Below are 57485 nucleotides of genomic sequence, written 5' to 3'. Positions count from 1 at the left end.
CTCGGGGTAGCGGTAGCCCAGCGCGACCACCAGGACGCCCTTCTGGGGTCCGCCGCCGGCCGGCGGCGCGTAACCGGGGTGGGCGTGCTCGGCGGAACGGGCGGAGGCCCGCTCGCTGGTGGCCACGGCGACCGGGCGGCGCTCGGCCTCGTACGTCTCCAGCAGCCCCGGCCCGGCCCAGCCGCCGGTGACCGCGGCGAGTTTCCACGCCAGGTTGTGGGCGTCCTGGATACCGGTGTTGGAGCCGAAGGCCCCGGTGGGCGACATCTCGTGGCACGAGTCGCCGGCCATCAGCACCCGCCCGCGCCCGTAGGAGTCGGCGACCCGCTCCGCGGCCCGCCAGGGGGCCCGGCCGGTGATCTCGATCTCCAGGTCCGGCACACCCACCGCGGTGCGGATGTGGGCGGCCAGCCGCTGGTCGGTGAAGTCCTCCGTCGCCTCTCCCCGCTCGGGGTGCCAGGGCGCGTGGAAGACCCAGTTCTCCTGGTTGTCGACGGGCAGCAGCACACCGTCGGCGTCCGGATTGGTCAGGTAGCAGGCGATGAAGTAGCGGTCGCCCACCGCGTCGGCCAGCCGCTTGGCTCGGAAGGTCGCGCTGATGTTGGCGAACAGGTCGCCGCTGCCGGTGTGCCCGATGCCCAGGGCGCTGCGCACCGGGCTGCGCGGACCGTCGGCCGCGATCAGGTAGTCGGTCCTGACGGTGCTGCGCTCGCCGGTCTCCCGGTCCATCAGCTCGCAGGTGACACCGTCGTCGTCCTGGGTGAACGAGACCAGCTCGGTGCTGAAGCGCAGGTCGCCGCCGAGCCCCCGGGCGTAGTCCAGGAGCACCGGCTCCAGGTCGTTCTGGCTGCACAGGCACCAGCCGCTGGGGCTGATGCCGGACAGCCGGCCGCCCGGGTCGATCTCCCGGAACAGCCACTCCGCGTTGTCCGAGGTCAGGGATTCGGCCTGCAGGATGCCGTGGTTGTCGGCGAGTACGGAGGCGGCCCGCCGGATCAGCGGCTCGGCCCCCGCCGTACGGAACAGCTCCATGGTCCGCAGGTTGTTGCCGCGGCCACGGGGGTGGATGGAGGTACCCGGGTGCTTCTCGACGAGGACGTGCCGGACGCCGAGCCGGCCCAGGAAGACTGAGCTGGAGAGCCCGACGAGGGAGCCCCCCACGATGAGGACCGGGACCCGGTCTTCGGCCTGTGGAGTCATAGCTCCCTTGATGCCCGATTACCGGGGGTATTTTCGCCCGTCACCCAATTGGATCACATATCTCGCACCGGTTGGGCCACCACAGCACGATCGTTGGACGACGGACCTCGGGGGTTGCTAGCTCTCGGAAGAGGTGGAATATGCCGGCCCAGGCCGAAAAGGTCTCGCAGTCCGCGCTCGATGGCAATCGCCTGCGCGTCGTCCTCATGCTTGAAGTTGAAGACGGCGCCGAGCAGCGGTTTCTTGACGCGTATGACCAGATGTGCCGCCACGTGGCTGCCGTGCCAGGACACGTCAGCGACCAGTTGTGCCAGTCGATCGAAAATCCCTCGCAATGGCTGATCACCAGTGAGTGGGAGAGTGCGCTGCACTTCCTCGCCTGGGTGGACAGCCCGACCCATCTGGAGATGGTGCAGCCGATGCACGGCTGCGTGAAGGACACCCGCTCGCTCCGCTTCGGGGTGCTGCGGGAGACCCGTACCTCCTACGAGTCCGGTCGCATGCAGACCGTGCCGCGGGTCGGGGACGGGATCATCCGCCACGCCATCACCTTCACCGTGAAGCCCGGCAGCGAACAGAAGGTGGCGGACATCCTGTCCGGCTACACCTCGCCGCAGGCCGTGGTCGACGAGAACACGCGGCTGTGCCGCACCTCGCTGTTCATGCACGGCAACCGTGTCGTGCGCGCCGTGGAGGTGGAGGGCGACCTTGCCAGGGCACTGCGCCACGTCGCCCGCCAGCCCGAGGTGCGGGCGGTCGAGGAAGCCATCAACCCCTACCTGGAGGTGGACCGGGACCTCAACGACCCGGGCTCGGCACGGGAGTTCTTCGCCCGCGCCGCGCTCCCGGCCGTACACCACGTCGCCAGGGGCGCCGACCGGCCGGAATCCCTGAGCCGGCACGCCCTGATCTACCCGGCCAAGGCGGGCTCCGGCCCGGCCGTGGCCAAGATGCTCGCGCAGCAGGACGAGGAGGCCGTGGACGTCCCCAAGGGGCCGCTCGCGCGCAGCACCGTCTACCTCCGCGAGGACATCGTGGTGCGACTGGTGGACCTGCGGGTCCCGGTGGAGGAGGTTCCGCTGGTCGCCGTGGGCGCCGCCGGCAAGCACAAGGCCGGCGTCCTCGCCAGGCTGCTCGACCTCGGTCCCGACTGGGACCTCGCGGACGAGCAGGGCCTGAAGCGGTTCCTCGCCGAGTGCGACATGCGCATGGTCACCGACCGCAGCGCGGCCACGTCCTGACCCGTTCGAGCGATTGGCAGCCGGCAGGTACCGGCCGGCCCGGGGTGCGCCCCGGGCCGGCCCCCGCCGGAGGAGGCAAGCATGGATGATCTTCTGACCAACGAACGGAACGTTCCGTTCACGCCGACCATCGTGAATCTGGGGGACACCCCGCACAACCGCCGCCGCGGCGGCGACCTGCGGGCGATGCTCACCCCGACCGCGTGCGGCGCCACCAGCGGCTTCATGGGCGTGGCGCTCGTGGACCCCGGTGACCGGATCGGCGAGCACTACCACCCGTACTCCGAGGAGTTCGTGTACGTGGTCTGCGGTGCGCTGGAGGTGGACCTCGACGGCGAGCCCCACGTGCTCCGCCCGGAGCAGGGCCTGATGATCCCGCCGTACGTCCGCCACCGCTTCCGCAACGTGGGCGACACCGAGGCCCGGCTCGTCTTCCACCTCGGTCCGCTCGCTCCGCGCCCGGAGCTGGGCCACGTCGACACCGAGGTCACCGAGCAGACCGAGGACGCGGCGTCATGACCCGCCGGGTGGCGGTCACCGGGGCCGGTGTCGTCGCCCCCGGCGGTGTCGGGGTCCCCGCTTTCTGGGAACTGCTCACCGCCGGCCGGACGGCGACCCGCGGGATCACGCTCTTCGACCCGACGGGCTTCCGGTCCCGCATCGCCGCCGAGGTCGACTTCGACCCGGCGGCCTGCGGGCTGACCCCGCGGGACGTGGAACGCGCCGACCGGTACGTCCAGTTCGCGCTCGTCGCGGCCGCCGAGGCGGTCCACGACGCCGGGCTGGAACTGGACGAGGAGGACCCCTGGCGGGTCGGGGTCTCCCTCGGCACCGCTGTCGGAGGCACCACCCGGCTGGAACACGACTACATACGCGTCAGCGAACGCGGCGCCCGCTGGGACGTCGACCACCGCCAGGCGGGTGCGCATCTGCACCGGGCGTTCGCGCCCAGCGCGCTGGCCTCGGAAATAGCCGAACGGCACGGCGCCCGCGGCCCCGTGCAGACCGTCTCCACGGGCTGCACCTCCGGCCTCGACGCCGTGGGCTACGCGTTCCAGACGATCGAGGAAGGGCGCGCCGACATCGTCATCGCCGGTGCGTCCGACTCCCCGATCTCACCCATCACGGTGGCCTGTTTCGACGCCATCAAGGCCACCTCCCCCAACAACGACGACCCGGCCCACGCATCCCGGCCCTTCGACGCCCGCCGCGACGGCTTCGTGATGGGTGAGGGCGGCGCCGTGCTCATCCTGGAGGAACTGGAGCACGCCAAGGCGCGCGGGGCCCGGATCTACTGCGAGATCGGTGGCTACGCCACGTACGGCAACGCCTACCACATGACCGGGCTCACCACCGACGGCCTGGAGATGTCCGAGGCCATCGACCAGGCCCTGGACCACGCCAGGATCGACCCGGGCGGCGTCGACTACGTCAACGCGCACGGCTCGGGCACCAAGCAGAACGACCGCCACGAGACCGCGGCGGTCAAGCGCTCGCTGGGCGCACATGCCTACTCCACGCCCATGAGCTCCATCAAGTCCATGGTCGGCCACTCGCTGGGTGCGATCGGCGCCATCGAACTCGCCGCCTGCACCCTGGCCCTCGCCCACGGCGTGGTGCCGCCCACCGCCAACTACGAGACCCCGGACCCCGAGTGCGACCTGGACTACGTCCCGCGCACCGCCCGTGAGCTGAAGCTGCGCACCGTGCTGTCCGTCGGCAGCGGGTTCGGCGGCTTCCAGTCCGCGGTGGTCCTCAACCGACCGGAGGGGAGCCAGCGATGAACACGCAAGCGGTGGTCACCGGCATCGGCGTCGTCGCACCGAACGGCATCGGAGCCGACGCCTTCTGGAAGGCGACCAGGGAAGGCGTCGCCGTCCTCGATGCGGTCACCCGCGAGGGCTGCCAGGGCCTGCCGCTTCGCGTCGCGGGAGAGGTCCGCGGCTTTGACGTGTCAGCGGTCGTCGAGGGCCGCTACACGGTGCAGACCGACCGGTTCACCCACTTCGCGATGGCGGCCGCCGACCAGGCAATCGCCGACTCGGGACTGCGTTTCGACGAGGAGGCCCCCTTCGACATCGGAGTGGTGACCGCGGCCTGCTCCGGCGGCGGCGAGTTCGGCCAGCGCGAACTGCAGCACCTGTGGGGCAAGGGACCGCGCTTCGTCGGCCCGTACCAGTCCATCGCGTGGTTCTACGCCGCCAGCACCGGACAGATCTCGATCCGCGGCGGCTTCAAGGGCCCCTGCGGCGTGGTCGCCAGCGACGAGGCCGGCGGTCTCGACGCCATCGCCCACGCGTGCCGCAACATCACCCGCGGCACCGGCACCCGGGCCGTCGTCGTCGGCGCCGCCGAGGCGCCGCTGGCGCCGTACTCGGGTGTCTGCCAGCTCGGATACGAAGAACTCAGCCTGGAGGAGGACCCCGAACGGGCCTATCTGCCCTTCACCCGGCACGCCCGTGGCTTCGCCCCCGCCGAGGGCGGCGCGATGCTCGTGGTCGAGGACCCCCGGCACGCCGCCGGCCGCGGGGCCGAGGTGCAGGCCGTCATCGCGGGGCACGGCGCCACCTTCACCGGGGCCTCGCGCTGGGCGGAGTCCCGTGAGGGACTGGGCCGCGCCATCCGCGACGCCCTCGCGGAGGCCGGCTGCGCACCCGGGGACATCGATGTCGTCTTCGCGGACGCGCTCGGCACCCCGGAGGCGGACCGCGCCGAGGCGGGGGCACTGGCCGACGTGTTCGGCAAGCGCGCCGCGAAGATCCCCGTGACCGCCCCCAAGACCGGCACCGGACGCGCCTACTGCGGCGCCCCGGTGCTCGATGTGGCCGCCGCCGTGTTCGCCCTGCGGCACGCAGTCGTGCCCCCCACCCCCAACGTCACCGACACCTGCCACGACCTCGACCTGGTCACCGGCCGGCCCCGGCCGGCGGAACTGCGGACCGCGCTGGTGCTCAGCCGCGGCCTGATGGGTTCCAACTCGGCCCTGGTCGTCCGGGCGTAGCGCAGGCTCAGTGAAGGAGAGCTCTTCCATGAGCAAGGAACTGACCTACGGCGAACTCGCCGCCCTGATGAAGTCCAATGCCGGCATCACCGTCGACGTGGCCCTGCTGAGCGGCCACCCGGAGACACCCTTCGCCGAGTACGGCCTGGACTCGCTCGGCCTGCTCGGCATCGTCGGCGCCCTGGAGAACGACCGGGGCATCCCGATCGCCGGCGACGCCGACTCGTGCAAGACCCCCGGCGCCTTCATGGACGTCATCAACACCTCACTCAAGGCAGGAGTCTGACCCATGCCCGGCCACACCGAGAACGAGATCACCATCCCCGCCCCCATGGACGTCGTCTGGGACGTCACCAACGACGTGGAGGGCTGGCCGGACCTGTTCAGCGAGTACGCCTCCGTGGACATCGTCGAACGCGAGGGCGACCGGGTCGTCTTCCGGCTCACCATGCACCCCGACGAGCACGGCCAGGTCTGGAGCTGGGTGTCCGAGCGGACCGCCGACCGTGCCACCCGCACGGTGCGCGCGCACCGGGTCGAGACCGGCCCGTTCCAGTACATGGACATCCACTGGCAGTACGAGGAGGTCCCCGGCGGCACCCGGATGCGCTGGACCCAGGACTTCGCCATGAAGCCCGGCGCCCCCCTCGACGACGAGGCGATGACCGACCGGATCAACGAAAACTCCAAGATCCAGCTGGAGCTGATCCGCGAGCGGATCATGCAGCGCCACGGCGGCGGCGCGGCATGAACAGCTACCGCAGCCTGATCGTGGCCAGGATGAAGCCCGGAGTCGAGGAGCAGGTGGCGCAGGTCTTCGCCGAGTCGGACAAGGGCGAACTGCCCGGTCTGATCGGGGTCACCGGGCGCAGCCTGTTCCAGTTCGGCGACGTGTACCTGCACCTGGTCGAGGCCGACCGGCCGCCCGGCCCGGAGGTCGGCAGGTACAAGGACCACCCGGCGTTCCGGGACATCAGCGAGCAGCTGTCGTCCTTCATCTCCGCGTACGACCCCGAGACCTGGCGCGAGCCCAAGGACGCCATGGCCCGGGAGTTCTACCGCTGGGAGCGCAGTGGCTGACAAGGCCACCGCCGAGCCGGACTGGGTGCGCTGCGAGCGCTGTGCCGCGCTCGTCTACGGCAAGCGCTACACCCGTACGCTGCGCGTCTGCCCCGAGTGCGGCGCGCACGGCCGGCTCACCGCCCGGCAGCGGCTCGACCAGCTGCTGGACGCCGGCTCCTGCAGGCCGCTCGCCGCGGAGCGCGGCGAGCGGCCGGCGGAGCAGGACCCGCTGGGTTTCACCGACACCCGCCCGTACGCCGAGCGGCTGCGCGAGGCCCGGGCGGAGACCGGGATGGACGAGGCCGTCGTCTGTGTGCGCGGCACCGTCGAGGGGCAGCCGGCCGTGGTCGCCGCGATGGACTTCCGCTTCCTCGGCGGCAGCCTCGGTCTGGAGGTCGGTACGCAGATCACCCGGGCCGCCCGGACCAGTCTGCGGCGGCGCGTCCCCCTGCTGCTGGTGACCGCCTCCGGCGGCGCCCGTATGCAGGAGGGCGCCCTGTCGCTGATGCAGATGGCCAGGACCGCCCAGGCGCTCGCCGAACTCGACGAGGCGGGCGTCCTCGTGGTGTCCCTGGTCACCGACCCCACCTACGGCGGCGTCGCCGCCTCCTACGCCACCCTCGCCGATGTCATCATCGCCGAACCCGGCGCCCGCCTGGGCTTCGCCGGACCGCGCGTCATCGAGCAGACCACCGGCCAGCGGCTGCCCGAGGGCTTCCAGACCGCGGAGTTCCTCCTCTCGCGCGGCCTCATCGACGACGTCGTCCCGCGTGCCGCGCTCCGTCCGACGCTGGCCCGGCTGCTGCGGCTGCGCTCCGGGGAGGGGCCCACGCGGCCGGGTGGGCACCGCCCCGCCGAGCGGCCCCGGCCGGCGACCGTGCCGCGCGGGCCCGCCGTACACGTCGTCCGCACGGCGGACGAGCTGCCGGAGCGGGACGCCTGGGAGGCGGTGCGCCTGGCCCGGCACCCGATGCGGCCCACGGCCGCCGACTACGCAGCCCATCTGCTCCAGGACTTCCACGAGTTGCACGGCGACCGGCTGGCCGCCGACTGCCCGGCCGTCATCGGCGGGCCGGGCCTGCTGCACGGCAGCCCCGTCATGCTGATCGGCCATCACAAGGGCGGCCCCGGGCTGGAGGAGCGCCGGCGGCGGCACTTCGGCATGGCCACCCCGGCCGGCTACCGGAAGGCCGCCCGCCTGATGCGGACCGCCGCCAAGCTGGGCATGCCGGTGGTGACCCTCATCGACACCCCGGGTGCCAACCCGGGTCCGGAGGCGGAGAGCGGCGGCCAGGCCCTCGCCATCGCGGAGAACCTGCGGCTGATGGCCCGGCTGCCCGTACCGGTCGTCGCCGTGATCACCGGCGAGGGCGGCAGCGGCGGGGCACTGGCCTTCGCCGTCGCCGACCGGGTCCTGGTCAGCGCCAACGGCATCTACTCCGTGATCAGCCCCGAGGGCTGCGCCGCGATCTTGTGGAAGGACCCCGGCGCCGCCCCCGCCGCGGCCGCCGCCCTGCGGCTGCACGCCCGCGATCTGCTCCGGCTGGGCATCGTCGACGGCGTGATCCCCGAACCGCCCGACGGTGCCCACGGGGACCACGCCCACGCGGCCGCCCTCGTCGGCGGCGCGCTCTCGGCCGCCCTGGACGAACTGCGTCCCTGGGCCGCCGACCGGCTGCTGGCCGAGCGCCGCGACCGGTTCCACCGTTTCGGCCGACTGGAGGAGGAGGCAGCACCGTGACACTCCACGGCGACGACAGGACGGCCCGCCCCCCGGGCGCGGGCAAGGCCCTCAACGGAACGTCCCCCGGCGGTGCGCCGGCCGGGCTCCCGGCGCTGGAGGCGGTCTGCCGCAGCGCCACCGAGCTGGCCCGCTCCATGCCCACCCCGCCGCGGCGGATCAGGCTGCGGCACGGGCAGACGGCGGTCGAGATCGAATGGCCGGAACCGCGGGCACAGTACCCGGCGGGCACCACCGGGCCCGCCTCCGCACCCGCACCGGAGGCGGCACCCGCGACTGCTCCCGCGGCGGCCTCCGCACCTGCTCCGGCGTCCGCCGCCGGGGGACGGAGCCAGGGCGCACCGGAGGCGCAAGAGGCGCACGGAGCGCACGATTCCACGTCGCTTCACTACGTCTGCGCCCCCACGGTGGGCACCTTCTACCATGCCCCCGAGCCGGGCGAGCGCCCCTGCGTCTCCGTCGGCGACCTCGTCCGCCCCGGCCAGCCCGTGGGCGTCCTGGAGGTCATGAAGATGATGAGCATCGTCGAGGCGGACGTGGCCGGCCGGGTCGTGGAGGTCGTCGTGCCGGACGGGCAGCCCGTCGAGTTCCAGCAGCAGCTGATCGCACTGGAGCCGATACCGGTGGGGGAGTGAGGGCCCGTGTTCTCCACCGTCCTGGTCGCCAACCGTGGCGAGATCGCGCTGCGGGTCGCGCGCGCCTGCCGTGAACTCGGCATCCGGACCGTCGCGGTGTACTCCACCGCAGACCGCGACTCGGCCGTCGTCCGCTTCGCCGACGAGGCCGTGCACATCGGACCGCCCCCGGCGAGGGCGAGCTACCTCAACATCCCCGCCGTCATCGAGGCCGCCCGCCGCACCGGCGCGCAGGCCGTCCACCCCGGTTACGGCTTCCTGTCGGAGGACCCCGACTTCGCCGAGGTGTGCGAGGCCAACGGCCTCACCTTCATCGGGCCCTCCCCGGACGTGCTCTCCCGGCTGGGCGACAAGGCCGCCTGCCGCGCGCTGATGGCCGAGGCAGGACTGCCCGTGCTGCCCGGCAGCACGGGCCCGCTGGCCGGGGCCGCCGACGCGAAGGAGGCGGCGCAGCGGACCGGTTACCCGGTGATCCTCAAGGCCGTCGCGGGCGGCGGGGGACGCGGCATGGCCGTGGTCACCGACCCGGACCGGCTGCTCGACACCTACCGGCGCACCGCGGCGCACGCCCGCTCCGTCTTCGGTGACGACCGGCTCTACCTGGAGCGGTACGTCGAGCGGGCCCGCCATGTGGAGGTGCAGGTGCTCTGCGACCGGCACGGCGCCGTCGTCCACCTCGGCGAGCGCGACTGCTCGGTGCAGCGGCACCACCAGAAGCTGGTCGAGGAGACCCCCGCCCCGGACCTGCCGGCCCGGCTGAGGTCGGCCATGTGCGACGCGGCCGTCCGCGGGGCCCGGGCCGTCGGCTACACGGGCGTGGGCACCTTCGAGTTCGTGCTCACCCCCGAGCGCGACTTTCACCTGATGGAGGTCAACTGCCGCCTCCAGGTGGAGCACCCGGTCACCGAGATGGTCACCGGGATCGACCTGGTCCGGGAGCAGATCCTGGTCGCCGCCGGGCATCCGCTGACCCTGCGCCAGGAGGACGTCGTGCACCGCGGGGTCGCCGTGGAGTGCCGCGTCAACGCCGAGGACCCCTCGCGCGACTTCGCCCCGACCCCGGGCCTGCTCACCGAGTTCGAGGCCCCCGGCGGCCCCTTCGTACGGGTGGACACCCACGCCTTCCCCGGCTGGCGGATCGGGCCCGACTACGACTCCCTGCTCGCCAAGGCCGTCGTCTGGGCCCCGGACCGGGAGCGGGCGCTGGCCCGGATGGACCGCGTCCTGGAGGAACTGCGGGTGCGCGGCGAGGGCGTGTGCACCACGGCCGGCTTCCTGCGGAAGGTGCTGGCCCGCCCGGAGTTCCGGGCGGGCCGGCACACCACCGGTCTGGTGGGGGAGATGACCGGCTAGCCGGTCACCGGGCCCCGCCGACCGTGCTGTGCAGGGCGTGCAGGTAGGCGTTGACCGGGCTCACCTCGCCCACCTGCAGCCCGGCCTCCGTCATCAGCTTCACCATGCTGTCCCGCGTGTGCTTCTGGCCGCCGACGTTCAGCAGCAGGAGCAGGTCCATGGCGGTGGTGAAGCGCATGGACGGCGTGTCGTCGACGAGGTTCTCGATGACGATCACCTTGGTGCCGGCGCCGCCCGCCGCGACGACGTTGCGCAGCGTGCGCCGCGTGCTGTCGTCGTCCCACTCCAGGATGTTCTTGATGATGTACAGGTCGGCGGCCACCGGGATGTCCACCCGGCAGTCCCCGGGCACCAGCCGGGCCCGAGCGGCGAGCGGACCGCCCTCGCGCAGCCGTGGGTCGGCGCCGGCCACGACCTTCGGCAGGTCCAGCAGCGTGCCCTGCAGCTCGGGGTGCTTCTCCAGCAGCGCGGCCAGCACGTGTCCCTGGCCGCCGCCGATGTCGGCGACCGAGCCGACGCCGGACAGGTCGAGCAGCGCGGCGATGTCCTCGGCGGACTGCCGGCTGGAGGCGGTCATGGCGCGGTCGAAGACCCGGGCGCTCTCGCGGGCGTCGTCGTGGAGGTACTCGAAGAACTCCTTTCCGAAGACCTCCGGGAAGATGTTGCGGCCGCCGCGCACCGCCTCGTCCAGCCGCGGCCAGACCTCCCACGTCCACGGCTCGGTGCACCACAGCGCGATGTAGTGCAGGGTGTTCGGGCTGTCCTTGCGGAGCATCCGCGACATCTCGGTGTGGGCGAAGCGGCCGTCCGCCTGCTCCTCGAAGACCCCGTACGAGGCCAGGGCGAGCAGCAGCCGGCGCAGCTGGCGCGGCGCGGTGCCGACCATGGCCGCGAGCTCGTCGACGGGCGACGGGTCCTTGCCGAGCGCGTCCGGCACGCCGAGCCTGACCGCGGCCCGTACGGCGGCGGCACAGGCGGCGCCGAAGACGAGCTCGCGCAGCCGCATCGCCGGCGGAGTGGCGGCCTCGGCGCGCGCCGCGTTCGCGGTGCCGTCCGCGCTGGTGGTTTCTGTCAAGGTCATTCCTCGCACAACCCCTTCGGTTCGGAGACGCGGCACGTGTTGTCACGGAGGACATTCGCGGTGCCCCGGTCACGGTCGGCCAGATCGGCCGGGCTGTTGCCCAGGGTCGTGTTGCCCCGGACGGTGTTGCCGGTGTCGGGGGCGCCCACCACGCTGCGGAAGAGCACGATCCCGCCGGACATCGGTGAGGTGCCGTGGTTGTCCACGACCCGGTTGCGGACCACCAGGGTCCGCTCTGCCCCCGTCAGCACGATCCCGGCACCCTGGATGAAGGGGAGCCGGGCGTTGGGCGGGCAGTACTTGTTGTTCGCCGCCACGAGGTTGTCGGAGACGGTCAGGCCCCCGGCCCGCGGGACGCCCTCGTCGCCGACGACGAAGACGCCGCCGCAGTTGGCGGTGATCTGGTTGTCGACGACCCCCAGGTTGCGCACCCGGCGCAGCACGACCCCGATCCGGTTGCCCGTCAGCTCGTTGCCGCTGACGCGGGTGCGCCGGGTGTCCAGCGCGCCGCCCTCCGCGTCGGCGGTGTTGGCCAGGAAGATCCCCGACTCGCCGTTCTGCCGGGAGACGTTGTCGCGCAGGAGCGTGCGCACCGAGTGCTGGACACCGATGCCCTGGTGCCCGTTGTGCTCGGCGGTCACGTCACCGACCTCCAGACCGTCGGTCCAGGAGGCGTCGACGCCGTTCTTGCGGAAGCCGGAGACCGACAGCGACAGCAGCCGGACGCCGTCCAGGCCGCTCTGCTCCGTTCCGGTGACGCACAGCCCGTGGCCCGCCTGGGCGCAGGCGTTCCCGTCGGGCCGCGCGTCCGGGGTGAGGACGGTGTCCGCGCCGTGGCCGACCAGCGTGAGCCGGGGCTTGGTCACGTTGACGCTGCCCGGGTAGGTCCCGGGGAGGATCTTGATGACGTCGCCCGGCCGGGCCCGGTCCACCGCGGCCTGGACGGACTCCCCGGGCCGGACGACGAGCGCGCCCGGCGACGCCGCCTCGGCCCCGGGAATGGCGCACAGCCCCAGCACACTGACGACCGCGGCCACGGCGGCCGCGTGGGGCCGACGAAGTGTCATGACTGCCGTACCTGCTTTCCGGGCGACGTCCCGAGTCACCCGAAATCTGACGCTATGAGTGGTTCTGGCGGATCGCCACTCTGCCGGGGCATCAGAGGCGGCGGCGCGCGGAGGACCGCACGGGCACCACCACCCGGTGACCGAGCACCCCCGCGTCCACCGTTCCGTCGGCCGCCGCGTACCAGAGCCAATGGGCGCCCGGGACATGGCCGACCGTCAGGACCGTCCAGCCGCCGCCCTTCGGGCCCGCCAGCGCCGCCAGCAGGCGGGCCTCCTCGGCGTCCGGCCGGTGCAGCAGCACGACCAGCCCCGCCGTTGCCTGCGGAGTGCCCGCCCCGCGCAGCGCGGGGATCTGACGGACGGTCCGGACGCGGAGCACGGCGGGGGGCCCGGGCAGGTCGCCGGCACCGGGTCCCACGGCGACCAGCACGGTGCGGGCCGCGGGCGCCGCCTCCAACACCCCGTCCACCAGGGCGAGCACCGCGTCCCGCGCGACGGCCGGATCCCCGAGCACGCTGAGGACGCCGCCGATCCGCGCGAGGTTCACCAGCACCTGGCCCCGGCCGACCGCGCCGAGCCTGGTCAGTTGGGGAAGCGGCCCCGGACCGGGGGCGGGTGTGCCGACCGGTGCGAGACCTCGCGGTGCCCGCCCCGCGCACCGAGGAGTCCAGCTGCTCGGGGGTGTACCCGTTGACGGCGATGATCTCCACGTCGGTGATGCCCATCCAGCCGAGGACGCCGCGGACATAGGGGGCGTGGAAGTCCATGGGCGCCAGGGCCGGGTCGTCGAAGTCGCTGCCGGACGCCCGCAGTACGACCGCCTTCTTGCCCTTCAGCAGGCCCTCCGGGCCGTCCTCGCCGAAGGCGAAGGTGCGGCCCGCCATCATCACCTGGTCGATCCACGCCTTGAAGGCGGCGGGCACGCCGAAGTTGTACATCGGCACGCCCAGCACCAGGACGTCGGCCTCCTCCATCTCGCGGATCAGCCGCTCGGAGGCGGCCACCGCGGCCTCGGTGCCGGCGTCGGCGGCCTCGGCCGGGCCGAAGACCCCGGTGATCCACTCGGGCGAGACGAACGCCGGGGTGTCGAGGGCGAGGTCGCGGTAGGTGACGGTGCCGTGCGGGTCGTTGTCCTTCCAGGCGTCGACGTACGCGGCGGACAGCCGGCGGCTCGCGGAGCCCTCGGTGCGGGCGCTGGAGTCGATGTGCAGCAGGTGAGCCATGGGGTTCCCCGAAAGATGCTGGATCGCGCAATCCATATCCCGGGTTGGGCGGAGCGCGATCGGCGGTCGGTCGTCCTGCCGCGATAGGGGAGATTTTGTTGAAATGTAAACTAGAGAGAGTTCAATCACTCTGGGGCAGGCAGGGCGTGCGGGTTGAGGGTCGCCAGCATCCGCTGCAGGTCGGCCCGGACACGTCCCTGTTCCTGAGGGTCGAAGGGGGAGAGGGCCTCCTCCTCGGCGGGGGTGATGGCCCGCTCGGCGCGGACCGCCAGGTCCTCGCCCTGCGGGGTGACGCTGATCTCGATGATCCGGCCGTGCGTCGGATGGGCCCGCCGCTCGACCAGTCCGCGCTCGGTCAGCCCCTGGACGGCGGTGCCCATGGACTGCGCCGTGACCCCGCACCGGCGCGCCAGTTCCGCGCCCGACATCGCTCCGTTCACGGTGAGCCGCATCAGGCCGCTGAACTGCGTCTGGGTCAGTCGCAGCGGGCGCAGCGCCTGCTCGATGCGGATCGCGTACGCCTGTGAGAGCTGCCAGATCAGATAGCCGATGTGCTCGCTGGGGTCGCTCACGGGCATGTCGGACACCTTCCTTTTATCTGTTAACTTATATAAGTCAACTTACATCACAGGAGGGATCCTCCCCGGTGGACACCGTGATCATCACTGATGCGCATCCCCCTGCGGACGAACCTCCGTCGCACCACCGCCACCGGCACCGGCACGTCCCGGGGCCGCAGACCGACGCACCGCCCGCCCGGCCGGGACTGACCGGCCCGAAGGCCGTGATCACCCCGGTGATCTCGGTGCTCGTCGTCGGGCTCGCCTTCGTGAGTGTCTTCCTCGCCGCCTTCCACACGCCCACGGCGCACCGGCTGCCGGTGGCGGTCGTCGCCTCGGACCACTCGGCGGCCCTGTTCGACGTCCGCCTCCAGCGCATCGCGCCCGAGGCCTTCCAGGTCGACCGCTACCCCGACGCGGCGTCGGCCCGGGACGCCGTGGAGCACCGCCAGGCCTACGCGGCCTACCTCTCCGACGGCGACAAGTCCAAGGTCGTCTACGCCGGCGCGAACGGCCCCGCGGTGTCCGCACTGGTCACCCCCCTGGCCTCGGTCCCGCACGGCGAGGCCCACAAGATCCCCGTGGTGGACATCCTGCCGCTCTCGTCCGGCGACAGCAGGGGGCTGTCGGTCTTCTACGCCTCCTTCGGGCTGATCCTGGCCGGCTTCCTCTTCGGTCAGCTCACCTACCAGGTCGCGCCACGGCTCTCCTTCGGCCAGCGCGTCCTGAGCCTCGCCCTCTTCGCCGTCCTCGGCGGCCTGGCCACCACGCTGATCGCCTGCACGGCCTTCGGCGCGATACCCGGTCCCTTCATCGGGATCTTCGGCGTCGTCACGCTCATGGCCGGCGCCGTCGCCGCCGCCACGGTCGCGCTCATCCGGGTCTTCGGCCCGGCGGGTGTGCCCCTGGGCTCCATCTTCATGCTCATCATCGGCAACGCCACCAGCGGCGGCGTCCTCCCGCCGTCCTTCCTGCCGAGCTGGCTGCAGCCGCTGGCCTCCGTGATGCCGGCCGGGGTCGGCGTCCGCGCCATGGACGGACTCTCCTACTTCCACCACGACGGCCTGACCCGCGGGATCGTCATCCTCTGCTGCTGGATCGCGGCGTGCGTGGGCACCATGTTCCTGCTCGACCGCATCGCGGCGACCTCGGGGATCGTGCACGCGGCCACCCGCTGACGGGAGGGCTGCTCCCGGGGGCGCAGCCGGCCGGCCTCCCCACGGACGACGACCGGCCGCGCCGCCCCCGGCAGGCTGGGGCCATGGCGACGACCACCACCCCCGCGGCCCCGGGACGAACCCTCGACGGCCCCCGCACGGCAGACCGCGTGTGCCACGCGACCGGCGCCGTGCTGATCCTCTCGGGCCTGTTCCACCTCGCCGTCCTCGCGGTGGACGGCGGCCCCTGGGACGGCCCGGTGTCCTGGCGCAAGCCCGCGACCTTCGGGCTCTCCTTCGGCCTGACCCTCGTCGCGGTCGCCTGGGTCACCTCGTACCTGGACATCGGCGCGCGCCTGCGCACCCTGCTGCTGGTCGTGTTCGCCGCCGACTGCGCCGTCGAGGTCGCCGGCATCACCCTGCAGGCGTGGCGGCGCGTGCCGTCGCACCTCGACATGGAGACCGGCTTCGACACCGCGGTCTCCATGACCCTCGCGGCCGGCGGCGGCGTCCTCGTCGCCGTCCTGTCGGCCTTCGCTTTTGTGTCCTTCCGGCGCCGGCCCACCGGCCCCGCCGGCATGCCCCTCGCCCTGCGCGCCGGTTTCGCGATCCTGCTCGTCGCCCTGCTCTCCGGCGCCGCCATGATCGCCCGCGGCGTCTACCTCACCCGCACCGGCCACCAGACCGCCGCCTACGCCTCCACGGCCCCCCTCAAGCCCCTGCACGGCGTGAGCCTGCACGCCGTCCTCGTCCTGCCCGCCCTCGCCCTGCTCCTGTCCCGCACCCGTCTGACCGCCCCGGCGACGACGCGCGTCCTCCGCACCGCCACCGCCTGCTACGCCCTCGCGGTCGCGGCGACAGCCGTGTGGGCGGTGCTCACGTACCGCTGACGCGGAGTCCCGGTCCGGTGGCGCCCGGCATCATGCGGACCTGGCGGCCGACGCGAGGGGGCGGTTGCGCCGGGTCCGCGAGGCCGACCTCGCCGTGCCGCGCAGGCTCCTCGCCACGGTGGAGCACCGCCCGATGACCGACGAGGACCGCGTGGTGGCCGCATTTCGTCGGCGGCTGATCTCCCGAGGGCGGACGGCCGTGCTGCCGAGGCCGTGCGAGACGGTCGGCGGATCGCGGGAGAGGCGAAGGGCCGCACCAAGGAGCCGGGCGCGACGCCGGCATCGCCTACGGGCAGCCACTGAGGAGGATGACCGATACCTCCGATACCCGAGACCACGCGGTACGCCCTCATCGTGCCCACCTCCGGCCGCCATGCAGCCCGACGTGTCGTGTACGAGGTCACGGACACCGGCAGGGTGCGGCCAGAGGTCGACTGACCCCTCCGTGGCCGGGCTCAGGGCGCCGACTCGTCGGTTCCGCCCGGGCGAGGGCCGGTCGCGGAACGGGCGGGTACGTCTCGAGCCGATCGCGGGGTTCGCGGGGTGGGTGCCGCCGAGCGCGGCAGGACCCCGGCCGCTCCGGGGGGATCCGGGCGGGCGGGGTCCCTTGGCGTCAGCACTCGATGACGTTGACCGCGAGCCCGCCCCGCGCCGTCTCCTTGTACTTGACCTTCATGTCGGCCCCGGTCTCCTTCATGGTCTTGATGACCTTGTCGAGGGAGACGTGGTGCCGTCCGTCCCCGCGCATCGCCATGCGCGCGGCGGTGACGGCCTTGACCGCGGCCATCCCGTTGCGCTCGATGCAGGGGATCTGGACGAGCCCGCCGACGGGGTCGCAGGTGAGGCCGAGGTTGTGCTCCATACCGATCTCCGCGGCGTTCTCGACCTTCTCCGGGCCCCCGCCGAGGACCTCGGCGAGGCCGCCCGCCGCCATGGAACAGGCGGAGCCGACCTCGCCCTGGCAGCCGACCTCGGCGCCGGAGATGGAGGCGTTCTCCTTGAAGAGCATGCCGATCGCGCCGGCCGCGAGCAGGAAGCGGACGACGCCGTCCTCCCGCTCGGCCTCCGACGACTGCCCGGCCACGAAGTTCACGTAGTAGTGCAGGACGGCCGGGATGATGCCGGCGGCGCCGTTGGTGGGGGCGGTGACGACGCGGCCGCCCGCGGCGTTCTCCTCGTTGACGGCCATGGCGTACAGGGTGACCCACTCCATGGCGTGCGCCGCCAGGTTGCCCTCGGCGCGCAGCTGGCGGGCGGTGGCCGAGGCGCGGCGGCGGACCTTGAGGCCGCCCGGGAGGATGCCCTCGCGGGTCAGCCCGGCCCGCACGCAGTCCTGCATGACGCGCCAGATCTCCAGCAGGCCCGTGCGGATCTCCGCCTCGGTGCGCCAGGCCTTCTCGTTCTCCAGCATCAGGCCGGAGATGGACAGCCCGGTCTCCCGGGTGAGCCGGAGCAGTTCGTCGCCGGTGCGGAAGGGGTACTTCAGCACGGTGTCGTCGAGCTTGATGCGGTCCTCGCCGACCGCGTCCTCGTCGACGACGAAGCCGCCGCCCACCGAGTAGTAGGTCTTCTCCAGCACGGGCGCGCCGGTCTCGTCGTACGCGAAGAGCGTCATGCCGTTGGCGTGGTACGGCAGCGAGCGGCGCCGGTGCAGGACCAGGTCGTCGGCGGAGAACGGGATGTCGTGGGCGCCGAGCAGGCTGATGCGGCCGCTGCTGCGGATGTGCTCGACCCGCTCGTCGGCGGTGTCGACGTCGACGGTGCGGGGGGAGTGCCCCTCCAGGCCCAGCAGCACCGCCTTGGGGGTGCCGTGACCGTGGCCGGTCGCGCCGAGCGAGCCGAACAGTTCGGCGCGTACGGAGGCGACACCCGCCAGCAGGTCGTCGTTCTTCAGCCGCTGGGCGAACATCCGCGCGGCGCGCATCGGGCCCACCGTGTGGGAGCTGGAGGGGCCTATGCCGATCGAGAAGAGGTCGAAGACGGAGATGGCCACGGTGCGATGACTCCTCGGATTCGCGGACCCCGTTGTCCGCGGGCGGCCGGCGGGTTCGCCGCCGGAGTGGTACGTGGGCGGCGTGGGTGCGCCGCACTTGCTCCAGTGTGCGGGACCGCCCTCGCGGACGGCCCCGCACACCGGGTGACGCTCGCTACTTCAGGCCTGGGTACAGCGGGTGCTTGCCGGCCAGGGCGCTGACCCGGGCGCCGAGCGCCTTGGCGGTCTCCGCGTCGAAGCCCGGCTTGAGGGCCTCGGCGATGACGTCGGCGACCTCGCGGAAGTCCTCGGTGCCGAAGCCGCGGGTGGCCAGTGCCGGGGTGCCGATGCGCAGACCGGAGGTGACCATCGGCGGGCGCGGGTCGTTCGGGACCGCGTTGCGGTTGACCGTGATCCCGATCTCGTGCAGCCGGTCCTCGGCCTGCTGCCCGTCGAGCTCGCTGTCGCGCAGGTCCACCAGGACCAGGTGGACGTCGGTGCCGCCGGACAGCACCGAGACCCCGGCCGCGGTGACGTCGTCCTGCGTCAGCCGCTCGGCGAGGATCTTCGCGCCCTCCAGGGTGCGGACCTGGCGGTCCTTGAACTCCTCGCTCGCCGCCACCTTGAAGGCGACCGCCTTCGCCGCGATGACGTGCTCCAGCGGGCCGCCCTGCTGGCCGGGGAAGACCGCCGAGTTGATCTTCTTGGCGAGTTCCGCCTTGCACAGGATGACGCCGCCGCGCGGGCCGCCCAGCGTCTTGTGCGTGGTCGTGGTGACGACGTCCGCGTACGGCACGGGGGAGGGGTGCAGCCCCGCCGCCACCAGACCGGCGAAGTGCGCCATGTCGACCATCAGGTACGCGCCGACCTCGTCGGCGATCCGCCGGAAGGCCGCGAAGTCCAGCTGCCGCGGGTACGCCGACCAGCCGGCGATGATCAGCTTCGGGCGGGACTCCTTGGCCAGGCGCTCGACCTCGGCCATGTCGACCTGCCCGGTCTCGGCGTCCACGTGGTAGGCGGCCACGTTGTAGAGCTTGCCGGAGAAGTTGATCTTCATGCCGTGGGTCAGGTGCCCGCCGTGGGCGAGGTTCAGACCCAGGATCGTGTCGCCGGGGTTCAGCAGCGCGAACATCGCGGCCGCGTTGGCCTGCGCGCCCGAGTGCGGCTGGACGTTGGCGTGCTCGGCGCCGAAGAGCGCCTTGATCCGGTCGATCGCGAGCTGTTCGACGACGTCGACGTGCTCGCAACCGCCGTAGTAGCGGCGGCCGGGGTAACCCTCGGCGTACTTGTTGGTCAGCACCGAGCCCTGGGCCTGGAGCACCGCGACCGGAGCGAAGTTCTCCGAGGCGATCATCTCAAGGGTGGACTGCTGGCGGTGCAGTTCGGCGTCGACGGCGGCGGCGACGTCGGGGTCGAGCTCGTGCAGTGAGCTGTTGAGAAGCGACATCAGGGGGTCATCCGTCCGGAGGTCGGAGTGGACAGGGCGGAGCGTTGGGGAGGGCTCGGGCGGTCAGCTGCCGGTGAAGGCGGTGTACTCGTCCGCGGAGAGCAGGTCGCCCGGCTCCTCGGAGATCTTCACCTTGAACAGCCAGCCGCCCTCGAAGGCCGCCGAGTTCACCAGCGAAGGGTCGTTGACGACGTCCTCGTTGACCTCGGTGACCTCGCCGGAGACAGGGGCGTACAGGTCGCTGACCGACTTGGTCGACTCCAGCTCACCGCAGGTCTCACCCGCGGCGACCGTGTCGCCCACCGCCGGGAGCTGGACGTAGACGACGTCGCCGAGGGCGTTCGCCGCGTGCTCGGTGATGCCCACCGAGGACACACCGTCCGCGTCGGCGGCCGAGACCCACTCGTGCTCCTTGCTGTACCGCAGCTGCTGGGGGTTGCTCATGGCGTGAATTCTCCTGGATGCAGGTATGTGCCGGTGAACGGCTGTCTTGACAGGTGGGACGGCTGTGCCGGATGTGACCGGGACCTCAGCGCTGCCGCTTGTAGAACGGCAGGGCCACCACCTCGTACGGCTCATGCGTACCGCGGATGTCCACGCCCACACCAAGGGCGCCCGGCGCGGCGTGCGCGGCGTCCACGTACGCCATGGCGATCGGCTTGCCCAGGGTCGGGGACGGGGCGCCGGAGGTGACCTCGCCGACCACCTCGCCGCCGCCCGCCACCACGGGGTAGCCCGCCCGGGGGACCCGGCGGCCCTCGGCGACCAGGCCGACCAGCTTGCGCGGCGGCGTGGCCTCGGCCTTGGCGGCGGCCGCGGTCAGCGCCTCGCGGCCCACGAAGTCACCCGGCTTGTCGAACTTCACGACCCGGCCGAGGCCGGCGTCGAAGGGGGTGAGCGCGGTGGTCAGCTCGTGCCCGTACAGCGGCATGCCCGCCTCCAGACGCAGCGTGTCCCGGCAGGACAGGCCGCACGGCACCAGGCCGGCGTCCGCGCCCGCCTCGGTCAGCGCCTGCCACAGCTTCTCCGCGTCGGCCGGGGCGACGAAGAGCTCGAAGCCGTCCTCGCCGGTGTAGCCCGTGCGGGCGATCAGCGCGGGGACCCCGGCCACGGTGCCGGGCAGGCCCGCGTAGTACTTCAGCCCGTCCAGGTCGGCGTCGGTGACCGACTTCAGGATGGCGGGGGAGTTCGGGCCCTGGACGGCGATCAGCGCGTAGGCGTCGCGGTCGTCGCGGACCGCGGCGTCGAAGCCGGCGGCGCGTTCGGTGACCGCGTCGAGGACGACCTGGGCGTTGGAGGCGTTGGCGACGACCATGTACTCCTCGTCGCCGAGGCGGTAGACGATCAGGTCGTCGAGGATGCCGCCGTCGGGCGCGCAGATCATCGTGTAGCGGGCACGGCCCACGGCCAGCGCCGAGATGTGGCCGACCAGCGCGTGGTCCAGCGCCTCGCCCGCGCCCGGACCGGTGACCGTGATCTCGCCCATGTGGGACAGGTCGAAGAGACCGGCCCGGGTCCGCACGGCGGTGTGCTCGTCGCGCTCGCTGGCGTACCGCAGCGGCATGTCCCAGCCCGCGAAGTCGGTCATGGTGGCGCCGAGGGCGCGGTGCAGCGCGTCCAGTGCGGTACGGCGGGATTCACTCATCGGGCGGGCTCCCAAGGCGAGGAAGAGACAGGTAGGGCGATGACGGGGCAGGTCCTCCCCATCTGTCATCGGAACCTGAGAGGTTCACCTGGACCCTCCGGTCGGAGGAGTCCTGGTTTGCACCTTGGGTGGGGCGGCGCCCCCGTTGCCGGGAGGGCTCGCCCGCTTTTCAGATGTGCCTCGAACGCGCGGTATCTGTGCCTGAGAGATTCAAGGGAGGACTTGCTCCTTCGGCGTCCCGCCCGCCGCAGCGGTGCGGAAGCTCTCCCGCGCGGCCTCGAACGGCCGATATGTGATTGAGGGCGCCATCATTGCACGGGCGCCCGCCGTTGTCGCGATCGAGTCCCGGATGTCCCGGTCCGGTTCCGATCCGGTTGTAACGCCGCCGTTTCTCTGGGTAGGCAAAGACACAGGATTTACCATTTCTTGAACGTCGGACCCGGAGGGCGAACTGTGCGGTGGCAGAGTGCGTATGCGACGGCCGGGGGCCCGGCCGTGTCCCGGCCGGTACCGGCGCGGGCCGGGGAGGCGCGCCGTGGGGGGCGCGCCGTGCGGCCGCGCCGGCTGCTCGATCTGCGGCGGGGGCGCCGGCCCGTACGCACCCTGCGCTACCCGCCGGGTGACGTCCTGGTCGTCTCCGGTCTTCCGGGCGGCGGCAAGAGCACCCTCATGCGGCGCGCGAAGGGCGGTGCCCGCCTGATCGACTCGCAGGACGTGAGGGAGCGCTGGCAGGCGCGGCTGCCGCGGCTTCTGCCGTACGCCCTCTACCGCCCCCTGGTGCGGATCGCGCACTACGCCGGGCTGTGGCGGGCGTTGCGCTCGGGCGACAGCGTCGTCGTGCACGACTGCGGCACCCTGCGCTGGGTGCGTGCCTGGGTCGCCCGTCAGGCGCGGCGCCGGGGGCGGGGCATGCACCTGGTGCTGCTGGACGTCCCCGTGCGGACCGCTCTGGACGGTCAGCGCGAACGCGGCAGGGGGGTGTCGGCGTACGCCATGGCCCGGCACCGCAACGCCTCCCGCCGGCTGCTCGCCGAGGCGGAGGCCGGCCGGCTCCCCGGGGTGTGCGTCTCGGTGGTGCTGCTGGACCGCGAAGCGGCCCGGGAGCTCGAGGCCATCGACTTCGACGGCTGAGCGGCCGGGCCGCGACGCGTGAGGGGCGGTACCGCTACTGACCCTGGAGGTCCTCCTGGGCCTGCGGCGCGATCTGCGCCTCGGGCGGCAGCTGCTCCCCCTGGTCGTTCAAGGGGAGCGGCAGCGGGAGCGGAAGCGGCAGCGGCAGCGCGCCGGTGAGCAGCTTCGGCACCGCCAGCAGCAGGGCCTGCAGGTCGGCGACGACGGTGGCGACACCGGCCGTCACACCCGCGAGGTCCTTGGCGACCACCTTGGCCAGCAGGTCCGTGACGTCCTGGACCAGCTTGGTGAGCGCGTTCTTGACGTCGGTGACGGCGTCCGCGGCGCTCTGGTCGCCCGGACCGCCGACCTGGTCGATGGCGCCCGGGTCACCCGGCTGGCCGAGATCGCCTGGCTCCAGGCCCGGTTGTGGCGCGCCCGGATCGAAGGCCGACGGGTCGGTGACGCCGGGAGATACCGCACCAGCCTGGTCGAGGACCGAGGCCAGCTGTCGGCTCGCCTCCTCCAGACCCATGCGGAGTTCGTCCAGCTTCGCCGAGTCCGGGCTTTCGATCTGGGCTTCCTGGGTGAGCTTGGCCCCGATGGACAGCGTGTCACCCAACTTGGCGATGAGTTCGGCGTTGCCCGTGTCCGCCGCCCGGGCGGCGAGGTGCTCGACCTCGACGGCCGTGCTCCGGGTGGGGGCCTGGGCACTCGCGACACCGCCGGTGAGGCCCATCGTCAGCGCGGCACACACGGCCGCCGCTATGAGGGTGGAGTTGATCCTGGTGATGCGCATGTCGAGATATCTCCCGGTTGAGGGTTTTCTCCTTGCTCGTCCTACCTTCGGAGCCGTGGTGACGCTTCGCAACCGGACCATCGCGTTATGTGACGGATGTGAGGTGCGGGGGTCGCTCGCGCCCGCCGCCGGATAGGGTTTCCACGGAGCGCACCACCACGGCAAATTGCGAGGCGAGACGCAGTGAACATCCCGGGGCAGCGGATATCGGACGGCTTCGCCCCGTCGGGCCACAGTGCCGGCGGCTGGCCCGCCAACGAGCTCGAGGAAGTGCTCTCCGCGGCACTCGGCGATCCGGGTGCCACGGCCCGCGTCCTGGAGGTGCTCGGGCGCTCGCAGCTGTGGATCCCGCTGCCGAACGGCGGCGGTCCCGAGAGCACCGACCTCGACCTGCCGACCCTCGAACTCGAAGGCGGCGTCTACGTTCCGGTCTTCAGCTCCGAACAGCAGTTCCTCGCCGCCGGTTCCGGCATGAACTTCGCCGTCGCCCCCGCCCGCGAGTTCGCCCGCGGGCTGCCCCCGCAGCTGGGGATCGCCGTGAACCCCGGGGGTGCGGTGGGCCTTCCGCTGCCGCCCGCCGCGGTGATGGAGCTGTGCCGCACCGACCGCGAGCCCGGTACCCCGAGCGGCGCCCGGGTCCGGCTGTGGGAACCCTCGCCGGACCAGGAGCCGGTCGACTTCCTGGCCGCCGCGGCGGGCGAGTTCGCCGTCACCCCCGTCGTGCTCTCCGCCCGCCGCGCGCTGGCCAGCGTCGAGGGCGACCCCGCCACGCTCTTCGTCGGCGTCGAACTCGACCGCTGGCAGGAGGAGGACCGGGCCGCCGCCATGGCCGCCCTCGGGCGCGCGCTCGGCGCCGTAGCGCTGCCCTGGCAGGTCAATCTGGTGCTGCTGGACGTCGCACAGGACCCCATCGGCGACTGGATGCTGGAGCGCGTGCGACCCTTCTATGTCGGCACGGGCGCATAACCTGGGTCCGGCACGACACCCGAGGCATTCGGCGAAGCAGACGACGCGGACAAGGCAGACGCGGAAGGGCGGGACACGTGAGCGCCGGCGTGGGAGGGGGCGGGGGGCTGGAGCATGCGCTCCGGCAGGTGACGCCCGGTAGGTACGACGCCTACGAGGAGGTGCTGCGGGCCCTCGCCGACAGCCAGGTGTGGATGCTGCTCTGGCAGGGCACCCCCGGCGGGGCGGACGCGCAGTACGGCAACATGGAGGTCGCCGGCCACGGCTACGCGCCCTGCGTGACCTCACCGCAGGAGTTCACCGCCTGCGGCTGGAACCGGGCCCACGAGGTGGTGTCCGGTCGCGAGATCGCGGAATCGCTCTTCCCCGACCGCTGGGGACTGTGGCTCAACCCGCACGCCCCCGGCGGCGGCATCGGCATCCCCTGGCTCGACCTGCGGCGCGTCTGCCTCGGCCTCGACCGTTCCCCGGCCGGACCGCTGCGGATCGGCGAGCCCGCGCTCCAGATCCCCCAGTACTACGCCCTGCTGACCCAGCAGGCCCATCGCACCCCGGCCGTCCGCTCGCTGCGGCGCGCCTGGGTGCAGCCCGCGCTGGGCGAGCCGTACCTGGCGATCGGCGTCGACCTCTACGACGCCGGGCCCCAGTCCGTGGAGACGGTGCGCCTGATGATGCAGTCCGCCCTCGGGGCGGTGCCGCAGGGGCTGCCGGTCGCCACGGTCGCGCTGACGGATGAGTACGACCCGGTCGGCATGTGGATGCGGGCCTCGGCGCAGCCCTTCTACTCCCGCGACGCCCACGGCGCGCCGGGTGCCCCGGGTGCGCCCGGGGCGACGTACGGCTGGGCCCCGCAGCCCTACTGAGGCCTCCGGCGGGCTTTCCGGGTGCCGTGGCGCCGGTGCGTGGGCGGGTGCGTTGCGCCTGCGGCGGGCTTTTCGCACCCGCCCACCCCTGCGGCGCCGTCCGCGGATGCGGGTGGCCCCTGTGGGTGGTGCCGGCGCGTCGGCGGCTGCGGCTGCGGCCGGTTTTCGCTGCGTTCACCGCTGCGCAGGCGGTAACGGGCGGGAGGGCGGGAGACAGCCCGCCGCAGGCGCAACGGACCCGCACCCGCCCACGCACCGCGGCGAGCCCCGCAAGGGCCCCGCGAGGGGCCGCCTCTCAGAGGACCGCGTCGATGAGCCCCAGCGGCGGGCTCCCCAATTCCAGCAGCGCCCCGTGGAACCGCTGCAGCGAGAACTCCGGCCCCCAGGCGCGCCGGGCGCGCTCACGCAGCCGCATGATCTCCAACTTGCCCCAGGTGTAGCGCCCGTACGCCGCGTCGAAGGTGCCGCGCCGTGCCTCGGAGGCCGCGCCGGCCCGCGCGAGGTGGGCGTCCCGCATGAACCGCTGCGTGGCCTCCTCCAGCGTCATCGCCCCCGTGTGCAGTCCGATCGCGCACGCGAGCCGGGTGACGCGGACGAGCGCCTCCAGGGCCACGCCGATCGCGAAGCGGGGGTCGCGGGAGCGGAAGCCCTCCTCGAGGCAGACCTCCTCGACGTAGTGCGCCCAGCCCTCGCAGAAGGACAGCGAGTGCAGGACACGCCGTACCTGCGTGGGTGCGTGTCGCAATGCCCGGCCGTGGGCGAAATGGCCGGGTGCCACCTCGTGGACGGTGATGGCCGGCAGGCTCGTGCGGCTGAAGACCGAGAGCCACTCCTCGCGTTCCTGCTCGGGCCAGTCCGGCTCCGGCGGGGTGACGTGGTACCAGGAGGCGGAGTCGGCCTCCTCCGGTGCGGCCCAGGTCATCATCGCCATGGACCAGCGGCGCGACGGCGGCGCGGGGCCCACGAGGCAGTCGCCGTCGAGCCAGGGCACGAGCCCCCGCCGGCGGGTGAAGTCGATGACCTCTTCGGTGAGCCGCGCCGCCTCGGGGATCACCCCGTCGGCGTCCGGGTGGTCGGCCAGCAGTCGCGGGATGAGCTCGTCCACGGTGGCCTTCGGGTCCAGCCGTCCGCAGGACTCGGTGAGGAGCGCGGTGAGCCGGTCCCGCTCGCGTTCGGCCTCGTCGGCGAGCGCCGACAGGTCCACACGCAGGCCCTCCTGACTGCCCATCAGCAGCGTCAGTGCCTCCCCGCCGAGCCGGGGATCGGGGTCGCCGGTCTCGGCGGCGCGGGCGATGTGGTCGACCAGGCGGGAGTGCGCGGCGAGCGCGGGACCCGCCTCCGGCTCGGTCTCCGGGTCGAGGTCGGCGGCGAGACCGCGGACCGCCCCGAGGAGTGCCCCGGCGACCGGCGCACTCACCCGGTCGAGCGACGCGATGGCCGCGTCGACGGCGTCCGGCCACTGCTGGAGGTGGCGTCTGCGGGCCTCGGAGAGTTCCTCGCGGGGCGCGTACTCGCGGTCGTAGGCGGTGAGTTCAAGATTGGACAAATGCGGATACGGGTCGCGGCGGTGCAGTTCCAGCTCGCCGTACTGGACCTTGAGGGTGTCCTCGAAGACCGAAAGGTGCCGTTCGTCGTGGGGGTCGGAAAGGGCCGGTTCGCGGAGCCGGGCGTGGGCGAGCGAGGACAGTCCGCGGCGGACGCCGTCGGGCGACAGGTCCTGCACCCGGCCGTCGTACTCGTGGAGTCCCGCCATCTCCCTGACCACGGGGACCATCAGGTCGCACACCGAGCGAAGCCGATCATTCATGGCATCGAAGGTAGCGACTCCCGTTGCCTCGCGGCGATCTGTCAACGCGCGTAACACTGCGGTAATAACGGACGAAGGTTCACCACATCACGGTTGCGCATCGCTTCCCGGTGGGGTCTGGCGCGTGATCCACGCCCCATGAAGACTCGCGCACCAAGGCGCCTCACGCGTCGCCTTAACGATTCATCACAAACTCAACACCCACAGCCCAGGCCCCATCGCACCACCATCAAAGAGCTCCGCCCGAAATGGTCGGTCCGCTCCGTCGACCCGGGCGGACGACCAGGCGAAGCCGGTCACCGCCGGCAGGGGGATGCACGAGGAGAAATGACAGCACCGCTGCACGACACCGCTGCCGCCGAGACGGCACTGCCCGACGTCACCGCCGATGTCCCGGCGAAGGCGATCGAGGGGCGCTCACCCGGCCGGATCGCCTGGATGCGGCTCAAGCGGGACAAGGTCGCGCTTGCCGGCGGATTCGTCGTGATCCTGCTCATTCTGATCGCCGTGCTTGCACCCGTGCTGGTGCACTTCCTCGGCCACGACCCGAATGAGTTCCACGAGGACCTCATCGATCCCGACCTGGGCACGCCCAAGGGCGCCTTCGGTGGCATCAGTTCGGACTTCCTGCTCGGCGTCGAACCGACCAACGGCCGCGACGTCTTCAGCCGCATCGTCTACGGCGCCCGGATCTCGCTGCTGGTGGCCTTCCTCGCCGCGCTGGTGTCGGTCGTCATCGGCAGCGTGCTGGGGGCCGTGGCCGGCTACATGGGCGGGTGGGTCGACTCCGCCATCAGCCGGCTCATGGACCTGCTCCTGGCCTTCCCGCAACTGCTCTTCACCATCGCCCTGGTCTCGGTCGTCCCGGACTCGGTGTGGGGCCTGACCGGCTCGGGCGTCCGCATGGGCGTGCTGATCGTGGTCATCGGCTTCTTCGGCTGGCCCTACATCGGACGCATCGTCCGCGGACAGACGATCTCGCTGCGGGAACGCGAGTTCGTCGAAGCGGCGCGGAGCCTCGGCGCCGGACGACTGCACATCCTCGGGCGGGAGCTCCTGCCCAACCTCGTGGCACCGATCCTCGTGTACACGACCCTGATCATCCCGACCAACATCCTGTCTGAGGCGGCGCTCAGCTTCCTCGGCGCCGGCGTCAAGCCTCCCACCCCCTCCTGGGGCAAGATGCTCTCCGACGCCGTGCCCATCTACCAGGCGGACCCCACCTACATGGTGGTCCCCGGTGTGGCGATCTTCATCACCGTACTGGCTTTCAACCTCTTCGGGGACGGGCTCAGGGATGCGCTCGACCCCAAGGGGAGCTGAGCGCCGTATCCCGGCCGCCGGTCCAGCCGGAGGGCCTCTTCAAACCGGATGACGCGGCATCGCGTCACGGGCAGTTCAGATCACGGAGGTTGTACAACAGTGAATCGCAGAGGCAAAGCACTCGGGGCGATCGCGCTTGCCGGAGCCCTGTCGCTGACCGCAGCGTGTGGGGGTGGAGGATCCGACGACAAGAAGACCTCCAGCGAAGGCGCCGGCTTCGACGCCGGTACCAAGGGCAAGGTGCTGAACGCGTCCGACAAGAAGGGCGGCACGCTCAAGCTCTGGTCGCCGCAGGACGTGGACTTCCTGGACCCGGCGCGTGCCTACTACGGCTTCGTGTGGGACATCCAGCGCCTGTACGTCCGCCAGCTGCTGACCTACGACTCCAAGCCGGGTGAGGCGGGCAACAAGCTCGTCCCGGACCTGGCGAAGGAGATGCCGGAGGTCACCAACGACGGCAAGACCTACACCTTCCACCTGAAGGACGGCGTCAAGTTCGACGACGGGTCCGAGATCACGTCGAAGGACATCAAGTACGGCATCGAGCGCGTCTTCGCGCAGGACGTGCTGTCCGGCGGCCCGGTCTACATCATCGACCAGCTGGACCAGGGCCAGAAGTACCCCGGCCCGTACAAGGACAAGGACCCGAACAAGCTCGGGCTGAAGTCCGTCCAGACGCCGGACGACAAGACCATCGTCTTCAACCTCAAGAAGGCGTACTCGGACTTCCCGTTCCTGCTCGCCATGGCCGACACCTCCCCGGTGCCGCAGGCCAAGGACGACGGCGCCAAGTACACCAACCACCCGGTGGCCACCGGTCCGTACAAGGTCCAGTCCTTCACCGCCGGCAAGGGCGCCGTGTTCGTCCGCAACGAGCACTGGGACCCGAAGACGGACACCGTCCGCAAGGCGCTGCCCGACAAGGTCACCTTCACCGTGACCACCAACCCCGACGACATGGACTCCCGTCTGCTGTCGGGTGACATCGACTACGCGATCGACGGCACGGGCGTGCAGCAGGCCGCGAAGATCAAGATCCTGCAGAACCCCAAGTACAAGGCGAACGCGGACAACCCGTACACGGGCTACATCCGCTACATGGCGTTCCCGACGAACGTGAAGCCGCTGGACAACGTGGACTGCCGCAAGGCGATAATCTACGCGGCCGACCCGAAGTCCCTGCAGACCGCCCGTGGCGGCCCGACCAGCGGTGACTACGGCCTGAACATGCTGCCGCCGAACGTCCCCGGCTCGGACAAGACGTACGACCCGTACGGCCTGGCCGCGGGCAAGGCGCAGCCGGAGAAGGCCAAGGAGGCCCTGAAGGCCTGCGGTCACCCCGAAGGCTTCTCCACCGTGATCGCGGTCCGCAACAACCGCGCCCCCGAGGTCAAGACCGCCGAGTCGCTGCAGGCGTCGCTGGACAAGGTCGGCATCAAGGCCACCATCGACCAGTACGACGGCAGCCAGTCCTCCTCCGTCGTCGGCTCGCCCGACAACGTGAAGAAGAAGGGCTACGGCGTCGTCATCATGGGCTGGGGTGCCGACTTCAACACCGGCGCCGGCTTCCTGCAGGCCCTGGTCGACGGTCGCTACATCCTGCAGAACGGCAACAACAACTTCTCGCTGATCAACGACAAGGAGATCAACGGGCTGTTCGACAAGGCCGCGGGTGAGTCGACTCCTGAGGCCGCCGCGGCGGACTACGGCCAGATCAACAAGCTGGTGATGGAGAAGGCCCTGTACCTGCCCATCAACTTCGACAAGGCGCTCACCTACCGCAACCCGCGGATGACGAACGTCTTCGCCAGCGAGGGCCAGGGCGGCCGCATCGACCTCGCGGTCGTCGGCGTCGAGTAGTAATTCCCGTCACACCAGCTAGATAGTTAAGCGCGAAGGGCAGGTGAAGGCCGCCGCGGGCGGTCGCCGGTCCCCACAAGGGGCCGGCGGCCGCCCGGCGGTTGCCGAGTTCAGTGCTCGTCTACATCTTTCGACGACTGATCAATGTCGTCGCCCTGCTGGTGGTGGTCTCCATGGTCACCTTCGGCATCTTCTTCATGGTGCCGAAGATCACCGGAAGCGACCCGGCTCTCCTCTACGCGGGGCGGGCGACCAACACGGTGGCCATCGAGGGCATTCGCCACAAGATGGGCCTGGACAAGCCGATCACCGTCCAGTACGGGGACTTCGTCAAGGGCATCGTGGTCGGCCGTGACTACGACAGCGGCACGGACAAGACCCACTGCCCGGCGCCCTGCTTCGGTTACTCCTTCAAGAACGAGCAGCCGGTGTGGCCGATGCTGCTCGACCGGCTCCCCGTGACCGCCTCACTCGCGGCGGGGGCCTCGACGCTGTGGCTCCTCGGAGGCGTCGCCACCGGTGTGATCTCCGCCTTGCGCAGACGCACCGTGCTGGACCGCGCGACGATGATCACGGCGCTCGCGGGTGTCTCGCTGCCCGTCTATTTCACGGGACTGCTGGCCTCGGCGATCTTCGTCCACTCCCTGGGCTGGCTGCCGGAGATCGGGTACGTGGACTTCGCCGACAACCCGCTGCTGTGGGCCCAGAACCTCATCCTTCCCTGGATCACGCTGGCGTTCCTCTTCGCCGCGACCTACGCCCGGCTCACCCGCGCCACCATGCTGGAGATCCTGGGCGAGGACTACATCCGCACTGCGCGGGCGAAGGGGCTCAAGGAGGGCGTTGTCATCGGCAAACACGCCCTGCGGTCCACGCTCACCCCGATCATCACCGTCTTCGGTCTCGACCTCGGCCAGCTGCTCGGCGGTGCCGTGCTCACCGAGACCGTCTTCAACCTGAAGGGACTGGGCAACGCCGCGGTCAACGCGATCAGCACCCAGGACCTGCCGGTCATCCTCGGCGTCACCATGTTCGCCGCCTTCTTCATTGTCATGGCCAACTTGGTCGTTGACCTGCTGTACGCCGTCGTCGACCCGCGCGTGAGGCTGACGTGAACCAGAGTCCCTCCACCGAGACCCCCGCACCCGGCGTGGTGTCGGACCGGTCGTCCGCCCCCAAGGAATTCCTGGCGGTACGCGACCTGAAGGTCCACTTCCCGACCGACGACGGCCTGGTGAAGTCCGTCAACGGGCTGTCCTTCAACCTGGAGCGCGGCAAGACCCTCGGCATCGTGGGTGAGTCGGGCTCCGGAAAGTCCGTCACCTCGCTCGCCATCCTGGGTCTGCACCGTGCCGGGCACAGCCGCTCCAAGCCGCAGATCAGCGGCGAGGTCTGGCTGGACGGCAAGGAGCTGATCTCCTCCTCCGCCGAGGAGGTGCGCCGGCTGCGCGGCCAGAAGATGGCGATGATCTTCCAGGACCCGCTGTCCGCGATGCACCCCTACTACACGGTGGGGCAGCAGATCGTCGAGGCGTACCGGATCCACAACCAGGTCACCAAGCAGGCCGCCCGCAAGCACGCGGTCGAGCTGCTGGACCGGGTCGGCATCCCCCAGCCCGACAGGCGCGTCAACGCCTACCCGCACGAGTTCTCCGGCGGCATGCGGCAGCGCGCGATGATCGCCATGGCGCTGGCCAACAACCCCGAGCTGCTGATCGCCGACGAGCCGACCACCGCGCTCGACGTGACCGTGCAGGCGCAGATCCTGGACCTCATCCGGGACCTGCAGAAGGAGTTCGGCTCAGCGGTCATCATGATCACCCACGACCTCGGCGTCGTCGCCGAACTCGCCGACGACCTGCTGGTCATGTACGGCGGCCGCTGCATCGAGCGCGGCAGCGCGGAGAAGGTGTTCTACGAGCCGCAGCACCCGTACACCTGGGGCCTGCTGGGGTCGATGCCGCGCATCGACCGCGAGCGCACGGACCGCCTGGTCCCGGTCAAGGGATCGCCGCCCAGCCTCATCAACGTGCCCCCGGGCTGCGCCTTCCACCCCCGCTGCCCGTACGCGGAGCTGACCGACGGCGCCAGCAGCACGGTCGTGCCGGAGCTCCAGGACGTCGGCGGCGGCCACTTCGCGGCGTGCCACCTGCGCACGGCGGATCGGGAGCGCATCTGGACCGAAGAGATTGCGCCCAAGCTGTGAAGGACCAGGCTGTGCCCAACAACGACGTCACGATCCCCCAGCAGACGGCGACGGAACCCGCGCCCACGGCTGAGGGGGAGGCTCTGCTCAAGGTCAGCGGCCTGGTCAAGCACTTCCCCATCCGGAAGGGCCTGCTGAGCCGCCAGGTCGGCGCGGTCAAGGCCGTCGACGGCATCGACTTCCACGTCAACGCCGGGGAGACCCTCGGCGTGGTCGGCGAGTCCGGGTGCGGCAAGTCCACCATGGGCCGGCTGATCACCCGGCTGCTCGAACCGACCGGTGGGAAGGTCGAGTTCGAGGGCCGCGACATCACGCACCTGGGCACCGGGGGCATGCGCCCGCTCCGCCGCGACGTGCAGATGATCTTCCAGGACCCGTACTCCTCCCTCAACCCGCGGCACACCGTCGGCACCATCGTCGGCGCGCCGTTCCGGCTGCAGAAGGTGCAGACGGAGAACGGGGTGCGGAAGGAGGTCCAGAACCTCCTGGAGCTGGTCGGCCTCAACCCCGAGCACTACAACCGCTACCCGCACGAGTTCTCCGGCGGCCAGCGGCAGCGCATCGGCATCGCCCGCGCGCTGGCGCTCAAGCCCAAGCTCGTGGTCGCGGACGAGCCGGTGTCGGCGCTCGACGTCTCGATCCAGGCCCAGGTGGTCAACCTCCTGGACGACCTGCAGAGCGAGCTCGGCCTGACCTACGTGATCATCGCGCACGACCTGTCGGTCATCCGGCACGTGTCGGACCGCATCGCGGTCATGTACCTCGGCAAGATCGTCGAGGTCGCGGACCGCGAGGACCTGTACACCAAGCCGATGCATCCGTACACCAACGCGCTGCTCTCCGCGGTGCCGGTGCCGGACCCCAAGCGGCGCGCCAAGCGCGAGCGGATCCTGCTGACCGGCGACGTGCCGTCGCCGATCTCCCCGCCGTCCGGCTGCCGCTTCCACACCCGCTGCTGGAAGGCGACCGAGGTCTGCAAGACCACGGAGCCCCCGCTGGCCACCCTGGCCACCGGGCACCAGGTCGCCTGCCACCACCCGGAGAACTCCGGGGACTCCGGTGACTCCGGCGGCGGTACGGCCGGGAAGACGGCCGAAAAGGCATAACCCCGGCGCCCGGCACAATGGAGCCGGTGCACACCGAACTGTTCAGCCACTCCGTCCAGCACGTGCTCGACCTCGTCGGAATCTTCGTCTTTGCGATCTCCGGCGCGCTGCTCGCCGTACGCAAGAACTACGACGTCTTCGGCATGGCGGTGCTCGCCGAGGTCACCGCGCTGGGCGGAGGGCTGATCAGGGACCTGATCATCGGGGCGGTCCCGCCGGCCGCCTTCACCGACCTCGGGTACTTCCTCACCCCGCTGATCGCCACCACGGTGGTGTTCTTCCTGCACCCCCAGGTCGAGCGGATCAACACCACCATCAATGTCTTCGACGCCGCCGGCCTCGGCCTCTTCTGCGTCGCCGGCACCACCAAGGCCTACGACTACGGCCTCAACCTCACCGCCTCCGCCACCCTCGGCCTCGCCACCGCCGTCGGCGGGGGCGTGATGCGCGACCTGCTCGGCAACGAGGTCCCCTCCCTGCTGCGCTGGGACCGCGACCTGTACGCGGTACCGGCCATCGTGGGGGCCACCGTCGTGGTGGTGCTCATCAAGTTCCAGGCCCTGACCCCCGCGACCGGGGTCCTCGCCGTCGTCAGCGCCTTCGCCCTCAGACTGCTGGCCATGCGCTACCACTGGCGCGCGCCCCGCGCCTGGCACCGGCGCACCACCGCGGCGGAGGAACTCCACCTGTAGCGGGGCACCGCCCGGGAGGGCGGGCCTCGGTCCGGGAAGGCGCCGCGGCCGCCGTAGAATCACGCTCATCATGGCCTACCTCGACCACGCCGCCACGACCCCGATGCTGCCGGAGGCGGTCGAGGCGATGACCGCGCACCTCGCCGTCACGGGCAACGCATCCTCCCTCCACGCGGCCGGCCGCCGGGCCAGGCGCACGGTGGAGGAGTCCCGCGAGTCCCTCGCCGCCGCGCTCGGCGCCCGCCCCAGCGAGATCGTCTTCACCGCGGGCGGCACCGAGGCCGACAACCTCGCCGTCAAGGGTCTGTACTGGGCCCGCCACGACGCCGACCCGCGACGCACCCGGGTCCTCGCCAGCCCCGTCGAGCACCACGCCGTCCTCGACGCCGTCGACTGGCTCGCCACGCACGAGGGCGCCCGGGTCGAATGGCTCCCGGTCGACGCCCACGGGCGCGTCCACCCCGAGGCCCTGCGCGAGGCCATCGCCCGCGACCCCGGCGATGTGGCCCTCGCCACGGTCATGTGGGCCAACAACGAGGTCGGCACGGTCTTCCCGGTCGCTGAACTCAGCGAGGTGGCACGGGAGTTCGCGGTGCCGCTGCACTCCGACGCCGTCCAGGCCCTCGGCCAGGTCGAGGTCGACTTCGCGGCGTCCGGGCTGGACGCCATGACCGTGACCGGGCACAAGGTCGGCGGCCCGTACGGGGTCGGCGCGCTGGTGCTCCGGCGCGAGATCGGCCCGGTCCCCATCCTCCACGGCGGCGGCCAGGAGCGCGGCGTGCGCTCCGGCACGCTGGACGTGCCCGCGGTCGCGGCGTTCGCCGTCGCCGCGGCGCTGGCGGCGGAACGGCACGAGGACTTCGCGCGGGAGATCGGCGCCCTGCGCGACGACCTGGTCGCCCGGGTCCGGGAGGCCGTCCCCGAGGCCATCCTCAACGGCGACCCCGCCCCCGGGGGCCGCCTCCCGGCCGGCGCCCACTTCTCCTTCCCCGGGTGCGAGGGGGACTCCCTGCTGATGTTGCTCGACGCCCAGGGCATCGAGTGCTCCACCGGGTCCGCGTGCACCGCCGGCGTCCCCCAGCCCAGCCACGTCCTCCTGGCCATGGGCGCCGACCCCGACCTGGCGCGGGGCTCCCTGCGGTTCTCCCTCGGGCACACCTCGACGGCCCAGGACGTCGCGGCCCTCGGCGAGGCCATCGGCCCCGCGGTGGCCCGCGCCCGCAGCGCGGGCCTGATGTAACGCCTGCGGCGGGCCTTTCCCGCCCGCCCACCCGTGCGTCGCCGTCGCCGTGCGGGGGTGGCCCCCGTGGGCGCCGGCGGTGCGTCGGCGGCCTGCGGCAGCGTGCCGCCTTTCCGTTCACGCACCGCAGGCGGCAACGGGCGGGTGGGAGACCGCCCGCCGCAGGCGCAACGCAACCGGTACTCGTCCGCACACGCGCAGCCCGGCGAGGGCCCCGCGGTGACCGGCCCCGCAAAGCGTCGCCGGGGCGCCGTACTCTAGGAGGCGCTATGACTGACTTCCCCGGTGCACCCACAGGTCCTGGCGACGGCCGTCGCCTCCGCGTGCTCGCCGCGATGAGCGGTGGCGTCGACTCGGCCGTGGCGGCCGCCCGCGCCGCCGAAGCGGGGCACGACGTCACGGGCGTGCACCTCGCCCTCTCCGCGAACCCGCAGTCCTTCCGCACCGGAGCCCGCGGGTGCTGCACGATCGAGGACAGCCACGACGCCCGCCGCGCCGCCGACGTGATCGGCATCCCGTTCTACGTCTGGGACCTCGCCGACCGCTTCCGCGCCGACGTCGTCGACGACTTCGTCGCCGAGTACGCCGCGGGCCGTACGCCCAACCCCTGCCTGCGCTGCAACGAGAAGATCAAGTTCGCCGCGCTGCTCGACAAGGCGATCGCCCTCGGCTTCGACGCCGTGTGCACCGGCCACTACGCCACCGTCGTCGTCAACCCCGACGGATCCCGCGAGCTGCACCGCGCCTCCGACGCGGCCAAGGACCAGTCGTACGTGCTCGGCGTCCTCGACGAGCGGCAGCTGGCGCACGCCATGTTCCCGCTCGGCGACACCCTCACCACCAAGGGCGAGATCCGGGCGGAGGCGGCCCGCCGCGGTCTGTCCGTCGCGAAGAAGCCCGACAGCCACGACATCTGCTTCATCGCGGACGGCGACACCCAGGGCTTCCTCGCGCGGCGCCTCGGCACCGCCGAGGGCGACATCCTCGACGAGGACGGCAAGCGCCTGGGCACCCACTCCGGCGCTTACGGCTACACCGTGGGCCAGCGCAAGGGCCTGCGCCTGGGCGTGCCCGCCGCCGACGGCAAGCCGCGCTACGTGCTCGACATCTCGCCGGTGGACAACACGGTGACCGTCGGCCCGGCCGAGGCGCTGGACGTCACGGCGCTGACGGCGATCCGCCCGCGCTGGTGCGGCACCGCGCCCGACGGCGCCGGGCCGCGTACGTACACCGCCCAGCTGCGCGCCCACGGCGAGGACGTGCCCGTCACGGCCGAGCTGGCCGACGGGGAGCTCAGCGTCCGTTTCACCGGCGGAGCCGTCCGCGGCGTCGCGCCGGGCCAGGCGGTCGTGCTCTACGACGGTACGCGTGTCGTCGGCTCGGCGACGATCGCCGCGACGGAGCGCAGCCCGCGCGCCGCGGCGAGCGCCTGACCGTCCGCACGCGGGGCACGGAACGGCCGGGCGACCCCCTGCCCGGCGTCCGGTGCCATGCGCGAGACTGGCCCGCATGAACATCTGCGTCTTCCTCTCCGCCGCCGACCTCGAGCCCCGCTACACCGAACCGGCCCGCCAGTTCGCCGAGCTGATCGGCAAGGGCGGCCACACCCTGGTGTGGGGCGGCTCGGACGTGGGCCTGATGAAGGTGATGGCGGACGGGGTGCAGGAGCACGGCGGGCGCCTGGTCGGGGTCTCGGTCGAGTTCCTGGCGGCCAAGGCGCGCAAGGGCGCCGACGAGATGGTGATCGCGGCCGACCTCGCCGAGCGCAAGGCGGAGCTGCTGGCCCGCGCGGACGCCGTGGTGGTCATGGTGGGCGGTACCGGCACGCTGGACGAGGCGACCGAGATCCTGGAGCTGAAGAAGCACGGGCTGCACACCAAGCCGGTCGTCCTGCTCAACACGGCGGGCTTCTACGACGGGCTCAAGGAGCAGTTCCAGCGCATGGACGCGGAGGGCTTCCTGCCGCTGCCCCTCACCGACCTGGTGTTCTTCGCCGAGGACGGGGTCTCGGCGCTCGCCTACCTGGAGGAGGACGCCGGCATCGTGTGAGCCGGCGGGGATGACAGCATGGGGCCCATGTCGATTCACCTGATCACCGGCGCGGGCTCCGGCATCGGCGCCGTCGTGGCGCAGCGCCTCCTCGAACGCGGCGACGAATTGTGGCTGCTGGCCCGCAACGCCGGACGTGCCAAGGAACTGGCCGACCGCTTCCCGGGCGCGCGCACCCTCGTCGGCGACCTCGCGGAGCCGGAGCGGCTGTCCTGGGCGCTGGGCCACCAGTCGCCGCCGGACCGGCTGGACTCCCTGCTGCACATCGCGGGCGTCGTGGACCTGGGGCAGGTGGGCGAGCTCACCCCGAAGACCTGGAACCGGACGCTCGCCGCCAACCTCGTCGCCCCCGCCGAGCTGACCCGCCTCGTCCTGCCCCAACTGCGGCTGTCCCGCGGCCACGTGGTCTTCGTCAACTCCGGTGCCGGGCTCAACGCGCATGCCGAGTGGGGCGCCTACGCGGCCAGCAAGCACGGACTCAAGGCGCTCGCCGACTCCCTGCGCCACGAGGAGCACGCCAACGGGGTGCGGGTCACCTCCGTCTACCCGGGCCGTACCGCCACGCCGATGCAGGCCAAGGTGCACCAGCAGGAGGGCAAGGCGTACGACCCCTCGCGCTGGATCGCCCCCGAGTCGGTCGCGACGGCGATCCTGACGGCGGTCGACCTGCCGCGGGACGCCGAGATCAACGACCTGACGATCCGGCCGGGAGCCTGACCGGCCCGCCGTCGTAGGCTGCACCGGTGAGCACGGAAGGTACCGAAGCGAAGTTCCGGCTGCCCGAAGGGGCGGCCACCGGCGTGGGATCGATGCCGGGAGGTGACGCGCGCGAGGCGGCACGGACGGCGACCGGGGCGCTGGAGGCGCTGCCGTTCCTGCCGGAGCTGCCCGCGCGCGGCCCGGGCGCCGACATGATCGGCCGCACGCTGGGGATGCTGGTCGAGCTGTACGCGCGCGTGGAGCCCAGCGGATGGCGGTTCGGCGACCGTCCGGGCCGGGACACCCGCCGGGCCGGGGCGTGGCTGGGGGAGGACCTGGACGCCCTGGAGGAGTTCACCCAGGGCTACGAGGGCCCCCTCAAGCTCCAGGCCGTCGGGCCGTGGACGCTCGCGGCCTCCGTCGAGCTGAGGAACGGCGAGGCGGCGCTCTCCGATCCCGGGGCCTGCCGCGACCTGGCCGCCTCGCTCGGCGAGGGACTGCGGCTGCACCTGGAGGACGTGCGCCGGCGCGTGCCCGGCGCGAGGCCCGTGCTGCAGCTGGACGAGCCCTCGCTGACCGCCGTGCTCCAGGGCCGGGTCAGGTCCGCCAGCGGCTACCGCACGCACCGCGCGGTGGACCGGGGCGTCGTCGAGGGCGCGCTGCGGGACGTCATGGCGGCCGTCGGCGGTGGGGACGGCGTGCCCGTGATCGCGCACTCCTGCGCGCCGGAGGTGCCCTTCGCGCTGCTGCGCCGGGCCGGGGTGGCGGGGGTCTCGTTCGATTTCTCGCTGCTCACGGAGAGTGACTGGGACGCCTTCGGCGAGGCGGCCGAGGCGGGAACCGCGCTCTTCACCGGTGTCGTCCCGGGTACCGACGCCCCATTGTCGGACCCTGCGGGTAGCGTCAGTGGTGTTCGGGCGCTGTGGCGCAGGCTGGGGCTGTCCCCGGGGGATCTGGGCACCTCCGTGGCGGTGACCCCGACCTGCGGACTGGCGGGGGCCTCGCCGGCCTATGCCCGTGCCGCGCTCGTGCACTGCGCGAAGGCGGCACGCTCGCTCGTCGACAACCCTGAGTGAGGATGGGATGAGGAAGGACGTGGACGTGGAGGACTCCGTGATCCCCGAGGGCGCCAGGAACGAGGACGTGCCGGCGAAGGCGCGCGAGCTGCACGCCTCCCTTGCCGAGCAGGTCGAGGAGCACCGCTTCCGCTACTACGTCAAGGACCAGCCGGTCGTCAGCGACGCCGACTTCGACAAGCTGCTGCGGCAGCTGGAGGCGCTGGAGGACGAGCACCCGTCACTGCGCACGCCGGACTCGCCGACCCAGAAGGTGTCCGGCGCCTATGCGACGGAGTTCACCTCCGTCGAGCACCGCGAGCGCATGCTCTCCCTCGACAACGCCTTCACCGAGGAGGAGCTGAACGCCTGGGCCGAACGCCTCGCCGCGGAGCTGGGTCCCCCGGCGGGCGAGGGCGGCACCTACCACTTCCTGTGCGAGCTGAAGGTCGACGGACTCGCCGTCAACCTCACGTACGAGAACGGCCGCCTGGTGCGCGGCGCCACGCGCGGTGACGGCCGCACCGGCGAGGACATCACGCCCAACGTCCGCACCATCGCCGAGATCCCGGACCGGCTGGCGGGGGAGCGCGTCCCCGCGCTGGTCGAGATCCGCGGCGAGGTCTTCTTCCCCATGGAGAAGTTCGAGGAGCTCAACGCCCGTCTGGTCGAGGCGGGCGACAAGCCCTTCGCCAACCCGCGCAACGCCGCCGCCGGCTCCCTGCGGCAGAAGGACCCCCGGGTGACCGCGAGCCGCCCGCTGCACATGGTGGTGCACGGCATCGGCGCCCGTGAGGGCTTCGCCATCGACTGCCAGTCGCACGCCTACGAGCTGCTGCACGAGTGGGGCCTGCCCACCACCAGGTACGCCCGCGTTGTCGGCACGCTCGCGGAGGTCAAGGAGGCCATCGCCTACTACGGCGAGCACCGCCACGACGTCGAGCACGAGATCGACGGCATCGTCGTCAAGGTCGACGAGATCCCGCTGCAGGGCCGGCTCGGCTCCACCGCCCGCGCGCCGCGCTGGGCCATCGCGTGGAAGTACGCGCCGGAGGAGGTCAACACCAAGCTGGTCGACATCCGGGTCGGCGTGGGCCGCACGGGCCGTGTGACGCCGTACGCGGTGGTCGAGCCCGTTACGGTGGCCGGCTCCGAGGTCGAGTTCGCCACCCTGCACAACCAGGACGTGGTCAAGGCCAAGGGCGTCCTCATCGGCGACACCGTCGTGCTGCGCAAGGCCGGTGACGTCATCCCGGAGATCCTCGGCCCGGTCGTCGACCTGCGGGACGGCAGTGAGCGCGCGTTCGTGATGCCCGCCCAGTGCCCCGAGTGCGGCACCCCGCTGCGGCCGATGAAGGAGGGCGACATCGACCTCCGCTGCCCCAACGCCCGCTCGTGCCCGGCCCAGTTGCGCGAACGGCTGTTCTATCTGGCCGGCCGTAAGTGCCTGGACATCGAGAACTTCGGCTATGTCGCGGCGGCCGCGCTCACCGGCCCGCTGGAGCCCGCCGACCCGCCGCTGCGCGACGAGGGCGACCTGTTCGACCTCACCCCCGAGGAACTGCTGCCCATCCGCGCCCATGTCCTCGACCAGAACACCGGCCTGCCCAAGCGCGACCCGGAGACCGGCGAGGAGAAGGTCGTCTCGGTCTTCGCCAACCAGCAGGGCGAGCTGAAGAAGAACGCGGTGGCCATGCTGGAGAACATCCAGAAGGCCAAGGAGCAGCCGCTCGCCCGGATCATCGCAGGTCTGTCGATCCGTCACGTCGGCCCGGTCGCCGCCGAGGCCCTGGCCCGTGAGTTCCGCGACCTGGACGCCGTCTTCGCCGCCGACGAGGAGCGCCTGGCGGGCGTCGACGGCGTCGGCGGGATCATCGCCGCCTCACTCAAGCAGTGGTACGAGGAGGAGTGGCACCGCGAGATCCTCCGCAAGTGGAAGGCGGCCGGGGTCCGCTTCACCGAGGAGGGATCCGACGAGGGGCCGCGCCCGCTGGAGGGCCTCACCGTCGTCGTCACCGGCACCCTCGCCACCCACACCCGGGACGGCGCGAAGGAGGCGCTCGTGAGCCGCGGGGCCAAGGTCACCGGATCGGTCTCCAAGAAGACCGACTTCGTGGTCGTCGGCGACAGCCCGGGCTCCAAGTACGACAAGGCGGTGCAGCTGAAGGTGCCGATCCTGGACGAGGACGGCTTCGCCGTGCTGCTCGGGCAGGGCGCCGACGCGGCCCGGGAGGCGGCCGTGAACCCCGAGGGCTGACACCACGTCATCACCCTTTCGGCCCAAAGGGGAACGATCCGGGAGGGTGGGATCCATTCCGGGCAACAGCAGCCGATCGGTGCCCGTGACAGCCTTTATCGGCCTACTGTTGAGAGGCGCGCCTTCCGGGCATGGGCCCTCCAGCAGCCCGGTGGTCAATCCCGCGGGCACGGGCGTGTGGTGGAACGGCACACGCGGCTGCGAGAGGGTACGGGCATGGAACCGACGGACAGCGCTGGACCGGCGCAGCGGCTGCTCGGGCCGGCCGCGCCGGTGCTGCCCGCGGCGGCACTCAGGTACTCGGTCGTGGGCGCTGCCGCGGCGGCCCTGGTCGTGGGCGTGGTCCGGATACTCGTGGACGGCAACGCCTTCTTCCCCGGCGGGGACGTCGGCTGGGCGTTCGCCGTGCTCACCGGCATCATCGTCGGCCACCTGGTCGCCATGGGCCGGGACCGCTGGTGGGGCGGCACCGGCTCCGGCGCCGCCCTGACGCTCGCCATGCTGCTGCTCTACGGCTGGGTGCCCGCGGTGCTGGTCAGCCTGGCCGTCGTCGTCCTGGTCGGCGCGGCCCGCCGGCACCGCTGGCGGGAGGCGCTGCTGCACGGCGCCGTGGACATCCTGGGCATCGGCGCGGCCTCGCTCGCGCTCTCCGTCTTCGGCACCCACCCGTCCGTCGAACAACCCTGGCAACCCGCCACATGGGGGATGGCCGCCGTCCCCGCGGTGCTCGCCGCCGCACTCGGCTACCTGGCGGCGACCCGCACGCTCCTGTGGTACGCGATCGTGCCGCGCGCCGGAGCGCTGCCCACCGTGGCCCGCACCGCCCTGATACGCCAGGGCTTCGTCGGCGTCGCCCTGCTCGGCATCTCCCCGCTGATCATCATCGTCGCGGCCGATCTGCCCCTGCTGCTCCCGCTGTTCGCCGTGCCCCTGATCGCGCTCGACTCCACCCTCTGGATCGCCCACGCCCGCGCCGAGGAACAACTGCGCGACCCCCTCACCGGACTGCCCAACCGTCAGTGGCTGCTGGAGCGCACCTGGACCGCGCTGGACGACGCCGCCCGCAGCGGCGAGCGCGCCGCCCTCATCCTGATCGACCTGGACAAGTTCCGCTCCGTCAACGACACCCTGGGCCACATGGCCGGCGACCGGCTCCTGGTGCAGATCGCGGACCGTCTGCGGCTGGCCCTGCCGCGCGGCGCCGAGGTCGCCCGGCTCGGCGGCGACGAGTTCGCCGTCCTGCTCCCCACCTGCGACGCGCCGACCCGCGCCCAGCGCATCGCCAGGGCCCTGGTCGCCGCGCTGAGCTCGCCGTTAAGTCTCGACGGCCTGACCTTGGTGCTCGAGGCCAGCGCCGGGGTCGCCGTCTACCCCGATCACGCCGGTGACGCCGAGGGCCTGCTGCGCCGCGCCGACGTCGCGATGTACCAGGCGAAACGCGACCGCAGCGGGGTCGAGGTCTACGAGTCCTCCCGCGACGGCAACACGCCCGACCGGCTGGGCCTCCTCGGCGACCTGCGCCGCGCGCTGGACCGCGGCGAGGTCGAGCTGCACTACCAGCCGAAGGTCCGCTTCGACGGACAGGTCGTCGGCCTGGAGGCGCTGGTCCGCTGGGTGCACCCCGAGCGCGGCCGGGTGAGCCCCGAGGAGTTCATCGCGATCGCCGAGACCTCCGGGCTCATGCCGCAGCTCACCGAGTACGTCCTGGAGACCGCCCTCGGGCAGGTCGCCCGGTGGCGGGCGATGGGGCTCGACGTCCCCGTCGCGGTCAACGTCTCGCCGCGCGACGTGCACTCGCCCGGGTTCGCCGGGGCCGTCGCCGCACGCCTGGCCCGGCACGGGGTCCCGCCGGGGGCGCTGCAACTGGAGATCACCGAGCACGTGCTGCTGGAGGACCCGCAACGCGCCGCCGACACCATGGCAGGGCTGACCGGGCACGGGGTGAAGATGTCGCTGGACGACTTCGGCACCGGGTACTCCTCTCTGGTGCATCTGCGGCGGCTGCCGGTCAGCGAGCTCAAGATCGACCGCTCGTTCGTGGCGCGGCTGTCCGTCGACGCCGAGGACGCGGAGATCGTGCGCTGCACGGTCGACCTCGCCCACTCCCTCGGCCTCCTCGTCGTGGCGGAGGGCGTCGAGGACGACGAGACGTGGGAGCGCCTGCGGGACCTGGGCTGCGACGCGATCCAGGGCTGGCTCGTCGCCGCCGCGATGCCCCCGGAGGAGACCACGGCCTGGCTGCGGCTGCGCGGCCGTTCCGGATGGCGTCGCCCGGCGGAGCTGGAGGCCGCGAAGGAGCGGGCCGCCGTCCCCGACGCGCAGTAACGTTTGTGGGCCTCCGACCTGCGGGCCCGCACCCGCCGCGCGGCGTCGCGGGCGCCCCGTGGACCCCATCCGCCCCGGCGGCACCACGGGCCCGGCCGGCCCGTCCCGGCGCACCCCGGCGGGGCGAAGCGCAAACCGTTTCGCCCCCGGGGCGCCCGCGCCCATAGGATTGGGCGCGAAAAGACCAAACTCACCCCCAGAGGATCGCTGCATGCCAGGCATCACGCGCGAGGAGGTCGCCCACCTCGGCCGGCTGTCGCGTCTGGAGCTGAAGGACGAAGAGCTCGACCACTTCGCCGGACAGCTCGACGCCATCATCGGCGCGGTCGCCCGCGTCTCCGAGGTGGCCGGCGAGGACGTACCGCCGACCTCCCACCCGCTGCCGCTGACGAACGTCATGCGCCTTGACGAGGTCAGGCCCAGCCTGACCCCGGCGGAGGCGCTGTCCGGCGCGCCCGCCCAGGAGCAGCAGCGCTTCAAGGTGCCGCAGATCCTGGGGGAGGACTGATCACGATGACCGATCTGACCAGGCTCACCGCCGCGCAGACCGCGGCCGCCGTCGCCTCCGGCGAGACGTCCGCCGTCGAGGTCGCCCGGGCCCACCTCGACCGCATTGGCGCGGTCGACGAGAAGGTCCACGCCTTCCTGCACGTCGACACCGAGGGCGCCCTCAAGGCCGCCAAGGCCGTCGACGACAAGCGTGCCGCGGGCGAGAGGCTCGGCCCGCTCGCGGGCGTCCCGCTGGCGCTGAAGGACATCTTCACCACCAAGGGCATCCCGACGACCGTCGGCTCCAAGATCCTCGAGGGCTGGGTCCCGCCGTACGACGCGACGCTGACCGCCCGCCTCAAGCAGGCCGGCATCGTCATCCTCGGGAAGACCAACATGGACGAGTTCGCCATGGGGTCCTCGACCGAGAACAGCGCCTACGGCCCGACCGGCAACCCGTGGGACCTCACCCGCATCCCCGGCGGCTCCGGCGGCGGTTCCTCGGCCGCCCTGGCCTCCTTCCAGGCCCCGCTGGCCATCGGCACCGACACCGGCGGCTCCATCCGCCAGCCGGCCGCGGTCACCGGCACGGTCGGCGTCAAGCCGACCTACGGCGGGGTCTCCCGCTACGGCATGGTCGCCTTCAGCTCCTCCCTGGACCAGGGCGGCCCCTGCGCCCGTACGGTGCTGGACGCGGCGCTGCTCCACGAGGTCATCGCGGGCTACGACCCGATGGACTCCACCTCCATCGACGCCCCCGTCCCGCCGGTCGTCGAGGCCGCGCGCAACGGCGACGTCAAGGGCCTGCGGGTCGGCGTCATCAAGGAGTTCGCGGGCGAGGGCTACCAGCCCGGCGTCATGGAGCGGTTCAACGAGTCCGTCGAGCTGCTGCGCGAGCTCGGCGCCGAGGTCGTCGAGCTGTCCTGCCCGTCCTTCGAGTACGCGCTCGCCGCGTACTACCTGATCGCGCCGTCCGAGTGCTCGTCCAACCTGGCCCGCTTCGACGGCCTGCGCTACGGCCTGCGGGTCGGCGACGACGGCACCCGCAGCGCCGAGGACGTCACCGCCCTCACCCGCGAGGCCGGCTTCGGTCCCGAGGTCAAGCGCCGCATCATGCTCGGCACGTACGCGCTCAGCTCGGGCTACTACGACGCGTACTACGGCAGCGCCCAGAAGGTCCGTACCCTGATCTCCCGGGACTTCGAGCGCTCCTTCCAGCAGGTCGACGTGGTCATCTCGCCGACCACCCCCACCACCGCGTTCCCGATCGGCGAGCGCGTGGACGACCCGATGGCGATGTACCTCGCCGACCTGTGCACCATCCCGGCCAACCTGGCGGGCAACGCCGCCATGTCCGTGCCCTGCGGCCTCGCTTCCGAGGACGGGCTCCCGGTCGGTCTGCAGATCATCGCCCCGGCCATGGCCGACGACCGCCTCTACCGTGTCGGTGCGGCCGTCGAAGCGGCGTTCACCGCACGCTGGGGACACCCGCTGCTGGAGGAGGCACCGATCCTGTGAGCAAGCTCGAGAAGGCCAAGGGCTTCAAGAAGAGCAAGTCCGGCACCTACCTGTCGATCGGCACCACGCTCTTCGGCGCGGTCGGTGTGGCACGGCAGATGAAGCGCGGCCGGGCCGACAGCGACACGCTGCTGCTGATCGATGCCGTCGTGAGCGCCGCCGCCATCGCCACCGGCGTGGCCCTGCTGGTCCGCCAGCTGCGGCGGCTCGGCGACGACGACGTGCTGTCATCCTGACGGGAATTTGAGAGGTATCGGAACTGTGACCGTCACGGACCTGGTGTCGTACGAGGACGCGCTCGCGACCTATGACCCGGTGATGGGCCTCGAGGTCCACGTCGAGCTCGGCACCAAGACAAAGATGTTCTGCGGCTGCTCGACGACACTCGGCGCCGAGCCCAACAGCCAGGTGTGCCCGGTGTGCCTGGGCATGCCCGGCGCGCTGCCGGCCGTCAACGCGACCGGCGTCGAGTCGGCGATCAAGATCGGTCTCGCGCTCAACTGCGAGATCGCGCAGTGGTGCCGCTTCGCCCGGAAGAACTACTTCTATCCGGACATGCCGAAGAACTTCCAGACCTCCCAGTACGACGAGCCGATCGCCTTCAACGGCTATCTGGACGTCCAGCTGGAGGACGGCGAGGTCTTCCGTGTGGAGATCGAGCGCGCCCACATGGAGGAGGACACCGGCAAGTCCACGCACGTGGGCGGCGCCACCGGCCGTATCCACGGCGCCTCGCACTCGCTGCTGGACTACAACCGGGCCGGCATCCCGCTGATCGAGATCGTCACCAAGCCGATCGAGGGCGCCGGTGAGCGCGCGCCCGAGGTCGCCAAGGCGTACGTGACCGAGCTGCGCGAGCTGATCAAGGCCCTGGGCGTCTCCGAGGCCCGCATGGAGATGGGCCAGATGCGCTGCGACGTCAACCTGTCGCTGCGCCCCATCGGCCGGGAGGAGTTCGGCACCCGCAGCGAGACCAAGAACGTGAACTCGCTGCGCAGCGTCGAGCGGGCCGTCCGCTTCGAGATCCAGCGGCACGCGGCCGTGCTCTCCTCGGGCGGCACGATCGTCCAGGAGACCCGGCACTTCCACGAGGACACCGGCTCCACCACCTCCGGCCGCATCAAGGAGGAGGCGGAGGACTACCGGTACTTCCCGGAACCCGACCTCGTCCCCGTCGCCCCGGCCCGCGAGTGGGTCGAGGAACTGCGGGCCGGTCTGCCGGAGCTCCCGCGGGTGCGCCGGGGGCGCCTGCAGGAGGACTGGGGCATCTCCGACCACGAGATGCAGTCGGTGCTCAACGCCGGCGCGATCGACCTGATCGTCGCCACCATGGAGGCGGGCGCCGACGCGGCCGCCGCACGCAAGTGGTGGATGGGCGAGCTGGCCCGCCGTTCCAACGAGGACGGCGTGGAACTGGGCGCCCTGCCCATCACCCCGGCCCAGGTGGCCCGGGTGGCGGCGCTGGTGGCCGAGGGCTCGCTCAACGACAAGCTGGCCCGCCAGGTCATCGAGGGCGTGCTGGCCGGCGAGGGCGAGCCCGACGCGGTCGTGGACAAGCGCGGCCTGAAGGTCGTCTCGGACGAGGGCGCGCTCGGCGCGGCCGTCGACGAGGCCATCGCGGCCAACGCCGCCGTCGCGGACAAGATCCGCGGCGGCAACCTGGCGGCCGCGGGCGCGCTCATCGGCGCCGTCATGAAGATCACCCGCGGTCAGGCCGACGCCAAGCGCGTGCGCGAGCTCGTACTGGAGAAGCTGGGCGTCCAGGGCTGATCCGGCACGGCCGTCACGGCCGGTAGGTACTCAAGGGGCGGGCTCCCGGTCGGGGGCCCGCCCCTTCTGCGTCGTCGCAGGTCCGCCGCTTGTAAGGGCGAAATAAATTCCCCTAACGGAGTGTGATTCAGCGCACGAACGCGGCCAACGATCTTTTCTTCCTGGTTCAGTCGAGGACGTACGTGTTGTGTTCTTTGCGGGCTCTTCGCCGGCCTGAAAGATCCGCGCAACCCCAGGGAGAGCAATGGCCGCCCTTGCCCGCTGGTGCCTCGACCGCCGTCTCGCCGTCGTCCTGCTGTGGCTCGTCGCCCTCCTCGGTCTGTCCACGGCCGCCCTGGTCGCCGGGTCCGCCTACTCGAACGACTACGACATCAAGGGCACCGACTCCAGCAAGGCCACCGCCCTGCTGAAGGAGGCCTTCCCGGGCTCGGCCGGCGACAGCGACACGATCGTCTGGCACACCGACAAGGGAACCGTCGGCGTCGCGTCCGTCAGGGAGCGCCTGACCGGCACGCTGGACAAGGTGGCCGAACTCCCCGGGGTCGCCTCGGTGACCAGCCCCTACGGCACCGAGGGCGCCGCGCAGATCAGCCAGGACGGGCACACCGCCTACGCGACCGTGATGTTCGACAGGCCCTCGGACGAACTGCACGCCGACCAGGTGCGCACGGTCGTCGACACCGCCAGGGCCGCAGCCGACGACAACACCCAGGTCGCCCTGGGCGGTGGCGCCATCGCGCTCACCGAGGGCGGAGGCGGGCACATGAGCGAGGTCGTGGGCGTCGCCGTGGCGGCCGTGGTGCTGCTGGTGGCCTTCGGCTCGCTCTTCGCGATGTTCATGCCGATCGTCACCGCGCTGGTCAGCGTGGGTACCGCGTACATGGCGATCCAGCTGCTCGGCCACCTGATCAGGGTCGCCGACTTCGCGCCGATGCTCGGCATGCTCATCGGCCTGGGCGTCGGCATCGACTACGCCCTGTTCATCGTCACCCGCCACCGCAGAGGCCTGAAGCAGGGACTGCCGGTACGGGAGGCCGCCGAGAAGGCGGTCGCCACGACCGGCAGGGCGGTGGTCTTCGCCGGCGGCACGGTCTGCGTGGCACTGCTCGGCATGCTGATCCTGCGGCTGTCCTTCCTCAACGGCGTCGCGATCGCCGCCTCCCTCACCGTGATCCTCACCGTCGCCGCCTCGGTGACGCTGCTTCCCGCGCTGCTGGGCACCATCGGCATGAAGGCGCTCAGCCGCCGGGAGCGGCGCCGGCTCGTCGAGCACGGGCCGTCGCCCGAACTGCCGACCGGGTTCGCGGCCCGCTGGTCCGCCTTCGTCGAACGGCACCCCAAGGTGCTCGGCGCGGTCGCCGCCGTCGTGATGCTCGTGCTGGCCCTGCCCACGACCTCCCTCCACCTGGGCGCCTCCGACCAGGGCAACAGCGCAGCGGGCACCACCACCCGCCAGGCGTACGACATGCTGTCCGAGGGCTTCGGGCCGGGCTTCAACGGCCCGTTGCAGTTGGTCGCCACGTCCGGCGACGCCGCCGACCGCGCGGCGCTGGAGCAGCTCACCGCCGTCCTGGCCCGCACCGAGGGCGTCGCCGCGGTGCACATGGAGCAGCCGCAGCACGGCAGCGGGCCGGACGTCATCGACGTCGTCCCCACCACCTCCCCGCAGGACCAGGCCACCGACCGGCTCGTCACCCACCTGCGCGAGGACGTCATCCCCGAGGCCACCGAGGGCACCTCCCTGGAGGTGTACGTCGGCGGCGTCACCGCGGGCTACGCGGACTTCGCCTCGGTGATCGTCGGCAAGCTGCCGCTCTTCGTGGGCTCCGTCATCGGCCTGGGCTGCGTACTGCTGCTGCTGGCCTTCCGCAGCTTCGGCATCCCGCTCAAGGCCGCGGTCATGAACATCGCCGCCGTCGCCTCGTCCTTCGGCGTCGTGGTCGCGATCTTCCAGTGGGGCTGGGGGAGCGAGCTGCTGGGGCTGGGGGCGGCCGGCCCGATCGAGCCCTTCCTGCCGGTGATCATGGTCTCGGTGCTCTTCGGGCTCTCCATGGACTACCAGGTCTTCCTCGTCAGCCGGATGTACGAGGAGTGGCGCGAGACCCGTGACAACCGCCGCGCGGTCCGGGTCGGCCTCGCCGAGACCAGCCGCGTGATCAACTCGGCCGCGGTCATCATGATCTCCGTCTTCCTGGCCTTCGTCCTCAGCGGCGACCGCGTGATCGCGATGTTCGGCATCGGGCTGGCGGCCGCCGTCGCGCTCGACGGCTTCATCCTGCGGACGCTGCTCGTACCGGCGCTGATGCACACGCTGGGCGACTGGAACTGGTGGCTGCCCCGGTGGCTGGAGCGCCGGCTGCCGCGGATCTGCATCGAGGGCCCGGCGGAGCCCGCTCCGGCAGCCGCGGACGAGGCCGGCTCTCAGAAAGCTCTCATAATCTGACCGTACGGTTGCCGCCCATGGAGACCACCAAGACCCACGAGGCGGATGCCGGCGAACTCGCCGCGGACGCCGGGCCCGACCGGACCGAGGACGACGGCGCGACGGACGCGACGGCGCCCGACACGACGCCCGCCACGACCGGCGAGCCGCAGGAGTTCGACGAGCCCGACGACGTCGACGAGCCGGAGACCACCGGCACGGCGGACGCCCCGGCCGGGGTCGTCCCCGGTGCGGCGGCCGTCGTCGGCGCCGCCCTCGGCCTCGCGTCGCTCACCGGAACCTGGCTGGGCACCGTACTGGCCGAGCGGCGGCAGCTGATCGGGCAGATCAACAACTCCTCCGGCAGCCCCGCCCAGCAGATCGAGCAGATATACGGCGCCCCCTGGCACACCACGGCCGCCGTCAACGGCGTCTGCGCGCTGGCCGCCCTCGTCCTCCTCGGCGCCGTGCTGCTCGCCGGACGGAACGCCGCGCCCTGGGTGCGCGCCGTCGCCTGGGGCGGTCTCGCCCTCGGCGTACTCGGGCTGTGCGTGGCCGCCGGCACGTGGTTCGACCTCTTCGGCGGGCTGCCGACCGTGGCCGAGACCCCGGTCTCGTCCGGCGGCTGAGACCTCGGGGGAGGGCGCCGCTCGGGTCCCGGCGGCCTGAGTGGTCCGCCGCGCGGCCTAAGGCATCCGCGCCCCCGAAGCCTGGGCGGTTGCCCGATGTGCCCCACCCCCCTTGGGGACGAGGCTGATGGCACGGAGAAGACCTCCGGACCATCGGTCCCGAACCCGAGGAGCAACGGATGTACACCCACGAACTGCTGGGCCGCGAAAAGGCGGAGCAACTGCTGCGCGAGGCCGCCCGGTACCGCCTGGCCCGCCAGGCACGAGAGGCCGCCCGCGCCGCCGCCGGCCGCCGTGTGACCGCCGCCGACCAGGACGAGGGAAGGCGGCACGCCAGGAGGGCCGGCCGGCTCATCCGGCGGCTGAGGGCCGCCGGATGAGCACCGCGGTGCCGGTGGAAACAGGTACCGCGCCGTCAGGGCCCCGTGCGATGCTCGGGACCGTGCAGAACCAGTCGGTCAGCCCGGTGTTCGTCGGACGCACCCGCGAACTGACCCGCCTCACCTCCGCGCTCGCCCGCGCTCATGCGGGCGAGCCGCAGGCGCTGGTGATCGGCGGCGAGGCCGGGGTCGGCAAGACCCGGCTCGTCGAGGAGTTCCTCGCCGCGGCCCAGGACGGACCGGCGACCGTCACCGCCGTCGGCGCCTGCGTGGAGATCGGCGCGGACGGACTGCCGTTCGCACCCGTCGCGACGATCCTGCGCGCCCTGCACCGCCGGCTCGGCGACGAACTCGTCGCCGCGGCCGCCGGCAGCGAGGCCGAACTCGCCCGCCTGCTGCCGGGGCTGGGCGGGACGGACGGCCCCGACCCGCTCGCGGACCAGCGCGACGAGCACGGCCGCGCCCGGCTCTTCGAGCTCACCTCGCGGCTGCTGGAACGGCTCTCGGAGGAGCGCACGCTCGTCGTCGCGCTGGAGGACCTGCACTGGGCCGACCGCTCGACCCGCGAACTCCTCGGCTACCTGCTGCGCTCGCTCTCCCGCGGCCGGCTCGTCGTCCTGGCCACCTACCGCTCCGACGACATCCACCGCCGGCACCCGCTGCGGCCCTTCCTCGCCGAACTCGACCGGATGCGGTCCGTCGTGCGCCTCGAACTGTCCCGCTTCACCCGCGCCGAGGTCCGCGCCCAGGTCGCCGGCATCCTCGACTCCGAGCCCTCCCCGAGCCTGGTCGACCGGGTCTTCGGCCGCTCCGACGGCAACCCCTTCTTCGTCGAGGAACTGGCCTGCAGCATCACCCAGGGCTGCCGCACCGGACTCAGCGACAGCCTGCGCGACCTGCTGCTCGTCCGCGTCGAGACGCTGCCCGAGACCGCGCAGCGCGTCGCCCGCGTCGTCGCCGAGGGCGGCTCCGCCGTCGAGTACCGGCTGCTGGAGGCCGTCGCCGGGCTCGGCGAGGACGAACTCATCGAGGCCCTGCGCTCCGCCGTGGGCGCCAAGATCCTGCTGCCCACCGACGATGGCGACGGCTACCGCTTCCGGCACTCGCTGGTCCGCGAGGCCGTCGGCGACGACCTGCTGCCCGGCGAGCGCAGCCGCATCAACCGCCGCTACGCGCGGGCCCTGGAGACCGACCCCGGTCTGGTACCCGCCGACGAACTCCCCGCCAGGCTTGCCAGTTACTGGTACCACGCCCACGAGCCCGCCAAGGCGCTGCCCGCCGTGCTGGCCGCCTCCGTCGAGGCGCGGCGCCGTCACGCCTACGCCGAACAGCACCGGCTGCTCGAACGCGCCCTGGAACTGTGGGACGACACCCCCGCGGACGTCCGCGAAGGACTGCGGCCCGTCGACTACGTCGAGGTGTTCCCTCCCACGACCCTGGCCCTCGGCACCGGGGACCCCGGCGGCTGCCACCCGGGCGGCAAGCCCCTGCAGTACATGGACCTGCTCGCCGAGACGACCGTGGCCGCGCGCCTGAGCGCCGACCGCGAGGGCGCCTACGAGGTCACCAAGCGGGCGCTGCGCCTGCTGGAGCGCTCCGGCGACCCGCTGCGCGCCGCCTGGTTCTGGATCCAGCGCTCCCGGCTGATGGTCGCCATGGGCCGCGGCGACGGCTGGGCGGAGATCGCCGAGGCCCAGGAACTCGTCCGGGGGCTGCCGCCGTCACCGGTCCACGCCGAGGTGCTGGAGAGCGCTGCCGGCTGGGACATGATGCACGACCCGGGTCCGGACGGCATCGCCACGGCGGAGCGCGCCATCGAACTGGCCCGGCTGGTCGGCGCCGAGGAGACCGAGCTGCACGCCCGGGTCACCCTGGGCATCCTGCTCGCCGACGCCGGTGACGCCGACGCCGGCATCGCCGAACTGGAGGCCGCTCGCGAACGGGCCGCCGCCGCCCGGTACGGCAGCCTCACGGTGAACACCGACGCCAACCTCGCCGCCCTGCTGGAGGCCGTGGGCCGCTCGGAGGAGGCGATCGCGGTGGCCCGCAGGGGAGTGGAGAGCGCCACCCGCCACGGGCTGCGCGACGGCGTCACCTTCGCCGCCGCCAACCAGGCCGAGTCCCTGCTCGCCCTCGGCCGCTGGGACGAGGCGGCCGAGGTCGCCGCCCGCGGCCGGGAGAGCACGAACCACGCCCTGTACCTCGGCTGGGCCGCGACCCTGCTGGCCCATGTCGCCGTGCGACGAGGGGAGTACGACCGCGCCGAGGCCGAGATCGCCGCCGCCCGGGACCATCTGGGCCCCCAGGACCACCAGCCGCAGAACACCCTGCCGCTGCGCCATCTGACCATCGCGGTCGCCGCCGGGCGCGGACGCTTCCTGGAGGCGAGGGCCGCGGTACGGGCTGCCCTGGAAGCCGGGTTCCCGCCCGCCTTCCACCGCTACGTCTGGCCCATGCTGCACACCGCGGCGGCCGTGGAGGCGGACGCCCTGGGACTGCCCGGCGCGGAGGCGGGACGCGCCGAGATGCTCGCCCTGATACGCAGGGCGGCGGGCCGGCTGCCCCGGTTGTCCCCGGTGTGGGCCGCCCACGCCCTGTTCGTCGAGGCGGAACTGCTGCGCGCCGAGGGGGACACCGGCCCCGGGCCCTGGGCGGCCGCCGAGGAGGCGTACGCCGCCCTCGACCGCCCGTACCCGCTCGCGCTGGTACGGCTCCGGCACGCCGAGGCCCTGCTCGCCCTGCACGAGCCCGGCGCCCGCGACCACGCTGCCGCCCTGCTGCGCCGGGCGGGCGAGGTCGCCGACTCCCTGGGCGCCGTCCCGCTGCGCGACGCCGTCCGGCTGCTCGCCCGGCGGGGCCGGCTGGCGCTGGAGGAACCGGAGGCGGCCGCCGTCCCCGAAGCCGCCGAGGAGCCGGAGCCCTTCGGCCTGACGGCGCGCGAGCGCGAAGTGCTGCGCCGCGTCGCCGCCGGCTACACCAACCGCCGCATCGCCGAGGAACTGTTCATCTCGCCGAAGACCGCCAGCGTGCACGTCTCCAACATCCTCGCCAAGCTCGGCGTCTCGGGCCGTGGTGAGGCGGCCGCGCTCGCCCACCGGCTGCGTCTGTTCGCCGGGCAGCCGGGCTGAGTCCCGCCCCCGCGGCCGGCAGGCGTACGGCTAGCCGCCGGCCCGCGGCGGACGTATCAGGACGGCGCCCGAGTCCAGGTCGACCGGGCCCCGGCCGGGGTCGGCGTCGCCCTCCTCGTCACGCACCAGTTCCAGGCGGTTCCGTTCGTCCTCGGCGTGCCTGCGGCCCGGCGCGAACAGCTCGTCCAGCGCGTTGAACATCGCACCCCCAGGGTGTCGTCGGGTCAGCTCACCCGCAGCCGCAGGATGCGGTCGTCGCCCTTGCGGGGATCGCCGCGGCCGTCGGTGTTGCTCGTGGTCAGCAGCAGTCCGCCGTCCGGATCGGCGAGAACGGTGCGGAGGCGGCCGTACTCGCCGACGAGGAAGGCCTGCGGGTCGGCCGCGGCCTTCGTCCCGACCAGCGGGATCCGCCACAGGCGGGCGCCGCGCAGCGAGGCCATCCAGATCGAGCCGTCCGCGTAGGCGATGCCGCTGGGCGAGGCGTCGTCGGTGCGCCACTGCGCGACCGGGTCCGCGTAGCCGTCGCGGTGGGCGAGGCCCTCCACGACCGGCCAGCCGTAGTTCTTCCCCGGCTCGATCAGATTGAGCTCGTCCCAGGTGTCCTGCCCGAACTCGGCGGCCCACAGCCTCCCCCGGCTGTCCCAGGCCAGGCCCTGCACATTGCGGTGGCCGTAGGAGTAGACGACGGAGTCCGCCTCCGGATTGCCGTGCACGGGCTCGCCGTCGGGCGTCATCCGCAGGATCTTGCCGCCCAGGGACTTCCTGTCCTGCGACAGTCCCCGTTCGCCGCTCTCGCCCGTGCCCGCGTAGAGCATGCCGTCGGGGCCGAAGGCGATCCGCCCGCCGTTGTGGATGGCGCCGTGCGGGATGCCGCGCAGGATCGTGTCCGGCGCGCCCAGTTGCTCCCCGGCCGGCTTCGCCGGGTCGTAGAGCATGCGCGCGATGCGGTTGTCCGAGTCGGTGGTGAAGTACGCGTACACCAGGTGGTCGGTGGCGAAGTCCCGGGAGACGGCGAGACCGAGCAGGCCGCCCTCGCCTCCCGAGGAGACCCCGGGCACCGTGCCGACGGCGTTCGTGCGGCCGCTGCCCGCGGCCACCCGGACGATGCTTCCGGTGTCGCGGGAGGCCACCAGCAGATCGCCCTCCGCCAGCGCGGCCACGCCCCAAGGGGTCGTGAGCCCGGTGGCGACCGTGCCGGTCACCTCCGCCGTGCCCTTCGCCGGGGCCGAGGGCTCGTCGGTGCCGCCGGAGGCCGGTGCCGACGCGGAGGCGGAGGCGGAGGCGGAGGCCGGGGGAGCCGGGGCGGAACCACCGTCCGGGGAACATCCGGTGGCGAGCAGCGCGGCAGTGGCCAGCGCGGCGGTCACGACGGCGGCGCGGTGTCCCACGCTTCCCTCCCGGGGGTTCTCCGGCTCGGACTCCAAGAACATCACATCCATCACTACACCGCCCGGCCGTTCGCGGTTCCCACCACAGGCCGTGGTCTTCCCCCGTGGCCGACCGGCCCCGTCCGTCCCGGTGACGACCTCAGTCCCAGGAGCCCCGCGCCGGCGGCAGCGCCGCGATCTCCGCGAAGTCCTCCTCGGTCAGCCGCAGTTCCGCGGCCCCGGCGTTCTCCGCCGTCCACCGCTGCTGCTTCGCCCCGGGTATCGGCACGACCTGCCGTCCCTGGGCCAGCACCCAGGCCAGCGCGACCTGCGCGGGCGTCGCGCCGTGCACCTCGGCGACCCTCCGCAGCCCCGCGACGATCGGCTGGTTGGCGGCCATCATCTCGGCGGTGAACCGGGGATGGCGGGCCCGTACGTCGTCGGGCTCGAAGCCCTGGCCGGGGGTGAGCGTGCCCGTCAGGAAGCCGTTGCCGAGCGGCATCGCGGCCATGAAGCCGACCCCGCGCTGCGTGCACCAGGGCAGCAGTTCGGCCAGCGCCTCGGGCGACCACACCGACAGCTCCGCCTGCACGCAGCTCACCGGGAAGACCTGCTGGACGCGGCGCAACTGCCGCAGTGTCTCGTCGTATATACCCGCGCCCGGGCGCCGGGCCGCCCGGGCGCCCACCGCGCACCACCCCAGCGCGCGCACCTTGCCGGCCGCGACCAGTTCCGACATCGCGCCCCACGTCTCCTCGACCGGGACCTCGGGGTCGGCGCGGTGCAACTGGTAGAGGTCGATCACATCGGTCTGCAGCCGGCGCAGCGACGCGTCGCAGGCCCGCTTCACGTACGAGGGGCGGCCGTTGGCCACCAGGTGCTGCTCGCCGACGAGCAGTCCGCACTTGGTGGAGACGAAGACCTCCCGGCGACGCTTCTTCAGCACCCGCCCCAGCAGCAGCTCGTTGGTGAACGGCCCGTACATGTCGGCGGTGTCCAGCAGCGTCGTGCCGTGGTCGACCGCCGCGTGCACGGCCCGCAGTGACGATTCGCCGTCCTGCCGGGACGCCGTGTAGGCCCAGCTCATCGGCATGCATCCCAGGCCGACGGCGCCCACCTCCAGAGCCGCTGATCCGACCGTCCTGCGCTCCACCTGGCTGACCTCCGCTGACCTCTCGCGCCGCCCCACTGTGCCATAGCCTCCTGACCATGGCTGACATCACCCGGAACCACCGCCCCACGGTCTGGCTCCCGATCCCCGCCGAGGAGGTCGAGGGACTCCCCGCCGAACTCGACTACTGCTTCTGGGACGGCGACGAGGAGTTCCCGGCCGACCCCGCCGACGCCGCGTTCTACGTGGTGCCCTACATGAAGGGTCCGGAGGTCGTCGGCCGCCCGCTGCCCCGTATGTCCGGGGTCAGGGTCGTGCAGACCCTCAGCGCGGGCGTCGACCACGTCACGCCGTATCTCCGGCAGCTGCCGCCGGGGGTGCGGCTGTGCAACGCCCGCGGGGTGCACGAGGCCAGCACCGCGGAACTGGCCGTCGCGCTCACCCTGGCGGCCCTGCGCGGCATCCCCCGCTTCGTACGCGGCCAGGACGCCGAGGAATGGCACGCCGGCTTCTACCCGGCCCTCGCCGACAAGCAGGTGCTCATCGTCGGCTACGGATCGATCGGCGCCGCCGTCGAGGACCGGCTCACCCCCTTCGAATGCCATGTCACACGGGTCGCCCGGCTGGCCCGGCGGTCCCCGCGCGGCCCCGTGCACGCCCTGGGGGACCTGCCCAGGCTGCTGCCGCAGGCGGACGTGGTCGTGCTGTCGACCCCGCTCACCCCGGACACCCGCCATCTGGCCGACGCCCGGTTCCTGGCCGGGATGAAGGACGGGGCCCTGCTGGTGAACATCGCCCGCGGCCCCGTGGTCGACACCAAGGCGCTCCTCGCGGAACTGGAGGCGGGCCGTCTGCGAGCGGCACTCGATGTCACCGATCCGGAGCCACTGCCTCCGGGGCACCCGCTGTGGCACGCGCCGGGCGTCCTGGTCAGCCCGCATGTCGGAGGCAGCACCTCCGCCTTCCTGCCCAGGGCGAAAAGGCTGCTCCGCGAGCAACTGCGCCGTTTCGCGGCCGGTGAGGACCTCGCCAACGTCGT

The 57485-nt window shown here is 72.3% G+C and carries 51 protein-coding genes, 1 pseudogene and 1 riboswitch (2 of these 53 cut by a window edge); of the genes and pseudogenes, 37 read left to right on the top strand and 15 right to left on the bottom strand.

Translation table 11 applies throughout. From position 1 onward, the window contains the following. Window positions 1–1200, bottom strand: the 5' portion of a protein-coding gene (locus OIE69_RS14315; protein ID WP_326572338.1) for an FAD-dependent oxidoreductase. The gene continues 438 nt to the left of window position 1, outside the view; 1200 of the gene's 1638 nt are visible here — the first part of the coding sequence; it begins with the start codon at window positions 1198–1200; the stop codon falls past the left edge of the window. Window positions 1201–1340: 140 nt separating this feature from the next. Between OIE69_RS14315 and OIE69_RS14310 the strand changes: the two genes are divergently transcribed. The 10 genes from OIE69_RS14310 (at window position 1341) to OIE69_RS14265 (ending at window position 10233) form a co-directional block, all read left to right on the top strand. Further along, the gene (locus OIE69_RS14310; RefSeq protein WP_326572337.1) at window positions 1341–2441 is read left to right on the top strand and encodes a SchA/CurD-like domain-containing protein; all 1101 of its coding nucleotides are present in this window, start codon (window positions 1341–1343) and stop codon (window positions 2439–2441) included. An 81-nt stretch (window positions 2442–2522) separates the two neighbouring features. Further along, window positions 2523–2960 carry a cupin domain-containing protein gene (locus OIE69_RS14305; RefSeq protein ID WP_089225060.1) on the top strand — a complete coding sequence of 146 codons (438 nt, stop codon included), beginning with the start codon at window positions 2523–2525 and terminating at the stop codon, window positions 2958–2960. Continuing rightward, on the top strand, window positions 2957–4225 hold the full coding sequence (locus OIE69_RS14300; protein WP_326572336.1) for a beta-ketoacyl-[acyl-carrier-protein] synthase family protein: 1269 nt from the start codon (window positions 2957–2959) through the stop codon (window positions 4223–4225). Before OIE69_RS14305 ends, OIE69_RS14300 begins: the two co-directional genes overlap by 4 nt. Beyond that, a complete protein-coding gene (locus OIE69_RS14295) occupies window positions 4222–5442 on the top strand; it encodes a ketosynthase chain-length factor (RefSeq protein ID WP_326572335.1) in 1221 nt (406 codons plus the stop codon). The genes OIE69_RS14300 and OIE69_RS14295 overlap by 4 nt, the downstream gene beginning before the upstream one ends. A 28-nt stretch (window positions 5443–5470) precedes the next feature. Next, entirely contained in the window at window positions 5471–5728 is a 258-nt protein-coding gene (locus tag OIE69_RS14290) for an acyl carrier protein (protein WP_326572334.1), read from the top strand. A 3-nt stretch (window positions 5729–5731) separates the two neighbouring features. Further along, window positions 5732–6193, top strand: a complete 462-nt coding sequence (locus OIE69_RS14285) for an SRPBCC family protein (RefSeq protein ID WP_326572333.1) — start codon at window positions 5732–5734, stop codon at window positions 6191–6193. Next, window positions 6190–6522 (top strand): TcmI family type II polyketide cyclase, encoded by a 333-nt coding sequence (locus OIE69_RS14280; protein WP_326572332.1) that lies wholly within the window; start codon window positions 6190–6192, stop codon window positions 6520–6522. The genes OIE69_RS14285 and OIE69_RS14280 overlap by 4 nt, the downstream gene beginning before the upstream one ends. Then, window positions 6515–8245, top strand: a complete 1731-nt coding sequence (gene accD / locus OIE69_RS14275) for an acetyl-CoA carboxylase, carboxyltransferase subunit beta (protein ID WP_326572331.1) — start codon at window positions 6515–6517, stop codon at window positions 8243–8245. Before OIE69_RS14280 ends, accD begins: the two co-directional genes overlap by 8 nt. Continuing rightward, the gene (locus OIE69_RS14270; protein WP_326572330.1) at window positions 8242–8880 is read left to right on the top strand and encodes an acetyl-CoA carboxylase biotin carboxyl carrier protein; all 639 of its coding nucleotides are present in this window, start codon (window positions 8242–8244) and stop codon (window positions 8878–8880) included. The genes accD and OIE69_RS14270 overlap by 4 nt, the downstream gene beginning before the upstream one ends. Before the next feature lie 6 nt (window positions 8881–8886). Then, window positions 8887–10233 (top strand): acetyl-CoA carboxylase biotin carboxylase subunit, encoded by a 1347-nt coding sequence (locus OIE69_RS14265; protein ID WP_326572329.1) that lies wholly within the window; start codon window positions 8887–8889, stop codon window positions 10231–10233. 4 nt (window positions 10234–10237) lie between these two features. Here OIE69_RS14265 and OIE69_RS14260 read toward each other — a convergent pair whose 3' ends face one another. From OIE69_RS14260 to OIE69_RS14240, 5 genes and pseudogenes are all read right to left on the bottom strand, one after another. Continuing rightward, window positions 10238–11314, bottom strand: a complete 1077-nt coding sequence (locus tag OIE69_RS14260) for a methyltransferase (RefSeq protein WP_089225051.1) — start codon at window positions 11312–11314, stop codon at window positions 10238–10240. Then, complete coding sequence (locus OIE69_RS14255; protein WP_326572328.1) at window positions 11311–12381, bottom strand: right-handed parallel beta-helix repeat-containing protein; 1071 nt, start codon at window positions 12379–12381, stop codon at window positions 11311–11313. The genes OIE69_RS14260 and OIE69_RS14255 overlap by 4 nt, the downstream gene beginning before the upstream one ends. A 91-nt stretch (window positions 12382–12472) precedes the next feature. Beyond that, window positions 12473–12928: a hypothetical protein gene (locus tag OIE69_RS14250; RefSeq protein WP_326572327.1), complete on the bottom strand. Its 456-nt coding sequence runs from the start codon at window positions 12926–12928 to the stop codon at window positions 12473–12475. A 184-nt stretch (window positions 12929–13112) separates the two neighbouring features. Continuing rightward, a pseudogene (locus OIE69_RS44755) lies at window positions 13113–13604 on the bottom strand (FMN-dependent NADH-azoreductase); the annotation flags it as partial. Between the two features lie 125 nt (window positions 13605–13729). After that, window positions 13730–14182: a MarR family winged helix-turn-helix transcriptional regulator gene (locus OIE69_RS14240; protein WP_326572325.1), complete on the bottom strand. Its 453-nt coding sequence runs from the start codon at window positions 14180–14182 to the stop codon at window positions 13730–13732. Window positions 14183–14250: 68 nt separating this feature from the next. Between OIE69_RS14240 and OIE69_RS14235 the strand changes: the two genes are divergently transcribed. Beyond that, a complete protein-coding gene (locus OIE69_RS14235; RefSeq protein ID WP_326572324.1) occupies window positions 14251–15342 on the top strand; it encodes an ABC transporter permease in 1092 nt (363 codons plus the stop codon). 83 nt (window positions 15343–15425) lie between these two features. Next, window positions 15426–16211 carry a hypothetical protein gene (locus OIE69_RS14230; RefSeq protein ID WP_326572323.1) on the top strand — a complete coding sequence of 262 codons (786 nt, stop codon included), beginning with the start codon at window positions 15426–15428 and terminating at the stop codon, window positions 16209–16211. A 613-nt stretch (window positions 16212–16824) separates the two neighbouring features. Here OIE69_RS14230 and OIE69_RS14225 read toward each other — a convergent pair. The 4 genes from OIE69_RS14225 to gcvT all read right to left on the bottom strand — a co-directional run bounded on the left by OIE69_RS14225 (window position 16825) and on the right by gcvT (window position 21275). Further along, window positions 16825–18204, bottom strand: coding sequence for an L-serine ammonia-lyase (locus OIE69_RS14225; protein WP_089225042.1), 1380 nt, complete (start codon window positions 18202–18204; stop codon window positions 16825–16827). 154 nt (window positions 18205–18358) lie between these two features. Beyond that, a complete protein-coding gene (gene glyA / locus OIE69_RS14220) occupies window positions 18359–19630 on the bottom strand; it encodes a serine hydroxymethyltransferase (RefSeq protein WP_326572322.1) in 1272 nt (423 codons plus the stop codon). 63 nt (window positions 19631–19693) lie between these two features. Then, window positions 19694–20074 carry a glycine cleavage system protein GcvH gene (gene gcvH, locus OIE69_RS14215; RefSeq protein ID WP_018563431.1) on the bottom strand — a complete coding sequence of 127 codons (381 nt, stop codon included), beginning with the start codon at window positions 20072–20074 and terminating at the stop codon, window positions 19694–19696. A gap of 85 nt (window positions 20075–20159) precedes the next feature. Next, on the bottom strand, window positions 20160–21275 hold the full coding sequence (gcvT, locus tag OIE69_RS14210) for a glycine cleavage system aminomethyltransferase GcvT (RefSeq protein ID WP_326572321.1): 1116 nt from the start codon (window positions 21273–21275) through the stop codon (window positions 20160–20162). 179 nt (window positions 21276–21454) lie between these two features. Beyond that, window positions 21455–21555, bottom strand: a riboswitch (glycine riboswitch). Between the two features lie 173 nt (window positions 21556–21728). Here gcvT and OIE69_RS14205 point away from each other — a divergent pair. Further along, window positions 21729–22406 carry an AAA family ATPase gene (locus tag OIE69_RS14205; RefSeq protein WP_392567505.1) on the top strand — a complete coding sequence of 226 codons (678 nt, stop codon included), beginning with the start codon at window positions 21729–21731 and terminating at the stop codon, window positions 22404–22406. Between the two features lie 34 nt (window positions 22407–22440). On the opposite strand, the gene OIE69_RS14200 is transcribed toward OIE69_RS14205, so the two are convergent. Continuing rightward, a complete protein-coding gene (locus tag OIE69_RS14200) occupies window positions 22441–23184 on the bottom strand; it encodes a hypothetical protein (protein ID WP_326572319.1) in 744 nt (247 codons plus the stop codon). Window positions 23185–23367: 183 nt separating this feature from the next. On the opposite strand from OIE69_RS14200, the gene OIE69_RS14195 reads away from it, so the two are divergent. Then, on the top strand, window positions 23368–24150 hold the full coding sequence (locus OIE69_RS14195) for an enhanced serine sensitivity protein SseB (protein ID WP_392567504.1): 783 nt from the start codon (window positions 23368–23370) through the stop codon (window positions 24148–24150). A 77-nt stretch (window positions 24151–24227) separates the two neighbouring features. Then, on the top strand, window positions 24228–25013 hold the full coding sequence (locus tag OIE69_RS14190) for an enhanced serine sensitivity protein SseB C-terminal domain-containing protein (protein ID WP_326572318.1): 786 nt from the start codon (window positions 24228–24230) through the stop codon (window positions 25011–25013). A gap of 295 nt (window positions 25014–25308) precedes the next feature. Here OIE69_RS14190 and OIE69_RS14185 read toward each other — a convergent pair whose 3' ends face one another. Further along, window positions 25309–26820, bottom strand: coding sequence for a DUF885 family protein (locus tag OIE69_RS14185; RefSeq protein WP_326572317.1), 1512 nt, complete (start codon window positions 26818–26820; stop codon window positions 25309–25311). A gap of 327 nt (window positions 26821–27147) precedes the next feature. Between OIE69_RS14185 and OIE69_RS14180 the strand changes: the two genes are divergently transcribed. From OIE69_RS14180 to OIE69_RS14080, 21 genes are all read left to right on the top strand, one after another. Next, on the top strand, window positions 27148–28143 hold the full coding sequence (locus OIE69_RS14180) for an ABC transporter permease (RefSeq protein ID WP_326572316.1): 996 nt from the start codon (window positions 27148–27150) through the stop codon (window positions 28141–28143). Between the two features lie 48 nt (window positions 28144–28191). Next, window positions 28192–30003 carry an ABC transporter substrate-binding protein gene (locus OIE69_RS14175; protein WP_326572315.1) on the top strand — a complete coding sequence of 604 codons (1812 nt, stop codon included), beginning with the start codon at window positions 28192–28194 and terminating at the stop codon, window positions 30001–30003. A gap of 113 nt (window positions 30004–30116) precedes the next feature. Beyond that, window positions 30117–31118: an ABC transporter permease gene (locus OIE69_RS14170; RefSeq protein WP_326572314.1), complete on the top strand. Its 1002-nt coding sequence runs from the start codon at window positions 30117–30119 to the stop codon at window positions 31116–31118. Beyond that, window positions 31115–32209 carry an ABC transporter ATP-binding protein gene (locus OIE69_RS14165; protein ID WP_392567503.1) on the top strand — a complete coding sequence of 365 codons (1095 nt, stop codon included), beginning with the start codon at window positions 31115–31117 and terminating at the stop codon, window positions 32207–32209. Before OIE69_RS14170 ends, OIE69_RS14165 begins: the two co-directional genes overlap by 4 nt. An 11-nt stretch (window positions 32210–32220) precedes the next feature. Then, window positions 32221–33315, top strand: coding sequence for an ABC transporter ATP-binding protein (locus OIE69_RS14160; protein ID WP_392567502.1), 1095 nt, complete (start codon window positions 32221–32223; stop codon window positions 33313–33315). A 26-nt stretch (window positions 33316–33341) separates the two neighbouring features. Next, window positions 33342–34007 (top strand): trimeric intracellular cation channel family protein, encoded by a 666-nt coding sequence (locus tag OIE69_RS14155; protein ID WP_326572313.1) that lies wholly within the window; start codon window positions 33342–33344, stop codon window positions 34005–34007. A gap of 70 nt (window positions 34008–34077) precedes the next feature. Then, window positions 34078–35247, top strand: coding sequence for a cysteine desulfurase family protein (locus tag OIE69_RS14150; RefSeq protein ID WP_326572312.1), 1170 nt, complete (start codon window positions 34078–34080; stop codon window positions 35245–35247). Window positions 35248–35516: 269 nt separating this feature from the next. Then, the gene (gene mnmA, locus OIE69_RS14145) at window positions 35517–36680 is read left to right on the top strand and encodes a tRNA 2-thiouridine(34) synthase MnmA (protein ID WP_326572311.1); all 1164 of its coding nucleotides are present in this window, start codon (window positions 35517–35519) and stop codon (window positions 36678–36680) included. A 76-nt stretch (window positions 36681–36756) separates the two neighbouring features. Continuing rightward, window positions 36757–37296 (top strand): LOG family protein, encoded by a 540-nt coding sequence (locus tag OIE69_RS14140; protein WP_326572310.1) that lies wholly within the window; start codon window positions 36757–36759, stop codon window positions 37294–37296. 27 nt (window positions 37297–37323) lie between these two features. Further along, complete coding sequence (locus OIE69_RS14135) at window positions 37324–38013, top strand: SDR family oxidoreductase (RefSeq protein WP_326572309.1); 690 nt, start codon at window positions 37324–37326, stop codon at window positions 38011–38013. 92 nt (window positions 38014–38105) lie between these two features. Further along, window positions 38106–39071, top strand: coding sequence for a methionine synthase (locus OIE69_RS14130; protein WP_326581137.1), 966 nt, complete (start codon window positions 38106–38108; stop codon window positions 39069–39071). A 7-nt stretch (window positions 39072–39078) separates the two neighbouring features. After that, the gene (gene ligA, locus OIE69_RS14125; RefSeq protein ID WP_326572308.1) at window positions 39079–41307 is read left to right on the top strand and encodes an NAD-dependent DNA ligase LigA; all 2229 of its coding nucleotides are present in this window, start codon (window positions 39079–39081) and stop codon (window positions 41305–41307) included. Between the two features lie 216 nt (window positions 41308–41523). Continuing rightward, the gene (locus tag OIE69_RS14120) at window positions 41524–43632 is read left to right on the top strand and encodes a putative bifunctional diguanylate cyclase/phosphodiesterase (protein WP_326572307.1); all 2109 of its coding nucleotides are present in this window, start codon (window positions 41524–41526) and stop codon (window positions 43630–43632) included. A gap of 211 nt (window positions 43633–43843) precedes the next feature. Next, on the top strand, window positions 43844–44140 hold the full coding sequence (gatC, locus tag OIE69_RS14115) for an Asp-tRNA(Asn)/Glu-tRNA(Gln) amidotransferase subunit GatC (RefSeq protein ID WP_326572306.1): 297 nt from the start codon (window positions 43844–43846) through the stop codon (window positions 44138–44140). A gap of 5 nt (window positions 44141–44145) precedes the next feature. Then, complete coding sequence (gatA, locus tag OIE69_RS14110; protein ID WP_326572305.1) at window positions 44146–45639, top strand: Asp-tRNA(Asn)/Glu-tRNA(Gln) amidotransferase subunit GatA; 1494 nt, start codon at window positions 44146–44148, stop codon at window positions 45637–45639. After that, on the top strand, window positions 45636–45875 hold the full coding sequence (locus OIE69_RS14105; RefSeq protein WP_326572304.1) for a hypothetical protein: 240 nt from the start codon (window positions 45636–45638) through the stop codon (window positions 45873–45875). Before gatA ends, OIE69_RS14105 begins: the two co-directional genes overlap by 4 nt. Window positions 45876–45900: 25 nt before the next feature. Next, window positions 45901–47409 (top strand): Asp-tRNA(Asn)/Glu-tRNA(Gln) amidotransferase subunit GatB, encoded by a 1509-nt coding sequence (gene gatB, locus OIE69_RS14100; RefSeq protein WP_326572303.1) that lies wholly within the window; start codon window positions 45901–45903, stop codon window positions 47407–47409. 244 nt (window positions 47410–47653) lie between these two features. Beyond that, window positions 47654–49852, top strand: coding sequence for an MMPL family transporter (locus OIE69_RS14095; RefSeq protein ID WP_326572302.1), 2199 nt, complete (start codon window positions 47654–47656; stop codon window positions 49850–49852). A 17-nt stretch (window positions 49853–49869) separates the two neighbouring features. Continuing rightward, window positions 49870–50460, top strand: coding sequence for a hypothetical protein (locus OIE69_RS14090; RefSeq protein WP_326572301.1), 591 nt, complete (start codon window positions 49870–49872; stop codon window positions 50458–50460). Between the two features lie 179 nt (window positions 50461–50639). Beyond that, on the top strand, window positions 50640–50840 hold the full coding sequence (locus OIE69_RS14085) for a hypothetical protein (RefSeq protein ID WP_326572300.1): 201 nt from the start codon (window positions 50640–50642) through the stop codon (window positions 50838–50840). Window positions 50841–50890: 50 nt separating this feature from the next. Next, window positions 50891–53968 carry a helix-turn-helix transcriptional regulator gene (locus tag OIE69_RS14080; RefSeq protein WP_326572299.1) on the top strand — a complete coding sequence of 1026 codons (3078 nt, stop codon included), beginning with the start codon at window positions 50891–50893 and terminating at the stop codon, window positions 53966–53968. Window positions 53969–53998: 30 nt separating this feature from the next. Here the strand turns inward: OIE69_RS14080 and OIE69_RS14075 are convergent, their stop codons facing one another. The 3 genes from OIE69_RS14075 to OIE69_RS14065 all read right to left on the bottom strand — a co-directional run bounded on the left by OIE69_RS14075 (window position 53999) and on the right by OIE69_RS14065 (window position 56488). Then, a complete protein-coding gene (locus OIE69_RS14075) occupies window positions 53999–54169 on the bottom strand; it encodes a DUF6191 domain-containing protein (RefSeq protein ID WP_179279865.1) in 171 nt (56 codons plus the stop codon). A gap of 23 nt (window positions 54170–54192) precedes the next feature. Next, a complete protein-coding gene (locus OIE69_RS14070; protein WP_326581135.1) occupies window positions 54193–55335 on the bottom strand; it encodes a PQQ-dependent sugar dehydrogenase in 1143 nt (380 codons plus the stop codon). A gap of 160 nt (window positions 55336–55495) precedes the next feature. After that, window positions 55496–56488 carry an aldo/keto reductase gene (locus tag OIE69_RS14065; RefSeq protein WP_326572298.1) on the bottom strand — a complete coding sequence of 331 codons (993 nt, stop codon included), beginning with the start codon at window positions 56486–56488 and terminating at the stop codon, window positions 55496–55498. Window positions 56489–56544: 56 nt separating this feature from the next. Between OIE69_RS14065 and OIE69_RS14060 the strand changes: the two genes are divergently transcribed. After that, window positions 56545–57485: the 5' portion of a 2-hydroxyacid dehydrogenase gene (locus OIE69_RS14060; protein WP_326572297.1), read on the top strand. The gene runs 13 nt beyond the window's last position; only the first 941 of its 954 coding nucleotides appear in the window; it begins with the start codon at window positions 56545–56547; the stop codon falls past the right edge of the window.

It is taken from the genome of Actinacidiphila glaucinigra (assembly GCF_035918135.1).
In the GTDB taxonomy this organism is placed as follows: domain Bacteria; phylum Actinomycetota; class Actinomycetes; order Streptomycetales; family Streptomycetaceae; genus Actinacidiphila; species Actinacidiphila glaucinigra.
Note: the sequence above shows the minus strand (reverse complement) of the source record. Positions and strands in the feature narration are given on the sequence as shown.

Bases quoted from the DNA above. Each gene is read 5' to 3' on its own strand.
- OIE69_RS14185 (WP_326572317.1), bottom strand. From the start codon at position 26,820: ATGAATGATCGGCTTCGCTCGGTGTGCGACCTGATGGTCCCCGTGGTC.
- OIE69_RS14085 (WP_326572300.1), top strand. From the start codon at position 50,640: ATGTACACCCACGAACTGCTGGGCCGCGAAAAGGCGGAGCAACTGCTG.
- OIE69_RS14120 (WP_326572307.1), top strand. From the start codon at position 41,524: ATGGAACCGACGGACAGCGCTGGACCGGCGCAGCGGCTGCTCGGGCCG.
- OIE69_RS14285 (WP_326572333.1), top strand. From the start codon at position 5,732: ATGCCCGGCCACACCGAGAACGAGATCACCATCCCCGCCCCCATGGAC.
- OIE69_RS14310 (WP_326572337.1), top strand. From the start codon at position 1,341: ATGCCGGCCCAGGCCGAAAAGGTCTCGCAGTCCGCGCTCGATGGCAAT.
- OIE69_RS14075 (WP_179279865.1), bottom strand. From the start codon at position 54,169: ATGTTCAACGCGCTGGACGAGCTGTTCGCGCCGGGCCGCAGGCACGCC.
- ligA (WP_326572308.1), top strand. From the start codon at position 39,079: ATGAGGAAGGACGTGGACGTGGAGGACTCCGTGATCCCCGAGGGCGCC.
- OIE69_RS14140 (WP_326572310.1), top strand. From the start codon at position 36,757: ATGAACATCTGCGTCTTCCTCTCCGCCGCCGACCTCGAGCCCCGCTAC.
- gcvH (WP_018563431.1), bottom strand. From the start codon at position 20,074: ATGAGCAACCCCCAGCAGCTGCGGTACAGCAAGGAGCACGAGTGGGTC.
- mnmA (WP_326572311.1), top strand. From the start codon at position 35,517: ATGACTGACTTCCCCGGTGCACCCACAGGTCCTGGCGACGGCCGTCGC.
- OIE69_RS14290 (WP_326572334.1), top strand. From the start codon at position 5,471: ATGAGCAAGGAACTGACCTACGGCGAACTCGCCGCCCTGATGAAGTCC.
- OIE69_RS14180 (WP_326572316.1), top strand. From the start codon at position 27,148: ATGACAGCACCGCTGCACGACACCGCTGCCGCCGAGACGGCACTGCCC.
- OIE69_RS14295 (WP_326572335.1), top strand. From the start codon at position 4,222: ATGAACACGCAAGCGGTGGTCACCGGCATCGGCGTCGTCGCACCGAAC.
- OIE69_RS14230 (WP_326572323.1), top strand. From the start codon at position 15,426: ATGGCGACGACCACCACCCCCGCGGCCCCGGGACGAACCCTCGACGGC.
- gcvT (WP_326572321.1), bottom strand. From the start codon at position 21,275: ATGAGTGAATCCCGCCGTACCGCACTGGACGCGCTGCACCGCGCCCTC.
- OIE69_RS14305 (WP_089225060.1), top strand. From the start codon at position 2,523: ATGGATGATCTTCTGACCAACGAACGGAACGTTCCGTTCACGCCGACC.
- OIE69_RS14280 (WP_326572332.1), top strand. From the start codon at position 6,190: ATGAACAGCTACCGCAGCCTGATCGTGGCCAGGATGAAGCCCGGAGTC.
- OIE69_RS14090 (WP_326572301.1), top strand. From the start codon at position 49,870: ATGGAGACCACCAAGACCCACGAGGCGGATGCCGGCGAACTCGCCGCG.
- OIE69_RS14260 (WP_089225051.1), bottom strand. From the start codon at position 11,314: ATGACCTTGACAGAAACCACCAGCGCGGACGGCACCGCGAACGCGGCG.
- OIE69_RS14240 (WP_326572325.1), bottom strand. From the start codon at position 14,182: ATGCCCGTGAGCGACCCCAGCGAGCACATCGGCTATCTGATCTGGCAG.
- OIE69_RS14095 (WP_326572302.1), top strand. From the start codon at position 47,654: ATGGCCGCCCTTGCCCGCTGGTGCCTCGACCGCCGTCTCGCCGTCGTC.
- OIE69_RS14200 (WP_326572319.1), bottom strand. From the start codon at position 23,184: ATGCGCATCACCAGGATCAACTCCACCCTCATAGCGGCGGCCGTGTGT.
- OIE69_RS14255 (WP_326572328.1), bottom strand. From the start codon at position 12,381: ATGACACTTCGTCGGCCCCACGCGGCCGCCGTGGCCGCGGTCGTCAGT.
- OIE69_RS14130 (WP_326581137.1), top strand. From the start codon at position 38,106: ATGCCGGGAGGTGACGCGCGCGAGGCGGCACGGACGGCGACCGGGGCG.
- OIE69_RS14080 (WP_326572299.1), top strand. From the start codon at position 50,891: ATGCTCGGGACCGTGCAGAACCAGTCGGTCAGCCCGGTGTTCGTCGGA.
- OIE69_RS14135 (WP_326572309.1), top strand. From the start codon at position 37,324: ATGTCGATTCACCTGATCACCGGCGCGGGCTCCGGCATCGGCGCCGTC.
- gatC (WP_326572306.1), top strand. From the start codon at position 43,844: ATGCCAGGCATCACGCGCGAGGAGGTCGCCCACCTCGGCCGGCTGTCG.
- glyA (WP_326572322.1), bottom strand. From the start codon at position 19,630: ATGTCGCTTCTCAACAGCTCACTGCACGAGCTCGACCCCGACGTCGCC.
- gatA (WP_326572305.1), top strand. From the start codon at position 44,146: ATGACCGATCTGACCAGGCTCACCGCCGCGCAGACCGCGGCCGCCGTC.
- OIE69_RS14150 (WP_326572312.1), top strand. From the start codon at position 34,078: ATGGCCTACCTCGACCACGCCGCCACGACCCCGATGCTGCCGGAGGCG.
- OIE69_RS14175 (WP_326572315.1), top strand. From the start codon at position 28,192: ATGACGCGGCATCGCGTCACGGGCAGTTCAGATCACGGAGGTTGTACA.
- OIE69_RS14300 (WP_326572336.1), top strand. From the start codon at position 2,957: ATGACCCGCCGGGTGGCGGTCACCGGGGCCGGTGTCGTCGCCCCCGGC.